The following is a 55,417-nucleotide window of genomic DNA, read 5'->3' as shown; positions in this document are numbered from 1 at the left end:
CGCGCGACGCCTTTGTCGTGCCGGGCGCCGAGATCGGCGAGAGCGCCATCGCCGGCGACACCCCGCAGGCCGGCACGCTCGAGGGCGCCGGCTCGCAACCCATGCCACCGCTGGAGGATGTCCAGCGCGCGCTGCGATGGGCGGGGCGCTATGACGGCGCCATCGACGGCAAGGACGGCCCCGCCACGCAGGCCGCCATCGCCCAGGAAATCCTGCGCCAGCGCGCCTCGCCCGATGCGGCTTTGGCGATGCGGGACCTGATCCGCCGCCGCGAGGCATGGCGCGACGAGATCGGCCTGACGCAATTGCAGGACGCCCATACCGGACTGGCCCTGCCAGCGCCGATGGACAGGCTGCAATTCGACCGCTCGGAACGCGCGCTGTCGATCTACGGGCCGAAAGATGGCTCGGGCGCGGCGCTGATCCTGTTCTCGCAGCCCGGCGGCCAGCAGGAGATGCTGGATCTTGCCGGGCTGGTCACGGCGCTTGGCTGGGTGCCACAGCCGCAACGGCAGGTCGCGCAGGGCAGCGTCGTGCTGGACGGGCGCAACCAGACCCATATCGGCCATGCCGAGGGCCGTGTGGTCGATGGCCGCGTTCAGGGTTTCGTGCTGATCTGGCCGATCGCGGACGCCGAAAATCAGCACCGCCTGTCCGCCGAGATCTCGGACAACCTGGCCCGCTTCGCGCCCGGCGCCGGCGAAACCGCGCCCGAGACGCCGGCGATCGCACCGGCCGTGCCCGGGAACTAGGTTTTTCGGCGGCAGGGGCGGCTCGACCGGGACCGAGTCAGGACCGCCAGAAGCGCGGCAGCAACAGGACAAAGACCGAAAGCAGCTCCAGCCGGCCGATATACATCCCCAGGATCATCAGCCATTTCGCCGCGGCGGGAAAATCGTTGATCGCGCCGTTCGCGCCAATCTCCGGCCCCCAGACAGGTCCGATATTGGCAATCGCGGTCCAGGCGCCGGTCAGTGCCGTGCGCGGGTGCAGCCCGGTCAGCGCCAGCCCGACGATCAGCAGGCCAAAGCTCAGGATGAACAGGGTGAAAAAGGCCATGACCGAATCGACCACGCCCTGCTCCAGCGGGCGGCCCTCATATTTCAGCGGAAAGATGCGGTGCGGCGACTGCATGCGCCGCAACTGCGCCTTGACCGCCTGGAACAGGACCAGATAGCGGAACACCTTGACCGAACACGAGGTCGAGCCGGTGCAGCCGCCGATCAGCCCGACGACGATCAGGATCGCAAAGGGCAGATGCCCCCATTGCGTCACATCGGTCGAGGCATAGCCGGTGCCGGAGAATGTCGAGACCACGTTGAACACCGTCTCGCGGATCACGGCCTCGGGGTCGCCGGCCCCAAGCCAGACCAGCCGGTAAAGCACGATCACCGCGATCGCGTAGAAGGTCCAGCGCAGATAGGCCCGGATCTGGATGTCGCGCCACATCGGCCCGGCCGAGCCGCGGACCAGCTGGACCATGCGGATGAACGGAATCGAGGCCAGGATCATGAACAGCGAGGCGACATATTCCAGCGGTCCGATATAGGCCCCGAAACTGGCGTCGAACTGCGCGAATCCGCCGGTCGAGGATGTCGACAGCGACAGGACCAGCGCATCATAGCCCTGCATGCCCAGCAGCAGATAGGCCAGCGCGCAGCATGCGGTCAGCGCGCAATAGATGCCGGTCATCTCGCCCGCGATGTCAAAGGCGCGGGGCAGGATCTTGCCCTGCGTATCGAAGCCTTCGGACTTGAAGAACTGCATGCCGCCGACCTTCATCACCGGCAGAAAGATCATCGCGACGACGATGATCCCCAGCCCTCCGGCCCAGTTCAGAAAGCCGCGCCAAAGGTTGATGCCGCGCGGCAGGCTGTCCAGTTCAGGGAATGCCGTGGTGCCGGTGGTGGTAAAGCCCGACATGGCCTCGAAATAGGCATCGGTGAAGCCGACATGCGGCGGCCCCATCAGAAAGGGCAATGCGCCGGCAAGCGGCAGCACCAGCCAGAGCGCGGCGGTCAGCAGGAATGCCTGCTGGATGGTCAGCGACTTGTCGGCCTGCCGCGTGGCGAGCGCCAGCAGCGCGCCGGCCATCATGGTCAGAAAGCCCGCCTCCAGAAACACCTGCCAGTTCGGGTCGCCCGCCCACAGGTCCACCGCCATGGGCAGCGCCATCGCCGCCCCCAGCGTGACGACCAGCTTGCCGACAATGTTTGCCACGGGACGGATATCGATCATGCCGCCTTGCTTGCCCTGCCGCTTGGCCTCCGTCAAGCCGCCGGCGCTTGCGCGCGCCCGTCCGAGTGCCTATAGAGGGTGCGATGCGGGTGTAGCTCAATGGTAGAGCAGCAGCCTTCCAAGCTGAATACGTGGGTTCGATTCCCATCACCCGCTCCATTGTGCACCTAGCACAGACTTTATTTTCAATGCTTTCAGGTACTTGCATTCCCTTCCAGTGCACTCTAAGGCACACACGGGGCACACATGGGACTTGTCTTGAAGCATATTGAACAGACCAAATCGGGCAGCTTTCAGTATCGCCGCCGCGTTCCCAAAGCGGTCGGCACGGTCATCATCAAGCGCGAATTCAAGCGCAAACTGGGTGATTCCCGGCGTGAGGCCCTTGCCGCCTATCCCCGGTATCATGCCGAGGTAGAGCGTGAGATTGAGACTGCGCGGGCGCGGATCGCCCGAGGCAATGCCGTGCAGGGGAGCGGGATGACGGAGTTGGAGGCGTATCAGGAAGCCCTCCGGCTGCGCGGTGAAATGCTGGCCGAGGGATACGGGGAGTGGGATTTTCTTTCTGCCGCCGATATAATCGTGAACCGCTACCCTGTGGACCCTGAAACGGATGACCCCATCGGGGCAACTGCTCTGGACACCCATACCATCAACATGCTTCGCTTAGGGCCAGAGCGCCACCTTCCCCCGCCGCCGACGCTGGACGACGCGCGTAAGCTCTATCTCAAGGAACACCTGCGGGCCGATAACCCGGACACGGATAGTCGCGTGGTGGGGCTGGCCAACAGGGTCATTGATGCAGCGATAGCAGCGATGGGGCGCAATCCCGAACTGTCCGCGATCACGCGCGAGGACGCCCGCAGGACACGCGACCACATGCTAGACCGGGTGAAGGCCACGGGCAGGGGCGTGGGTGAGAAGGTCAGCGCGTCCACTGTATCGCGGGAACTGTCGATCATCAGCGCGGTCGTCAACTTCGCCTTGGTCGAGTTCGGCCTTGATGCGACGGTGCAGAACCCGTTCCGCCGTCTTCCCGTCGCGCGGGTGGCAAAGGGACAGGGGCAGAAGGCATCCGACAAGCGCACCCCGCTGCCGCCCGAAGTCCTCGCAGAAGCCCGCCAAAGGGTTCTCGGTAAGGCTGCGCCCGAACTGGCCCTGATCTGGCGTCTGATCGAGGGAACGGGGTGCCGGATTGCCGAGGTTACGGGGCTGCTGATCGAGGATGTCAGGCTGACGGGCGAGTTTCCCCACATCCGCATTGAACCCAACGCTGTGCGCAGCTTGAAGACAGAGACTTCCCGGCGCGTTGTGCCGCTTGTCGGGGACGCCTTGAGGGCCGCGACGGAGGCGCTTGAGCTGGTCCAAGGGGGTGACAGCCTGTTCCCGTCCTATGGCCGTCCACGGGGCAGCGATGCGGCGTCCGCGTCCCTGATGAAGCATCTGCGCAGGGTCACGCTGGATACAAAGCACGTCATCCATTCGCTGCGCCACAACATGAAGGACTGGCTTGTCTTGGCCGAGGTGGCATCGCTGGAACAGAACCTGATACTCGGCCACACGCTGGGCGGTGTGGGTGATCGCGTCTATGGCGGCGAGGTGGCAAAGCTGCGCGCGACCACCAGAGCGATGCAGCGGGCGCATGAGGTGAAGGAAGCGCGGTAGGTGGAGTATCCCATCCCAGAGGAGGAAGGGCCAGACGGGCGACCAGTGAAGGCTTCTCTATCGGCCACAGAAACGCGCATATGCGTGGTCCTACTGGCTGCGTGTTATGGTGGTCGGTGCTGCGTTCCCCGTCCCCGAGGAGTGAAGACCACAGAGCCGGGGGTAGGTGGAGGATTGAGGAGTGAGCGCCGGTCGGGGGTGATCCCGTACAAGCGGCACACTGTCCCCTGTGGTCCGCATGAACGTCGCTGGGCGCGACTGGGCGAACCTATCCGATGTCCACAGGATGGGCTTTGCGTGGTCCTGTTGGGTGGGTGTCTGTCGGAGGAGGTGAGGAGTGGGGCACGTCAGGGACATGTCCAACCACAGCACATGGAACCTCCCTTCTACATGTAAAGTAAAGTGTAAAGGGGGGCCTCACTCCAAGACCGGGGGGTAATTGCCTCCTGCCCCCTCGGAAGGGACAGCAAAGTGTCCTTGAGGTGTCCCACCTACCTACTCCCCACTCCCCACTCCCTGATAGAGCCGCGTAGAGACTCACACACGGGTAGCTATGGTTTGCGGCTGGAAGGTGCAGGATTCCCTGACATGGCGCCCTGCGGGCTTCTCTGGGCTTCTATGGTGTGGTTGGGTTGTGGACGGGGTTCTGATCCGAGTTTTGCGGCGCAGGGGCCGATCCCCCGTCTTCGCCCTCTCACTTCCATCCCCCCGTAGAGCCTCACAGCGGCCCGTAGAGCGACGCCTGACAGGCCCGCTAGGCTATTCCCATGTCAGGCGGAGGAGAGGCCACACGGGGCTTCTGCGGGCCTCTCTCTTTCGCTTTGGTGGCTAGTCTATGCAGTCGCGTCCTCTGGGGGCAGGTGTCCGGTCGGCAGGTCAAGGCTGCGCTCTACCGACTGAACCAAGGACCGCGCCCAACGCAGATGGCAGTAGACCTCCTCCATGTCGGGGACAGGGGCGACCACGTGCCGTATCGTCGTCCCCAGAAACTCCATCGCCATTGTCAGATCATCCACTGCCGCCTGTGTTGTAAGCTGTTCCGTGCTGGCGCTGGGGGCTTCGCTGGTAGTCATGTCATTTCCTCTTGTTGCAGTGGCGGCATCCTACAAAGGATATCCACGCAAGTCACTGAAATAATTAGTTCTCTTGTCGGGACTGCCTCCTGTCAACTACGCTTGGCGCTGGGCTTCCCTGCTCGTGGGATGGTTCCTTTATCGGGACGGTCTGCGGGGCAATTCCCCGCTGCCAGCCGCTCCTCGCCCATGACATAGGCGCCGTCCTTGCGGATCGCGGGCAGGACCGTGCCAGTCACCCAATCTTGGAACGCCTTGGCCTCCTTCTTGTCGCTGCGGAGGACGAGCCGATAGAGGCCCGCTTCGTTGACCAACTTGTTCGGGCGACCGCGCTGGCCGGGGATTTTGAAGTCGCAAACATGGTTCTGATCCATGTTAGAGAGTCCATTCCCGGTATATTTGATGCCCAGCACGTTCAGCACGTCCCGCACGACGAACCACGGGGTTCCGTCAAGGGTCACTGTGCGGATGGGGTGCTTGTCGAGGAAGGTGAAGGTGCCGCGTCAGGGCGCTCACAAAGGCCCGCAGAGTGTCCACCGCCGGGGACCACGGAGCCCCTGAACAGAAACAGATAGAGCCGCCGAGGTGCTTCCAGACGCGACCAGAAGGCCGTCAGTGCGGACCCAGCGCCCCCCAGATTGACAACAGCGCCCCCACGACCATCAGCCCGTTGATGCCCCAGAAGATCACTTCAAGCACGATCACGCTGCGTCCTCCTCCTTCTTCACTTCGTCCAGTATCCGGTAGACGCTGGCCCTGCCGATCCCCAGCCGCTTGGCTATCTCGGTCCCGCCGACGCCCTCGCGGTGCAGCTTCACGATGTCCCCCGCCTTCGCCCGTGCCGTCGCCCTGCGGCCCTTGTATTTGCCCGCAGCCTTGGCCTTGGCGATCCCTTCCCGCTGGCGTTCAAGCATGATTTCCCGCTCAAACTCGGCAACGCCACCCAGAACGGTCAACATGAGCTTCCCTGTCGGGGTGCTGGTGTCGACGCCCATGTTGAGGATGCGCAATGCCGCGCCCTTCCCGGTCAGCGTGTCGAGGACTTCCAGCAGATGGGCGACAGAGCGCGCCAGACGGTCCAGCTTGGTCACGACCAGCGTGTCACCTGCTCGAATGAAGGTCAGCGCCTCGGCAAGTTCCTCACGCGCAGCCACGTCCACGGAGGACACCTGTTCAATGAAAAGCCGCTCGCAGCCCGCGCCCAGCAAATCCCGCTCCTGTCCCTCAAGCCCGGCCTTCTGGTCCAGTGTCGATGTCCGTGCATATCCTACCAGCATTGTTCCGTTCCCTCCTGCTGCGTCCCGTGACGCTGAAACTGTCTCACAAAGTCTAAAAGATTATAGGTCGATCTGTCCCGAAAGGTCAATACCATTCTTGTGGGACAGTATTCCGGGCGCTTCGAGACGCCCCGATAGACCTTGCCCTGTGAGACAGTGAGGGCGGGTAAGGCGGGCGCATCCCAGCAGGGAAAGAGGGGATTGACAGCGCGGTCAGCCGCTTAGTGGTCCCCCATCCGCTTGCTTCCTACCTGCACATGACATCCGACCTCGGCACGGGGGGGTGAGCGTCGAGCGACAACTGTCGAGTTCGGGGCCTCGGATTTTTCCGGCAAATTTCTGCCCCTCTTGCCACGCGCTACAGCTTGCCCCATGCTGGGCACACAACTGAACCACACCAAGCACACATAGGGACGCGACTGGAAGGAACGTCCGAGTCAAGGCATTGATAATAGGTGGAAAAGCTTTGTGCGCAGGGTTCGATTTTTCTGAAACGCTGCCCATCACCCGCTCCATTATGCACCTGGCACAGCCTTTATTCTCTCAGGTTGCACTCCATGCCGGTGCAATCCGGGGCACAGGCCGGATGTGTCGTGAACCAGATCGAACTGGCCGGAACGGGCAGCTTTCGGGCTTGGTGCCGCGTTCCCTAAGCGATCCGCGCAACCATCGTCAGGCGCGGATTCAGGTGGAAACCCGGTGATCCCCGGCGTGAATTCGTGCCGGCTTCCGGGACGATCTGCCCCTTCTTCCTGCGCATCGGGCCGGAGACGCGTAACATCGGCGGAACCGGCAGGAACGGATACCGCAGCCCTCAGGCCAGCGCCTCCAGCGTCGCGCCGACATCCTCGGGCGTGGTATCCCAGCCGCAGACCATGCGGATCGAGACCGGCTCGCCCTCGTCCAGCCGCTGGCTGTGGGGCCAGGGATGATAGACGATCCCCGCCGCCTGCGCCCGGACATGCAAGTCATGCGGGATGGTCGCGAAAACCGCGTTCGTCTGCACGCGCTGGTCGATGCGCACATGCGGCAGGCGCGACAGCCCCAGGGCCAGATCATGCGCCATGGCATTGGCATGCGCCGCCATCTGCAGCCACAGGTCGCCTTCGAGCCAGGCCAGCATCTGCGCCGACAGATACCGGTGCTTGGAGACAAGCGCCCCGGCGCGCTTGCGCCGGAACTCGAAATCCTCGGCCAGCGCGGGATCGAAGATCATCACCGCCTCGACCCCCATGCAGCCGTTCTTGGTCGCGCCGAGGGACAGGATGTCGATGCCGGCGCCATGGGTCAGGTCGGCGGGCGCGACATCCAGCGCGGCCAGCGCATTGGCAAAGCGCGCCCCGTCCATATGGCAGATCAGCCCGTGATCGCGGGCGATGGCGGTCAGCGCGGCCAGTTCATCCAGGTCATAGACCGTGCCCCATTCGGTGGCATTGGTCAGCGACAGCGCCACGTTCCGCCCGGCATGGACGGAATCGCGGCCATTGGCTTCCAGCGCCGCGATCAGATCCTCGGGTGCGATCCTGCCGCCGGCGCCGGGGATCGGGACCAGTTTGGCGCCGCCGGTCAGGAATTCCGGGGCGCCGCTCTCGCTGGTGTGGATATGGGCGTCGGCATGGCAGAAGATCTTGCCCCAGCCCGGCGCGGCAAGCGACAGGGCCAGCGCATTGGCCGCGGTGCCCGAGGCCACGAAATGCACCGCCGCATCGGGCGCATCGAAAGTCTCGCGCAGGCGGTCCTGCGCGGCGCGGGTGATCCGGTCGCCGCCATAGGCCGGAACATGGCCCGCATTCGCCGCCCCGAGCGCCGCGAGAATCCGCGGATGGACGCCGCCGGCATTGTCCGAAGCGAAATTCATGACAGGTCCTCGATGATGTAATCCTCCCAGTCATCCTCGGGCACGCGCGCTTCGCTGACCACCCAGCCACGCACCGACATTCCCGCCCGATGGACCGATTCGCGATCGCCGGAGATCAGGTAATGCCAGTCGTAAAGCGGCTTGCCCTCGCTGCGCAACCGATAGGCGCAGGTCGCCGGCAGCCACCATGCGATCTGCTTGAGCTTGCGCGGCGTCAGAACCACGCATTCCGGGACGAAATCATGGCGATTGTGATAGCTGGAGCACCGGCAGCTTTCGCAATCCAGAAGCTTGCAGGCGACCCGGGTAAAGGCCAGCTCGCCCGTATCCTCGTATTCCAGCTTGTTCAGGCAGCATTTGCCGCATTCGTCGCAAAGCGCCTCCCATTCCTGCGGATCAAGGCGGTCCAGTGGCAGTTCCCAGAATTTCTCGCGCATCAATTGCCCTGAAGAATGTCGCGCGCGCGGGCGCTGTCGCGGCCCATCTGTTCGGTCAGCGCCTGCAGGCTGTCGAACTTCGCCTCGGGGCGCAGATATTCGACCAGCGCGACCGACAGGTGCTGACCGTAAAGATCGCCGGAAAAATCGAAGATATGGGCTTCCAGATTGGGACGCCCGGCCCCGAACATCGGCCGCACGCCCAGGCTGGCCACGCCGCGATAGCTGCCGCGTTCGGGTCCGGTCAGCACGTCCACCAATACCGCATAGATGCCGAAGGCAGGCAGGTGCAGCCTGTCCACGGCCATGTTCGCGGTCGGAAAGCCCAGGTCCCGCCCGCGCTTGTCGCCATGCAGCACCTCGCCGTCGATCCGGTGCCAATGGCCCAGCATGCGCTCGGCGTCGCGGCAGCGCCCCTCGGCCAGCGCCTTGCGAATGGCGGTCGAGCTGTATTGCACCTCGCCGTCGCCGATCAGCGGCGCGATGGTGACGCCGAATCCCAGTTCCCGCCCCAGTTCGGTCAGGGTGCCGGCATCGCCCGAACGCTGGCGGCCGAAACAGAAATCCGCCCCCACCGTGACATGGCGGATCCCGAGGCCCTCGACCAGCACCTCGCGCGCGAAATCCTGCGGCGCAAAGCCCGACAGCACCGCGTCAAAGGGCAGTTCATACAGGTGATCCACGCCCAGCCGCGCCAGCCGGTTGGCGCGCGATTCGGCATTCATCAGGCGGAATGGCGGCGCGTCCGGGGCCAGAAACTCGCGCGGATGCGGCTCGAACGTGATCACGCCCAGCGGCGCCTGGGCCGCCGCGCGCGCGGTATCGATCACCGAGCGATGACCCAGATGCACCCCGTCGAAATTACCCATGGCGACGCTCGCCCCGCGGGCCTCGATCGGCAGGCCTCTCCAGTCGTGATGGATTCGCAATCGCCCCCCCGTGGGCCGATCCCGGCCCGGTCAGTCACGTTCGCGGCATAGACGCCATTTCAGATGGTCCATATCGCCGACAGCCGCGCGGGTTGCAAGCGCCGAGACCGGCCCGCCCGCCGCCCTTCTCAGCGCAGCCGGCCCATGCTGTAGCGCGGATTTTCGGAACGCGTGGCCAGCCATTCGTCCAGCATCGCGGGATCGGGGTTTTCGACATCCGGGCCGAACTGGTCGAATGCCAGCCCGCCGGTCACGAAGAGCGCGTCGATCCCCTCGGCCACGGCGCCCGGGACATCGGTGGCGATCCCGTCGCCGATGGCAAGGTAGCGCATGTCCTTGCCCAGGCCCAGCCGGCGCCGGGCCATCTCGTAGATCGGCGGGTGCGGCTTGCCGAAATACAGCGACTGGCCGCCCAGATCGGTATAAAGCTCGGCCAGCGCGCCGGCGCAATAGAGGCGCGTTTCGCCCAGATCCACGACCACGTCCGGATTGGCGCAAAGCAGCGGCAGGCCGCGGTCGCGCGCGATCGTCAGCCGGGCGCGGTAATCGTCGGGAACCTCGGTCATGTCGTCGAACAAGCCGCAGCAGACGATCCCCTCGGCCTCGTCCAGGGGCACGCGCTCGATCATCGGGGCGTCCTGCCATTCGGCCGGGATATCGGAAAAGAACCCTTCGTCCTTGGGCTGGAAAATGGCCCAGACCTTGCGCCCCACGGCGCCGGCGAACATCGCATCCTGCGCCGCGTCGCCCGAGCTGACGATCAGGTCATAGGAATCGCGCGGCACACACATGCGGTCGAGCTGTTCCTGAACGTATTTTCCCGGACGCGGCGCATTGGTCATCAGCACCACGCGCCCGCCCTGCCGGCGAAAGTTCTGCAAGGCCGAGACGGCGGCCGGATAGGGTTCGACGCCGTTATGCAGGCAGCCCCACAGATCGCAGAACAGCACGTCGTAATCGGCCGCGATCTCGGCCAGCGATTGGATGATCTGCGTCATGGGACATTCCTCAAACGGACAGGGCCGGGATGATCTGCTTCTTGCGCGACATCACGCCGGGCAGCACGACCGAGTCGCCCGCGACCGTGGCGCCAAAGCTTTTCTCGGCGATCTGGCGCACGAAATCGTTGGGCACCAGCAGCGTCGCCTCTTCTTTCAGGATGTCGATGACGAAGAGCAGCACCTGATCGGCGCCATCGGCGGCGGCGACGCCGGGCATGGCGGCGATCAGCGCGTCCTTGCGGTCCAGAAGCACCTGCGGCGCGGTGGTTTCCAGAACCGAGATCCGCAGCTGCTTGCCGCCCAGCTCATATTCCTTGCTGTCCATGCGCAGCAGCTCCGCCTCGCCAAAGGCGCTGACATCGGATTTGGCGGCGAACATCTCGGCGGCGTAATCGGGGATCGAGACGCCCAGTTCGCTGGCCAGCTTCTCGGCGACGAAGCGGTCATGCGGCGTGGTGGTCGGGCTGCGGAATTCCAGCGTGTCCGAGAGGATGCAGGTCAGCATCGCGCCCTTGATGCCGCGCGGCGCGCGGGCCAGATCCTCGTCGCCGATCAGGTCGTGCATGATGGTGGCGGTGCAGGCCAGCGGCCGCACGGTGATATTGATCGGCGTCCGGGTCTTGATGCCGCCGGCCAGCATGTGGTGGTCGATGATCTCGATCACATCGGCCTCGTTGATCGAATCGGGCAGTTCGGCGGGGTTGTTGGTGTCCACGATCACGCATTGCTCGCCCGCCGCGACATCGGCGATGATCCCGGGCATGGGCAGGTCCCATTTCGCCAGCATCCAGGCGGCCTCGGTATTGGGTTCGCCCTGCAGCACGGCGACGGCGGGCTGCTTGCGCATTTCCGAAAGATACCAGGCCCAGATGATGGGCGAGCCGGTCGAATCGGTGTCGGGAGACTTGTGGCCGAATACCTTGATCATGGGGAACCCCTTCGGATTTGTCGGAAAATTCGCGCGCCTTATAGGGCTGCCCGGGGGGAATGTCTATGAACCCCGGCGCGCGGCGCAATGGCTTGCAGGCATTGCCGGCAGATTTGGGGGGCGCTCACACCGGCGTCTGCTGGTGCTGCAGGATCCGCCAGTCGCCGGCGCGCCGGATCCAGGTCGTGGTGCAGAGCGCGCGATAGGTCTCGGCGCCCGGCCGGCGCGCGGTGGCGTGATAGGCCAGCAGGCAGACCTCGTCGGTCTCGACCGTGGCCCGCGCGGTCATCGTGACCTCCTGCCAGCGCGGCGCCGATTGCAGCGCCGCGATCACCCCCGCCCGATCCAGGATGCCGGTCTGCGCAAAGGCCATCACGCAGGCGCTGTCGATCCTGCGCGCCGCCTCGGCCACGCCAGCCAGCCAGAATTCGCGCTCTTCGCGCCAAAGCTCATCCGCCATTGCCGATCCCCTCCACGATGATCGGGCTGATCCTCCAGCCCGAATTTTCCAGCCGCCGCAGCACGCCCTTTTCGCCCGGCAGATGCAGCGCGCCAAAGCCGACGACGATGGCCTTGCCCCGCACCGCCGCCTCGGCCGCCGTGGTCTCGATCGGGCCGATCCAGCTTGCGTTGCGCTGATCCATCAGCTTTTCCTGCGCCATCTGCATCTGGGCGTCGATCTGATCGCGCGGCAGGCCGGATTTCTCATAGGCGTCGAAGCGGCCGAATTCCCACATCATCCAGCTTTCGCCGGCGAAATAGGCATCGGCCAGGGTGACGGCGTAATCATCGGCATAGCGCGCGGCCGGCATGGCGGCGCGGATCATGTCCTCCTCCTCCTCCGGGGTCATCCCCTCGAACAGGGTGAAGAGCGTGTTCCAGGGCTCCAGCGCCCGGATCGGCACGCCCTCGGCCAGGGCGCTTTCGGTCAGCAGGCCGTCCAGCCCGCCCGAATCGCCCCGCTCCTGGGTCATGCGTATCATGCAGGGCGAGATGCCCAGCATGACCGCGACATACCAGGGCCGCAAGCGGCTGGCGACCATGGCCGGCAGGCCGCGCTGTTCCAGCAGGTCCGAGAGCGCCTGCCATTCGGCCTTGTCCAGCCGCTCGGGCAGGGTCGGCCCGGACATGTCCACGATCAGCGAGGGGTCGCTGGCCATGGCCTCGGTCAGCCGGGCCTCTTCCTCGGGGCCGGCCTCGACCATGAGGAAACCGGCGCGCGCGATCTCGGGGGCAAAGCGCTCCATCGTGATGGCGTGGCGCGGGTCGCCGAAATGATAGGTGCCGATCAGGATGGCGCGCATCCCGTCCTTTTCCGCCTGCCAGAACAGCCCGTCATCATAGGGCACGGCGGCCGAGGCGGCGCGCAGTTCCGCCAGACGCCCCGGCGCCATGTCCTGAAACAGGTTGCGGCCCGCGCATTCCTGCGCCGCCAGGGGCAGCGCGAATGTCAGCGACAGGAAAAAAGCGGTCAGGGCCGGTCTGAAAATATGGCGTTTCATCTGCGCTTTATCCTTGCAAACGGCCCGCGTGGCGCGGGCTCAATCGTAATCCCCCCGGTCGCGCACCGGCCGCCCGGCCAGCAGGTCGCGGTAATAGGCCATCGTCTCATGCGCCTTGCGCGCCCAGGGATAGAGGCCCTCGGCATAGGCCTGTCCGGCGACGGCCCGTTCGGCGGCACCGGCCGGATCGGCCACCGCGCCGGCCAGCGCCTGGCGGAACTGGGTGACATAACCGGCATGGTCGCGGATCGGCACGGTCACCCCGCGCCCACGCCCCGCCAGATGGCCCGGCGCGCCGTAATCGGCGACAAAGCAGGTCATGCCGCAGGCCATGGCCTCGATCACCACGCCCGCGCCCAGCTCGCGGATCGAGGGAAAGACGAAGCCGTCGAAGCCGCGCATCATCGTGGCCAGTTCGTCCTGGCTGCGGCGGCCCTCGAAATGCACGACATCCTGCAGGCCGTGGCTGGCGACGATCTCGCGCAGGCGGGGCATCTCGGGGCCGTCGCCGACGATATGCAGGCTGTGCCCGGCAAGCTCCGGCGCCCCGGCAAAGGCCAGCACCGCGACATCGGGCAGCTTGTAGGGCACCAGCCGGCCCGCGAACAGGAACCGGCGCGGCCCCTGCCCGCCAAAGGCCGGCGCCGCGCGCCGCGCGTGAAATATCGTCGGATCATAGCCGATCTCGGGAAAGTTCACCACGCGACCGGGGGCCAGCGGACGCAGCTCGCGCATGGTATGCTCGAACCCCGCCAGCACCAGTGCCGCGCGGGAAAAGGTCTTGCGCGCAAAGGGCAGGTGCCGGGCGAAATTGCGCAGGACGCGCAGGCGCTCGCGCTCGCGCTTCTGCTCGGCGCGGAATTCGCGCGGCCAGGGCAGGTTGCCGTTCAGCGGGCCGATGACAAAGGGCACCGGCAGCTTGCCGGCGATATAGCTGGGCAGCGTCGGCGTCATCGGCGTGATCCTGTGCACCAGGTCAAAGGCGCCCGCCCGCAGATCCTTGCGGAAATGCTTCCACACCTCTCGCTCGAAAGCGAGATAGGGCAAGTATTGCATGATCATGTTGGTCGACCAGGCAACCTCGGAGCCGCCGCGCAGCCAGGTCGCGATCTTGTAAATCGGCGAGGCGACGCGCTCATTGTCCAGAAACACGAATTCGACCCCCGAGGGCGCGGCCTTTTCGATATTCTCGCGGTTGCGGACATGGGTCGCGACCACCACCCGCGCCTCGCGGCCAAGCGCCATGGCATATTTGTAGCCCACGATCGGCAGCGAGGGCCATTCGGGGTTGCAATCATCCGCCAGCAGCAAGATCGACAGTTTTTTACCGTTCCCGTCCGATTCCGGCACCAATTCCACCCCGACCATCCCCAATCCCTGTTGCCGCGGCTCAGCGGCGCTGCAATCGCCTTTGAAATTCCTGCCAAAATTCCGAAACCCCGGCGCGCGCAACCTAGCATGGGGAACAAATCGCGGTAAAGCCGTGGCAAGGCGTTGACAGGCCACGCGGCGAGGCCTAGATGAGCGTCATTGGCACTCACTAACCCTGAGTGCCAACAACCGAGACACTGCAACCTGAAACACCGGAGTGTTCTAGAATGGCTTTCAAACCGCTGCATGACCGTGTCCTGGTCCGCCGCGTCGAATCCGACGAAAAGACCAAGGGCGGCCTGATCATCCCCGACAGCGCCAAGGAAAAACCGGCCGAGGGCGAAATCGTCGCCGTTGGCGAAGGTGCGCGCAAGGATTCGGGCGAACTGATCACCCCCGCCGTCAAGGCCGGCGACCGCGTCCTGTTCGGAAAATGGTCGGGCACCGAAGTCACGGTCGATGGCGAAGAGCTGCTGATCATGAAGGAAAGCGACATCCTGGGCATCATCGCCTGATCGTCATTTCCCGAACAACCAATCTCCGAGGAGAAAAGTAAATGGCTGCGAAAGAAGTCAAATTCAACACCGACGCCCGCGACCGCATGCTCAAGGGCGTGAACGTGCTGGCGGATGCCGTCAAGGTCACGCTGGGTCCGAAAGGCCGCAACGTCGTGATCGACAAATCCTTCGGTGCGCCGCGCATCACCAAGGACGGTGTCACGGTCGCCAAGGAAATCGAACTGTCCGACAAGTTCGAGAACATGGGCGCCCAGATGGTCCGCGAAGTTGCCTCGCGCACCAATGACGAGGCCGGCGACGGCACCACCACCGCCACCGTTCTGGCCCAGGCGATCATCAAGGAAGGCCTGAAATCGGTCGCCGCCGGTCTGAACCCGATGGATCTGAAGCGCGGCATCGACCTGGCCACCTCGAAAGTGGTCGAGGCGATCAAGGCCGCCTCGCGCCCGGTCAATGACAGCGACGAAGTCGCCCAGGTCGGCACCATCTCGGCCAATGGCGAAGCCCAGATCGGCCGCTTCATCGCCGACGCCATGCAGCGCGTGGGCAACGAAGGCGTGATCACCGTCGAAGAGAACAAGGGCCTCGACACCGAAGTCGAAGTGGTCGAGGGCATGCAGTTCGACCGCGGCTACCTGTCGCCCTATTTCGTGACCAACCCCGACAAGATGGTCGCCGAACTGGAAGACGCCTATATCCTGCTGCACGAGAAAAAGCTCTCGTCGCTGCAGCCGATGGTTCCGCTGCTGGAATCGGTGATCCAGTCGCAGAAACCGCTGCTGATCGTCGCCGAGGATGTCGAAGGCGAGGCCCTGGCCACGCTGGTCGTCAACAAGCTGCGCGGCGGTCTGAAGATCGCGGCCGTGAAAGCTCCGGGCTTCGGCGATCGCCGCAAGGCCATGCTGCAGGACATCGCCATCCTGACCGGCGGTCAGGTGATCAGCGAAGACCTGGGCATGAAGCTGGAAAACGTCACCATCGACATGCTGGGCACCGCCAAGAAGATCTCGATCAACAAGGACAACACCACCATCGTCGACGGCGCCGGTGAAAAGTCCGAGATCGAGGCCCGCGTCAGCCAGATCCGCCAGCAGATCGAGGAAACCACCTCGGATTACGACAAGGAAAAGCTGCAGGAGCGCGTGGCGAAGCTCGCCGGCGGCGTCGCCGTCATCCGCGTCGGCGGCATGACCGAGGTCGAGGTGAAAGAGCGCAAGGACCGCGTCGATGACGCGCTGAACGCGACCCGCGCCGCGGTGCAGGAAGGTGTCGTGGTCGGCGGCGGTGTCGCGCTGGTCCAGGGCGGCAAGGCGCTGAACGGCCTGACGGGCGAGAACTCCGATCAGGATGCCGGCATCGCCATCGTGCGCCGCGCGCTGGAAGCGCCGATGCGCCAGATCGCCGAGAATGCCGGCGTTGACGGCGCGGTTGTCGCCGGCAAGGTCCGCGAATCCTCGGACAAGACCTTTGGCTTCAACGCCCAGACCGAAGAATATGGCGACATGTTCAAGTTCGGCGTCATCGACCCGGCCAAGGTGGTCCGCACCGCGCTCGAGGATGCCTCCTCGGTCGCCGGTCTGCTGATCACCACCGAGGCCATGGTCGCCGAGAAGCCCGAGCCGAAAGCGGCCGGCGGCATGCCCGACATGGGCGGCATGGGCGGCATGGGCGGCATGATGTAATCATCCGCCGATCCGCATCGGACAGAGAAGGCCGTCCCGAAAGGGGCGGCCTTTTTTGTCTCACCCATGTCGCAGGGACGCCCGGCAACATTCTCAAGCGCCTGAACGAGCATGGGGATCTCCTGCGCACGCCCATGCCCGCCGGCGGCGCTTGCGCCGTCAAGGTCCGGCCCGGTCAGGAGCGTTCAGCAGCCCGGCTTCAGCCGCTGCTATGCCCGAGGGCTTTCATCCAGATCACCACGGCGCCGCCGCCGTCGCGGTCACCACCTCGCGATGAATCCCGATAAATCCCGCTCCGGCTTGGCTTTCCGCCCGCCTTCGCCTAATAGGGCGGCCATTCCGACAAAGGGAAAGCCATGGCCAGCGCCAATCTCAACATCATGATCAAGGCCGCGCGCAAGGCGGGCCGCAGCCTCGTCAAGGATTTCCGCGAGGTCGAGAACCTTCAGGTCAGCGCCAAGGGTCCGGGCGATTTCGTCAGCCGCGCCGACCGCGAGGCCGAGCGCATCATCAAGGAGGAACTGCGCGGCGCGCGTCCGAATTACGGCTGGGTCGGCGAGGAAACCGGCGAGGAGGCCGGCGAGGACCCGACGCGGCGCTGGCTCGTCGATCCGCTGGACGGCACCACGAATTTTCTGCACGGGCTGCCGCATTGGGCGGTCAGCATCGCGCTGGAGCACAAGGGCGAGATCGTCGCCGCCGTGGTCTTCGACGCCGCCAAGGACGAGATGTTCACCGCCGAGCGCGGCGATGGCGCATTCCTGAACGACCGCCGCATCCGCGTCTCGGGCCGCCGGCAGATGATCGAATCGATCTTCGCCACCGGCGTGCCGTTTGGCGGGCGCGGCACCCTGCCGGCCACGATCCGCGACCTTGGCCGGCTGATGCCGCTGACGGCGGGCGTGCGCCGCTGGGGCGCGGCATCGCTGGATCTGGCCTATGTCGCCTGCGGCCGCTTTGACGGGTACTGGGAACGCGGCCTGAATGTCTGGGACGTGGCGGCGGGCATCCTGCTGGTAAAGGAAGCCGGCGGTTTCGTCGAATCGATCCGGCCCGAGGAAAACCCGATCGAATCGGGGACGATCCTGGCCGGAAATACGCAGCTTTTCGACGAATTCGCGGGAGTTATCCGACAACGCGACTGACCCGGGCTTGACCTTTGCGCCTGTCCGGCGCATGGCCAAAGCTGGTATACCAGACCGGAACCCGCGCGATGCCCGAGAATCCTCAGACGGGGCCGCTGATGGCCCCGGCGGCACAACCGCCTGCCGTGCCGCCGCCCCAGGCCAGGCCCCGCATCGACCGGCAGGGCATGGCGATCGTGATGATCTGCGCTTCGGCCTTTATCTTTGCGGCGCAGGACGGCATCTCGCGCTATCTGGGCGCGGCCTATTCCCCGATCTTCGTGATCATGCTGCGCTACTGGTTCTTTGCCGTCTTCGTGGTGCTGCTTTGCGCCCGCGCGCCGGGCGGGCTGAGCCGCGCGATGCGCACGAAACGGCCATGGACACAGGCCTTTCGCGGCGTGCTTCTGGCGGCCGAGGTCCTTGTCACGGTCGAGGCTTTCGTGCGGCTGGGCCTGATCAACACCCATGCGATATTCGCCTGCTACCCGCTGCTGATCTCGGCCCTGTCGGGGCCGGTGCTGGGCGAAAAGGTCGGCTGGCGCCGCTGGGCGGCGGTCGCGGCGGGGTTTCTGGGCATCCTGATCGTGCTCAACCCCGGCAGCGGCGCGCTGAGCGCAAATGCCTCCCTCCCGCTGGGGGGCGCGGTGATGTTCGCCGTCTACGGTCTGCTGACCCGGCTGGTCGCGCGCGACGATCCGGCCATGGTCAGCTTTTTCTGGACCGGCATCGCAGGCGCCATCGCCATCACGCTCGTCGGCATCTGGTACTGGGAGCCGATCGCCCCGCGCGACATCCCCTGGCTTCTGCTGCTGTGCCTTTGCGCCGCGGTCGCGCATTTCATGCTGATCAAGGCCTATGAGCTGGCCGAGGCCTCGGCGCTGCAGCCCTTTTCCTATACCCAGCTGGTCTGGGTCAGCATCTTCGGCGTGACGCTCTTCGGCGAGACGCTGGCCCCGAATGTCGCCATCGGCGGCGCCATCGTGGTCGGCGCCGGCATGTTCACCTGGTGGCGTTCCCGTCAGCGCGAACGGGCTGAGACGGGCTGATTGCGCCGGTCCCGGGCGGCGCACCGGCGCCAAGCACCTCGGCAAGGACGCCACCCGCGGCGAAATGCGCGCGCGCGCGCGGCCCGAGCGCCGGCCGGCGGGATGCGACCAGCCGGATCGGCTGGACCTCGGGCGCGGGCATGGCGCCGCCGCCGGTCAGATCCCATGTCGGCACCAGCGGCGCCGGGCCGCCCTGGATGCGGGCCCGGTAGATGGGCAGCGATTCGGCCACCCGCATGACATAGTTGCGCGTCTCGTCGAAGGGGATCGATTCGACCCAGTCGACCGGATCGGCCCCGTCGCGCAGATCGCCGAATTCCCCCAGCCAGCGGGCCGAGCGCCCGGGCCCCGCGTTATAGCCTGCCGCGACCAGCGCGATCGAGGGGCCGAAACGCTCGCGCAGCCCTTGCAGATAGGCCCCGCCCAGCCGCGCGTTATAGGCCGCGTCGCGGGTCATCCGCCCCCGGTCGAAGGGCTCGCCGATGCGCCGCGCCATGGCCCGCCCGGTCTCGGGCATCACCTGCATCAGCCCCAGGGCGCCGGCATGCGAGGAAACCGTGTGGTTGAATTCGCTTTCGCGCCGGGCGATCGCCATGATCAGCTCCGGCGGCAGGCCCAGCTCGCTGTTTTCAAGCCCGGTCAGCGGGAAATAGGCGGCCGGATAGACCACGCCCTTGCCGGCGGCGGCCTTGGCCAGGCGCAGCGCGTGCCAGGGCATGCCCATTTCCAGCATCATCCGCGACATTCGGGCGATATCCTCGGACGCTGCCGTCTCGGCCAGATGCAGCAGAAAGCGCTGGCCCTGCGCCGGATCGCCCGCCGCGATCAGCCAGATACCGGCCTGCCAGAGCCGGTTCTCGCGCAGCGCGCTGCCGCGCCAGTCGGGCAGCGTGGCCTCGGCCCGCCCGGCAATGGCCAGTTCGGGTTGCAATGGCAGACCCAGCTTTTCCGAGGCAAGCTGCCCGTACCATGCCGATTGATAGGCGGCCGCCGCAAGATAGGCCGCCCGGGCTGCGGCCTCATCCGCCGCCGCCTCATGCGCGCGGCCCTGCCAGTAATGCGCGCGGGCCAGCGATATCGGGCTGATGACGGCGGCTTGCAGCTTCTGGAAATGCCCAAGCGCCCGGTCGGGCGCGCCGCCGCGCAACGCGGCATAGCCGGCCAGCCATTCCAGGTCCGAAAACGCCTCGGTCCCCGGTTCAAGGAAATGCCCGGTGGCCAGGTTTTCGGCCATCGCCCAGTCGCCCTGACGCAGCGCGAGGCGCGCATAATCGGCGCGCTTGCCGGCCCAGGCGGTCGGGTCGCGCAGCGCCGCCGCGCTGGTCGAGCGCTCAAGCATCAGGTCGCGCGCCAGTTCCGGCATCTTGGCCCAGATCCGCCAGCGAAAGCGGTCCAGCGCCAGCCCGGCATCGTCGCGCTGATCCTCGGGCAGCGCCAGAATCCGCGCATCCACCCCCGGCTGCGCCGATTGCAGCGCCAGACGCACCTCGGCAAGCGCGCGGGCCGGCGCCGAGGCATGGGGCAGCGCGACCTGCGCGGCCCGCCATTCGCCCAGATCCAGCAGGCGCATCACGCGGGCGTCGTGCAATCCGGCCACCCGCGCGCCATGGCTCGCCAGAAAGATATCCGCCTCGGCCTTGTTCAGCGGGGTTTCGGTCCAGAACCGCGCGATCTCTGCCGAGGCGGCATCGCTGTCGCCGGCATCCAGCGCCCTGATCAGCGCCATCGCCCCGTTCAGCGTGTCGGGGCGGCGGGCACCGAACCATTGCGTGACCTCATCGGGCGGCAGATCGGCGCGCAGGACCGCGTCGCCGCGCTTGTAGAACAGCTCCATCCCCGGCCAGTCGCCATTGCGGGCGGCGAAATCCCGGTATTCCGGCCAGCTGCCCTGCCCGGCGCGCAGCCGCTGCCAGGCGATCAGGTCGCGCGCGATGGGGCCCGACCGCGCGGCCTCGGCCGTCGCCTTGTCCCAGTCCCGGGCCGTGGCCGCCGCCAGCGCGCGGGCCAGAACCCCCGCCTCCTCGGCGCGCGCCCAGCCGGGGCCAAGCCCCAGGCCGACGGCCAGCAGGGTCGCAATGATCATGTCGCGCAAGGGATACATCATGGCCTCATTTCTGCGAGACTCTGTCGTCGTCCGCAACTCACAAGCTTGGCAATCCCGAACGGCGGATGTAAGGGCTTGGGAAGCAAATTTCAGGATACTGTCATGTTCAAAGGCTCGCTGCCCGCGCTGGTCACCCCCTTCACCCCCGACGGGGAGCTGGATCTCCCCGCGCTGGAAAAGCTTGTCGAATGGCATATCGCCCAGGGCAGCCACGGGCTGGTTCCCGTCGGCACCACCGGCGAAAGCCCGACGCTGAGCCATGACGAGCACCGCCTGGTGGTCGAAGAGGTGATCCGCGTCGCCGCCGGCCGGATCCCGGTGATCGCCGGCGCCGGCTCGAACTCGACCCGCGAAGGGATCGGGCTGGTCCAGCACGCGCAGGCCGCCGGCGCCGATGCCGCGCTGGTCGTGACGCCCTATTACAACAAGCCGACGCAGGCCGGGCTGATCGCGCATTACACGGCGCTGCACGATGCCAGCAACCTGCCGATCATCATCTACAACATTCCCGGCCGCTCGGTCATCGACATGTCGCCCGAGACCATGGGCGAGCTGGCGAAACTGCCGCGCATCATCGGCGTCAAGGACGCCACCGGCCGGCTGGAGCGGGTCAGCCAGCAGCGGATCAGCTGCGGCACCGATTTCATCCAGCTTTCGGGCGAGGACGCGACCGCGCTCGGCTTCAACGCGCATGGCGGCGTCGGCTGCATCTCGGTCACGGCGAATGTCGCGCCCGGGCTTTGCGCCGATTTCCAGACCGCGACGCTGGCCGGGGACTATGCGCGCGCGCTGGAGTTCCAGGACCTGCTGATGCCGCTGCATGTCGCGATCTTTCTCGAGCCGGGCGTGACCGGGGCGAAATACGCCATGTCGCGGCTGGGCCTGTGCAGCGACCGGGTGCGCCTGCCGCTGGTCGGGCTGTCCGATGGGGTCAAGGCCGCGATCGACGCGGCAATGGCCCATGCCGGGCTGATCTGAGCCGCCTGATGATCCGGGCGGAGCCGGCGCGTCCGGCCGCGCGGATCATTCGTCGGGCGTCTTGCGATCCAGAACGCTTTCATTCTCGGGGCCGGCAAAGGTCGCCCAATGCAGGTCCGGCTCGGGGCGCGGCAGTTCATCGGCATCCCAGCCCAGATGCAGATGCGCCTTGGCGATGAAGGCGCCGGTGATCGGCGCGGTCATGAACAGAAACAGCAGGATCAGCAGCTCGTGCCAGGTGCTCTGCCCGCCCTGGGTCGGGAACCAGATCAGCGACGCGGTCAGGGTCGCGCCCACGCCCAGCGTCGCGGCCTTGGTCGGCGCGTGCAACCGGGTCATCGGATCGGGCAGCTTGACCAGCCCGTAGGATCCGACCAGGCCGAAGAAACCGCCCGTGACCAGCAAGACCGAGATGATGATTTCCCAGATCATGCCTTCCCCCTATTCGATGATGTCGCCGCGCAGGACGAATTTCGCGAAGGCCACGGTCGAGATGAAGCCGACCATGGCGAAAAGCAGCGAGGCCTCGAAATAGATCGTCGTGCCGCGGTCGATGCCGAACAGCGTCAGCAGCGCGATCATGTTGATCGTCATCGTGTCCAGCGCCAGCACGCGATCCGCCAGACCGGGCGCGAAGACGACGCGGAACAGGCAGAACAGCAGGGCCAGCCCAAAGCAGGCAAAGGCAAAGTAAAGGGCATATCCGATCATTCGAAAATCTCCTTCAGCCGGGCTTCGTAGCGGGTCTTGATCTCGTCAAGAACTGCATCCGGGTCGGGCGCGTGCAGGCAATGGACCAGCAGGGCATGGGCGTCCTCGGACAGGTCGCAACTGACGGTGCCCGGGGTCAGGGTGATGGTGCCGGCGAGCGCGGTGATCGCCTCGGGGCGGCGCAGCTCCAGCGGTACGGTGATCCAGGCCGGCCGCAAGGCGCTGCGCGGGGTGAAAAGCACGATCCGCGCGACCGAGAAATTCGCCTTGACGATATCCCATATGACGATGGCCAGATAGGCCGGTATCCTGCCCGGGCGCGAATATCCGGTGGCATTGGGCCAATAGGGCGCGGTCATCAGCGGCACCACGATCCCGATGATCAGCGCGAACAGCAACGAGCCGACCGCCCAGCGATTGACCAGCAGCATCCAGGTCAGGACCAGCACCACCGACAGCCAGGGATGGGGAAACAGCCGGCGCATCATTTCGTGCCCTCCTGCCCTTGCAGGACGCTGCCGATATAGACGGCCGGGTCGTGCAGCTGCTGCGCGGTGGCCTCGGCCATGCGCACGGCGGGACCGGCGAGAACGGTCATCGCGACGATCCCGGCCAGAAGCAGGCCGGTCGCCGTCAGCGCCAGCCAGTTGGCCGGGGCGTCGCCCAGATCCTGGATCTGCTCGTCGGGCTCAAGCCGGGGCGGGATCGGGCCGGAGGGGGCCGCCGGGTCCTTGGGGGCTTCGGGCCGGTCCGGGCCCTCGACCTCGTAGCATTTCCAGAACACCAGGCTGCCCGCCCGCGACAGGCCGTAGATCGCGATCAGCGAGGTGATCAGGATCACCGACCAGATGGTGACCGACCAGGACACATCCGCGGTCGCCTGCAGCACCAGCAGCTTGCCGACAAAGCCCGAAAACGGCGGCATCCCGACCAGCGCGATGGCGGTGATGAAATACAGCGCCGCGATCATGCCGTTACCGGGCATGACCCGGTCCAGCCGCAGCCACAGATCGCCGCGACGCGCGCCGATCAGATCGACGACCAGAAACAGCGCCCCGGTCGCCAGCGTCGAGTGGATCAGGTAATAGATCGCCGCCGAGGTTGCCTGCGGCGTATATTGCGCCACCGCGATGACCAGCGTCCCGATCGAGCCGATGGCGGCATAGGAGGCCAGCCGGCCCAGATGCCGGGTCCCCAGAATGCCGACCTGCCCGAGCGCCAGGGTGAGCAATGCCGCCGGCAGCAGCAGGTCGCCCAGCAGCGTTTCGGTCACCGCGTCCTGCGGAAAGATCAGCGTGTAGAAGCGGATGATGGCATAGACGCCGACCTTGGTCATGATCGCGAACAGCGCCGCCACCGGCCCCGGCGCATTGGCATAGGTCGAGGGCAGCCAGAAATGGAGCGGCACCAGCGCCGCCTTGATGGCAAAGACCAGCATGGTCAGCACCGCGCCGGCGCGCAGCAGCGCGGTATCCTCGGCCGGCATCTGCGCCACGCGCATCGCCATGTCGGCCATGTTCAGCGTCCCGGTGACCGAGTAGAGCACCCCCAGCCCGGCCAGGAACAGGGTCGATCCGGCCAGGTTATAGGCGATGTACTGCACGCCCGCGCGCAGCCGCATCTCGCCGCCGCCATGGATCATCAGCCCGTAGCTGGCGATCAGCAGCACCTCGAAGAACACGAACAGGTTGAAGGCGTCGCCGGTCAGAAAGGCGCCGCAGATGCCCATCAGCTGGAACTGCCACAGCGCATGGAAATGCCAGCCCTTGCGGTCCCAGCCCGAGCCCACGGCATAAAGCTGCACGGCCAGCGCCAGCACCGCCGTCAGCAGCACCATCATCGCCGCCAGCCGGTCCAGCACCAGCACGATGCCGAAGGGCGCGGCCCAGTTGCCCAGCCGGTAGACGAACACCTCGCCCGAGGCGGCAATCCAGTTCAGATAGATGCCCACCACCGCCAGCAGCGCCGTGCCGACAATCGAGAAGACGCGCTGCAGCAGCAGATCGTTGCGCATCCACATGATGATCAGCGGGCCGATGACCGCGGGCAGCACGACCGGAGCGATAAGCAGGTGGTTCATGCGCCGTCATCCCCCGCCCGGTGATCGGGCAGGCGGTCGGCGCGCGGCATGTCCACGCGGTCGTCCCCGCCTTCCAGAAAGGCGCCAAGCGCCATCAACACCACCACCGCCGTCATCCCGAACGAGATCACGATGGCGGTCAGCACCAGCGCCTGCGGCAGCGGGTCGGTATAGGTCTCGGCCCCGTATCGCAGCACCGGCGGCGCGTCCACCACCAGCCGCCCGGTCGAGAACAGAAACACGTTGATCGCATAACTGAGCATGGTCGTGCCCAGGACCACGGCAAAGGTCCGCAGCCGCAGGACCAGATAGACACCCGCCGCGGTCAGCACCCCGATCGCGCTTGATAACAGGAATTCCATCAGCGGTGCTCTGCCTCCTTGCTGGGATCGACGTCCATCGGCTCCAGATTCACCGTCGCGCCGGTCTGCCGCGCGATCCGGGTCAGCGAGTTCAGCCCCAGCATGACGGCACCGACCACGCACAGGAACACGCCCAGATCGAAGCCCATGGCCGAGGCCAGCTCGAACTCCTCGATCCCCGGCAGCTTCACATAGCCATAGGTCGAGGTCAGGAACGGCAGGCCGGCGAACCAGGCGCCGATGCCGGTGATCCCCGCCGCGATGACGCCGGCGCCGATAAAGGCGTGATAGTTGATGCTCTGCCGCTCCTGCGCCCAGGAAAAGCCCGAGGCCATGTATTGCGAGACCAGCGCGATCGAGACCACCAGCCCGGCGACGAAACCGCCGCCCGGCGAATTATGCCCGCGCAGAAAGATGAACAGCCCGACCACCAGCGAAATCGGCAGGATCAGCCGCGTGACCACCACCAGCAGCATCGGATGGCGATCCCCGGCGCGCAGGCTGTCATGGACCCAGTTGCGCAGCCGCCGGCCGCTGGCGCCGGCCAGCAGCGTCTCGGTCAGCGCAAAGATGGTCAGCGCGGCGATGCCCAGCACGGTGATCTCGCCAAAGGTGTCATAGCCGCGGAAATCCACCAGGATGACGTTGACGACATTGCTGCCGCCGCCCAGCTTGTAGCTGTTCTCCAGCATGTAGCCGGAAATCGGGGGAAAGGCGAAATCGCTGCGCATGATGCAATAGGACAGCGCCCCGAAGCCCAGGCCGGTGACCGTCGCGACAAAGGCGTCGAGCCCGCGCTTGCGATCGGCGCTGTCCAGTATCGTATATTTGGGCAGGAAGTTCAGCGCCAGCAGCAGCAGCACGACGGTGACCACCTCGACCGAGATCTGGGTCAGCGCCAGATCGGGCGCCGACAGGTAGATGAAGGTGCCCGACACGATCAGGCCGATGATGCTGACCAGCACCAGCGCCAGGATGCGCAGCCGGTGAAAGGCGACCATGCAGGCGGTCGCCACCATCAGCAGGATCCAGCCGGTCAGCGGCACCACCCCCACCTCCAGCATCGGCCGGCTGGCGCCCTGATAGCGCCCGGTCGAGAACGCCCAGAGCCCGGTGGCCACGATGGTCATCGACAGCGCCCCCAGGGCGCGCGACATGGAGCCGTTGGTGAACCGCTCGGTGAACCCGCGCGCGACGCCGGTCGCGCCCCGCGTGATGGCGTCGAAGGCCCGCTTGCCATCGGGCCGCCAGACCGCGTCGCGCATCGCCAGCATGCCGGGGTTCAGCGCCAGCAGCAGCAGACCGCCCAGAATCGCGGTCAGGGACAGCTTCAGCGCCAGATTGACGCCGTGCCACAGCGCGAAATGCGGATCCTGCGCGACCCCCGTCACCGCGCTGGACGAGGCCGCGACCAGCCAGGCGGCCGAGGTGTTGGGAAACATCCCGATCAGAACCACCAGCACGACCAGCAGCGCCGGCCCGACCAGCAAGCCAAAGCCCGGATCATGCGGATGCGCGGGATAGTCGTCCCGCTCGGGGCCCAGAAACACCTGGGTCACGAAACGCAGCGAATAGCAGACCGAGAACAGCGCCCCCAGCGTACCGAAGACATAGAGCACCGTGCCATTGCCGAACCAGACGGCCTCGGTCGTCTCCTGCAGCATCATCTCCTTGGTCAGGAATCCGTTCAGCGGCGGCACCCCCGCCATCGAGAGCGCGGCCAGCGTGCCGATGGTGAAGGTGATCGGCATCAGCCTGCGCAATCCGCCCAGCCGGCTGATCGAGCGCGTGCCGGCCTCGTGGTCGATGATGCCGGCGGTCATGAACAGCGCCGCCTTGAAGGTCGCATGATTGACGATGTGGAACATCGCCGCCACCGCCGCCCCTTGGGTGCCGAAACCCAGCAGCATGGTGATCAGCCCCAGATGCGAGACCGTGGAAAAGGCCAGCAGCGATTTCAGGTCATCGCGGAAAATCGCGATCCAGGCGGCGCTGACCATGGTCAGAAGCCCGGTCGTGGCGACCAGATAGAACCATTCCGGCGTGCCCGACAGCACCGGCCACAGCCGCGCCAGCAGGAACAGCCCCGCCTTCACCATGGTCGCCGAATGCAGATAGGCGGAAACCGGCGTCGGCGCGGCCATGGCATGGGGCAGCCAGAAATGGAACGGGAACTGCGCCGATTTGGTAAAGGCGCCCAGCAGGATCAGGACCAGCGCCGGCACATAAAGCGGGCTGGCCTGGATCGCCTCGCGCGCCTGCAGGATATCGCTGATGTCGTAGCTGCCGGCGATATTGCCCAGGATCAGCATCCCGGCGATCATCGCAAGCCCGCCAAGCGCGGTGACGGTCAGCGCGATGCGCGCGCCCTGCCGCCCTTCGGGCAGATGCCGCCAATAGCCGATCAGCAGGAACGAGGACAGCGATGTCAGTTCCCAGAACACCAGCAAAAGCAGGATATTGTCCGACAGCACGATGCCGATCATCGCGCCCTGGAACAGCATCAGATAGGTATAGAACAGGCCCACCGGATCGTTGCGCGACAGGTAATAGCGCGCATAGGTGATGATCAGCAGCCCGATTCCCAGGATCAGGATGCCGAACAGCAGCCCCAGCCCGTCGATGCGGAAATTCGCGTTCATCCCCAGCGAGGGCAGCCACTCGAAGCGCGCGGTGATCACCTCGCCCGCCATGATCGCGGGGATATGCAGGCACAGCCCCAAAAGCGCGATGAAGGTCGCGGTGCCGCAGGATATCGCCGCGACATCGCGGCCGGAACGGATCAGCAGGCCCGGCAAAAGGGCCCCGATGAATGGCAGGAGGGCGATTAGCGCTGGCGACATGTGTCCTCTTCCCCGGTCCTTCCCTGTGTCCGCGATGCCCGCGGGCAATGTCAAGCCGATGACAAAGCCACTGGTCGATGTTCGCCTTTCGTGCTAACCCTTTCAAAAAAGGACAAGAGGCATGAAGATCATCGGCATCGACCCGGGCCTGCGCAATATGGGCTGGGGCATCATCGCGGCAGAGGGGTCGCGCATGCGCCACATCGCCAATGGCATCGTCCATTCCGAGACGGGCGAACTGGGGCCGCGCCTCGCGGCGCTTTATCGCGGGCTTTGCGCGATCATCGCCGAACACCGCCCGGATGCCGCCGCCGTCGAGCAGACATTCGTCAACAAGGATGCCGTGGGCACGCTGAAACTGGGTCAGGCGCGGGGCATCGCCCTGCTGGCGCCGGCCGAGGCGGGGCTGGAGATCGGCGAATATGCCCCGAACGCGGTGAAAAAGACCGTGGTCGGCGTCGGCCATGCCGCCAAGGAGCAGATCCAGCATATGGTCCGCGTCATGCTGCCCGGGGTCGATTTCGCCGGCCCCGACGCGGCGGACGCGCTGGCCGTCGCCATCTGCCACGCCCATCACCTGCAAGGGCGCGCGCTGCGCGTCAAGGCGACCGCATGATCGGGCGCATCGCCGGCACCATCCTGCATCGCGCGCAGGATCACGTGCTGATCGACGTGCGCGGCGTGGGCTATATCGTCCATGTCAGCGAACGCACCGCCGCCGCCCTGCCCGCCGCCGGTCAGGCCGTGGCGCTTTATACCGAACTTCTGGTGCGCGAGGATCTGCTGCAACTGTTCGGTTTTCCGACGCTTCTGGAAAAGGAATGGCACCGGCTGCTGATCTCGGTCCAGGGGGTCGGGGCCAGGGTGGCGCTGGCGATCCTGGGCTCGCTGGGACCCGAGGGGCTGGCCCGCGCGCTGGCTCTGGGCGACTGGTCCGCCTTGCGCAAGGCGCCCGGCGTCGGGCCGAAACTGGCGCAGCGCATCGCCATGGAGCTCAAGGACAAGGCCCCCGCCGTCATGGCGCTTGGCGGCACGCTGACCGTCGATCCCGGCCCGCTGCCCGATGACGCTCCGGGCGACGCCCCGGCCCCGGCCGCCGCGCCCAAGGCCGCGCAGGCGGCCGGTTCCGGCGCGCAGGCCACGGCCGACGCGCTCTCGGCGCTTGGCAATCTGGGCTATGCCCCCTCCGAGGCCGCCCGTGCCGTGGCCGAGGCCGCGGCAGCGGAACCCGACGCCCCCACGGCGGCGTTGATCCGCGCGGCCCTGCGGCTGCTTGCCCCCAAGGAGTAGAAAGATGACCGGCAATATCCGCACCTTCATCCTGATGGCCGCCATGACCGCGCTGGGCATGGGCTGGCTGCTGGGCGGACAGGGCGGCGCGGTGATCGCGCTGGTCATTGCCGGGGCGGGCAATATCTGGGCCTGGTGGAACAGCGACAAGGCGGTGCTGCGCCAGCAGGGCGCGGTCGAGGTCAGCCGCAACCAGGCCCCGGAACTGGTCGACATGGTCGCCGCGCTGGCACAGCGCGCCAACCTGCCCATGCCCAGGGTCTATGTGCTGGCCACCGAACAGCCCAATGCCTTTGCCACCGGCCGCAACCCGGAAAACGCCGCAGTCGCGGTGACCCAGGGCATCCTGCAGGTGCTGAACCGCGACGAGCTGGCCGGCGTGATCGCCCATGAACTGGCGCATATCAAAAGCCGCGACACGCTGATCATGACCGTCACCGCGACCATGGCCGGCGCCATCGCCATGCTGGGCAACATGCTGATGTTCTCGTCCCTGTTCGGCGGCCGCGACGACAATCGCGGCGGCGGGCTGGCCGGCCTGCTGGCGATGATCTTCGCGCCCATGGCGGCCGGTCTGGTGCAGATGGCCATTTCGCGCGCCCGCGAATACGAGGCCGACCGCATCGGCGCCGAGATCTGCGGCCGGCCGATGGCGCTGGCCTCGGCGCTGGCCAAGATCGCCCGCGCCGCCGGCCGCAGCGTGAACATCCCGGCCGAGCGCAACCCCGCCTCGGCGTCCATGTTCATCATCAACCCGCTGCACGCCATGCGCATGGACCGGCTGTTCGCGACCCATCCCCCGACCGAGGAACGGATCGCCCGCCTGCAGGCCATGGGTGCCGGGCGCCCCGCCGCGCCCCGCGCCGCCGGGCCGTGGGGCGGCGCATGACCCGGCCCGATCCGATGCTGCGCCCCGAGCCCCTGGAGGGCGAGGCCGAGGACCGCGCCCTGCGCCCGCAACTGCTGGCCGATTTCGTGGGCCAGGCCGAGGCGCGGGCCAATCTGCGGGTCTTTATCGAAAGCGCGCGGATGCGCGGCAAGGCCATGGATCACACGCTGTTCCACGGCCCGCCCGGTCTGGGCAAGACCACGCTGGCGCAGATCATGGCGCGCGAACTGGGGGTGAATTTCAAGATGACCTCGGGCCCGGTTCTGGCCCGGGCCGGCGATCTGGCCGCGATCCTGACCAATCTGGAAGCCCGCGACGTGCTGTTCATCGACGAGATCCACCGCATGAACCCGGCGGTCGAGGAAATCCTGTACCCGGCGATGGAGGATTTCGAACTGGATCTGGTGATCGGCGAAGGCCCCGCCGCCCGCACCGTCCGGATCGAGCTGCAACCCTTTACCCTGGTCGGCGCGACCACCCGGCTTGGCCTGCTGACCACGCCCCTGCGCGACCGCTTCGGCATCCCGACCCGGCTGCAATTCTATACCGTCGAGGAACTGGACCTGATCGTGACGCGCGGCGCCCGCCTGATGGGCATCCCCTCCGAGCCCGAGGGCACGCGCGAGATCGCCCGCCGCGCCCGTGGCACGCCGCGCATCGCCGGCCGCCTGTTGCGGCGCGTGATCGACTTTGCGCTGGTCGAGGGCGACGGCCGGCTCACGCGCGAGATCGCGGACAGTTCCCTGACCCGGCTGGGCGTGGACCATATCGGGCTGGACGGCGCCGACCGTCGCTATCTGACGCTGATGGCCGAGCATTACGGCGGCGGTCCGGTGGGCGTCGAGACCCTGTCGGCCGCGCTCTCGGAAAGCCGCGACGCGATCGAGGAAGTGATCGAGCCCTATCTGATGCAGCAGGGCCTTGTCGCCCGCACCCCGCGCGGCCGCATGCTGGCGCGTCTGGGCTGGCGGCATCTGGGACTTGAGGCGCCGCGCCCGCAGGAGAGCCTGTTCGATGAATGACATGGAAGCCCGCATCCGGGCCAGCTTTGACCGCCAGAGCATGATGCGGACGCTGGGCGCGACGCTGACGGCGGTCGCGCCGGGGCAGGTCACGATCTCGGCCCCGATCCTGCCGGGCGCGCTGCAGCAGCATGGCGCGGGCCATGCCGGCCTGACCTTCAGCATCGGCGATTCCGCCGCCGGCTACGCCGCGCTCAGCCTGATGCCCGAGACGGCCGAGGTGATGACGGTCGAGATGAAGATCAACCTGATGTCCCCGGCCCTGGGCGAATCCCTGATCGCCGAGGGCCGCGTCATCCGCCCCGGCCGCCGCATTCTGGTGGTCGCCGCCGATGTCTGGGCCGTCACCGGCGCGAGCCGCAAGCATGTCGCCATGCTGCAGGGAACGATGATCCCGGTCTAGGGTTTACGCCCCGCCGCAAGCAGGCGATCCTCCTGGGCGATGAAATGCTCCATCATCAGCCGCCACAGGCTTTCGGCCAGATCGGCGTCGAAACCCTGCGCCCGGGCCAGTCGCCGGGCATTCGCGGCGACCTCTTCGACGCGGCTGTCGATCCGCGCGGGCAGGCCCTCGCGCGCCTTGATCCGCGCGGCCTCGTCGATCAGGGCCGAGCGTTCCGCCAGAAGCGCGATCAGCCGCGCATCCAGCGCATCGATCCGCGCGCGCAATCCATGCATTGCGGAATCGACGGCAACAATCGGTTCATCAGGGGTCATGGCATTGACCTAGCCGGGATGGCGCCGCGCGGAAATAGGTGACTTTGCGAAACAAGGCCCCGGCTGCAAGCGCCGGCCGGGGCCTTCCTGTCCCGATCACCCCTGCGGCTGCGGCGCCGGGTCGTTGGCGGGCTTGACCGCGCCCGCGCGCGGGACCGAGCTTACCGAAGGAATGGCCGAGCCCGGCATGTCGTCGTCGCCACCCAGCGGTTCGCCACGGATGATCTTGCCGATATCCTCGCCGGTCAGGGTCTCGTATTCCAGCAGGCCCTTGGCGAGACGCTCGAACTCTTCCTCTTTCTCGATCAGGATGCGATAGGCCTCCTGATATCCCTCCTCGATCAGGTCGTGGACTTCCTTCTCGATCAGTTCCTTGGTCGCGGCCGAGACCGAGAAGCCGCCGGTATTGCCGGAATAGCCCTCATGCGCCTCGGCATAGTCGATATTGCCGACCTTGTCGGACATGCCCCAACGCATCACCATGGCACGGGCCAATTGGCTGGCCTGCTGGATATCGCCGGCGGGGCCGTTCGACACGCCCTCGGCCCCGTATTTGATGATCTCGGCGGCCTTGCCGGCCATGGTCATGGCCAGTTTCTGCTTGGCCTCGTCCTTGTGATAGTTCAGCCGATCCATTTCCGGCAGGCTGACCACCATGCCAAGCGCGCCGCCGCGCGGGATGATCGTCGCCTTGTAGACCGGATCGCATTTCGGCAGGCTCAGCCCGACAATGGCGTGACCGGCCTCGTGATAGGCGGTCTTTTCCTTTTGCTCGGGCGTCAGCACCATGGAGCGGCGTTCCACGCCAAGCATGACCTTGTCCTTGGCGTTCTCGAAATCCTCCATGGCAACGAAACGGCGACCGATCCGGGCAGCCATCAGCGCCGCCTCGTTGACCAGGTTCATCAGATCCGCGCCCGAGAAACCGGGCGTGCCGCGGGCGATGATGCGCAGATCCACATCGGGGCCGACCGGCACCTTGCGGCTGTGCACGGCGAGGATCTTTTCGCGCCCCTTGATGTCGGGGTTCGGGACATAGATCTGCCGGTCGAAACGGCCGGGGCGCAGCAGCGCCGGGTCCAGAACGTCCTTGCGGTTGGTGGCGGCGATGATGATGACGCCTTCGTTGGCGTCAAAGCCGTCCATTTCCACCAGCAACTGGTTCAGGGTCTGTTCGCGTTCATCATTGCCGCCGCCGATGCCGACGCCGCGGGCGCGCCCCACCGCGTCGATCTCGTCGATGAAGACGATGCAGGGGGCGGATTTCTTGGCCTGTTCGAACATGTCGCGCACCCGGCTGGCGCCGACGCCGACGAACATCTCGACGAAATCCGAACCCGAAATGGTAAAGAAGGGCACGCCCGCCTCGCCGGCGATGGCGCGGGCGAGCAGCGTCTTGCCGGTGCCGGGCGGGCCGACCAGCAGCGCGCCTTTGGGGATCTTGCCGCCCAAGCGGCTGAATTTCTGCGGGTTGCGCAGGAATTCGACGATCTCCTCAAGCTCTTCCTTGGCCTCGTCGATGCCGGCCACGTCATCGAAGGTCACCCGGCCGTGCTTTTCCGTCAGCAGCTTCGCGCGCGATTTGCCAAAGCCCATGGCGCCGCCCTTGCCGCCGCCCTGCATGCGGTTCATGAAGAAGATCCAGACCCCGATCAGCAGGATGAAGGGCAGCCAGACGCCCAAGAGCGACATGAAGCCCGATTGCTGCTGGCGCTCGACCTTTACCTCGACCTCCTTCTGGATCAGCATATCGGCGATTTCCTCGCCCTGCGGGCGGACGGTGGTGAACTGCTTGCCGTCCTTGGCGGTGATGGCGATCTGCTCGCCGTCGATGACGACGGCGCTGACCTGATCCTGTTCCACCCGCTGGATGAAATCCGAATAGCTGATCTGGCGGCTGTTCATCTGTGCCGATCCGTCGCTGAACAGGTTGAACAGCGCCAGGATCATCAGGAACAGAACCACCCAGAAGGCGATGTTGCGCGCATTGCCCAAAGGCGTATCCTCCGCGGGTAAAAGGCTTTGCTCTGAAAATAGGGATTCCGGCGTCAGGTTCAATGTGTATAGAGCATGGCGCGAAAATCACAAAGACCGCGCAAGGGCTGCGCGCAGGGACCGTCGCCCGCCGGGATCAGCGGCGCGGCGACCAGCTCGGTGCCCGCCCAGATGCCGGGACCGGCGGCAAGCTCGTCCCGGCCCAGCCCGGCGCCGCGCCAGCCCAGCCCGGGCAGCAGGTCATAACCCAGGGCCCGCACGACCCAGCCGGGCCGCAGGCCGCGCAGGCGCCAGCGACGGTCCCAGACGGCGTTTCCCGCGGCGTCGGGCCGCGCCTCGGGGCTGCGCGCGGCGGCGGCGGGTTCGCGGATCATGCGCAGGAAACCGCCGCCGGTCTCGGCGATCACGCCGTCAAGCGTCAGCCGCGCGCCGCCGGGCAAGGCGTCTAACGCATGCAGCACCTGTTCGCGCCGGGCGGGATAATCGGCGCCGGTGACGAATCGCAGCCCTGCGACAAGAAGCCGCCGCCGGATCTCGGCCGGCGCGTCACGGAACGCGTCCCAGGGCAAATCCAGCGCGCCGGCCCGCACCCGCGCGCCCTGCGCCGCCTGCGCCGCGAAATGCTGCAACGCATCGCGCGCCATGGCCAGATTCTCGGCCGATTGCGCCAGTTGCCGCGCAGGCAGATCAAGCGCCGCCAGCGCCTTGCGGGTACGGATGCGGTCGAAATCCCGGTTCTGGTTCGACGGGTCCTCGACCCAGGTCACGCCGCGCGCGCGCAGCCAGTCGCGCAGATCGGCGCGCGATACCGCCAGCATCGGCCGCAGCCAGCACAGGCCATGGCTGCGGCGCAGGGGCACCATGCCCGACAGCCCGTCGATCCCCGCGCCCCGGCCCAGCCGCATCAGCAGGGTTTCGGCCTGATCGTCGAGGGTATGGCCCAGCAGCACCGCGTCGAGCCCATGGCGCCGCGCCCAGTCCGAGATCAGCCGCAGCCGCGCCTCGCGCGCCGCCGCCATCAGGTTGCCGCCGCCCTCGCGGCTCCAGACCAGGGTGTCATGCGAAATGCCAAGCGCGGCCGCTGCCATGCCCGCCTGCCGCGCCTCGTCCGCCGAGTCGGGGCGCAAGCCGTGATCGACCGTCACCGCCTTCAGCGTCAGGCCCGAGCGCCGCGCCCAATCATGGGCCAGATGCATCAGCGCGGTGGAATCGCCGCCGCCCGACAGGGCGATGCCAAGGCCGGGAAAGTCGCCCGCCAGACGGTCCAGCGCGGCATGAACCACGGCCGCGACCGGCCCGGGCTCAGCCGTCATTCAGCAGATCCGCCGCCGCCTCGGGGTCCAGGCCTTCATCCGCGCCCTCGATCAGGGCCATGCAATCGGCCCCGACCATGCGCCTTGCCGCTTCGCCGGCCTGAGCCGATTCCGGAAAGCGGGTGGTGATTTCCTGCAGATAATAGCAGCCCTCCTGCGGGCCGCCCCTGGCCTGCATGGCCCGCGACAGTCCCAGCAGGGCATCGGCAGCCTGCGCGCCATCGGGATTGGCCGCGAAGCTTTCCAGCCAGGCGATCCCGGCGCCTTCCAGATCGCCGGCGGCATCCAGCGCCTGGCCGCGCAGAAACAGCGACTGCGCGGTCAGCGGGCCGCCAGCATGGGTTTGGGCGACGGCCGCGAAGAGCTCCGCAGCACGGTGAAAGTCACCCTGACCGAGCACCTCCCGGGCCCGGTCGAAATCGGCCTGTTCCGCCGCCGTCGCGGCAACCCCGGCCGAAGGGGTGGGGGCCGCACCAAGCGCGCCCTGCTGGTCGGACATCGGCATGGGGGCGGACGAGCCCGCGCCCTGATCGCCCAGTGTCGGCGTGGTCAGGCTGCCCAGATCGCAGCCTTCCTCCATCTCGCAGAGGCGAAACTCGATATCGCCGATGCGGGTGGTTCCGTCGCGCACGACACGGTCGATCTGGTTCTGCAGCCGCTCGGTCTGGCCGGTCAGCTGCGCCAGCCGCGCCTCGATCGCGTTCATCCGGTCGATGGCACTGTCGCCGCCCGCCGCCGCGAAGCCCGCCGGACCCGAGGCCACCATCTGCGCGCGCAGCCCCTGCAGGTCGGCGGAAAGCCGGCTCAGCTCGGCCCGGATATCCGCCAGCGTCTGCGCGTCCTGCGCCAGAGCCGGCAGCCCGGCCAGCGCCAGCCCGGCCGCCAGCAACAGCGATCTGAGACGCGAAGCTGCCATCACATGCCCGCTCCGGGGGCAACCACCGTCACCGCGCGGCGGTTCTGGGAATAGCACTCTTCGGTCGAGCAGACCGCCAGCGGGCGCTCCTTGCCGTAGCTGACCGTGCGCAGCCGGCCCGGCGGTATACCCTGCGAGATCAGGTATTCCTGGACCGAACTGGCGCGGCGCGCGCCCAGTGCGATATTGTATTCGCGCGTGCCCTGTTCGTCGGCATGACCTTCGATCACGGCGGAAAAGCCCTGATTCTGGCTCAGCCAGCCGGCCTGGCCGCTCAGCGTGGCGCGCGCCTCGGGCGACAGGGTGGACTGATCGACGGCAAACAGCACCGTATCGCCGACATTCGCCTTGAAATATTCGGCCGTGCCGGGCAGGGCGCTGGCGCCCACGCCGCCGGCCCCGGCACCGCCCGAATAGGGGTCCTGCACCATCATGTCCTGCGCCGGGCGCGCGCATGCCGCCAGCCCCAGAATGGCGGTGACCGCCGCGATCTTAACCATGGTATTCATATTCTGTCCCGTCTCGCAATTCTAGGGCAGCAGCGGACCCCAGTCGGGGTCCGAGGCCGCGCCGCTGATCTGTACCGGGCGCATGTTGCGCCCCGTGATATCCACCGAATGCAGGCGCGGCTGGCCATCGCCGCCCGGAGTCACGCGGGTGAACATCACCACGCGCCCATTGGGGGCCCAAGTCGGGCCCTCGTCAAGGAACGATTGCGTCAGCATTTTTTCCTCGGACCCATCGATGCGCATGACGCCGATATGGAACTTGCCGCTGACCTGGCGGGTAAAGGCGATCAGGTCGCCGCGCGGCGACCAGACCGGCGTGCCATAGCGCCCCTCGCCAAAGCTGATGCGCCGGGGTTCGCCGCCGCTCGCGGCCATGATATAGAGCTGCGGCGTGCCCGAGCGGTCGGATTCAAAGACGATCTGGCGGCCGTCCGGGCTGTAGCTGGGCGAGGTCTCGATCGAGGGCGCATTGGTCAGCGCCCGCTGCGCGCCGGTCGCGGCGTCCATCTGGTAGATATCGGTATTGCCGCCCTGTTCCAGCGAATAGACGATCCAGCGCCCGTCGGGCGAGAAACGCGGCGAAAAGCTCATCCCCGGCTGCTGCCCCAGCGAGCGCACCGCCAGCGTGTTGACATCCATCAGCATCGCCTTGGGAAAGCCCGAGGCATATGAGGTGTAAAGCAGCCGCGAGCCATCCGGCGAAAAGCGCGGCGCCAGCACCAGCGCGCTGTCATCGGTCAGCCATTTCGTATTGGCGCCGTCGTAATCCATCACGCCGATGCGCTTGCGGCGCGCATCCTTGGGGCCGCTTTCCTGCACGAAGGCCACGCGGCTGTCGAAATAGGGCCCCTCGCCGGTCAGCCGGGCATAGACCTGATCGGCGGCCTTGTGCGCCGCGCGCCGCCAGTTGCCGGTGCCGGCCTCGAACTGCATGCCGTCGCCAAGCGGCTGGCCGGCAAAGACGTCGAACAGGCGGAACTTGACGATCACCCGGCCGCCCTGAACCCGGACCGCGCCGGTGATCAGCGCCTGGGCATTGATCGCCTTCCAGTCCTCGTAGGATACCGGCGCCTCGAAGCTGTCGCGCCGCGCGATATGGGCATTGGCCGGGATTTCGCGAAACAGGCCGGTGCCGGTCAGATCGGCGGCGATCAGCGCCTGGACCTGGCGCAGATAATCGCCCGCGCCGCCTTCGTCATGGAAGGTCGCGATGGCAAAGGGCATCGGCTCGATCACCCCGTCGGTGATCTCGATCCGCAGGGGGCCGTCCTGCGCCGTGGCAGGTGCCGCCATGCCCAGCCCGGCCAGCGCCATGGCAGAGGTCAGAAGAAAGTTACGCAACATGTTTCGCCCTTTTAAGGTCAGGGTTGCAGGATAGATGGCTGCGCGGAGGGATACCATGGGCGGCACTACTGAACCCGGGCGCCGCCACTGGCGTTGAAGTCGATGATGACATCCTTCCAGCGGTTGTATTTTTCCGGCGGCAAGCTGTAGCCGCCCTTTTCGCACATCAGGATCGCGCGGCGCGCCGCCTCATAGGCCTGTTTCGCCGCCGCCTCGGAACCGCCCTGCGCGCCGATCATCCGCAACGAGCCCTTTTCCACCCTGCCATCCGGCGACATCGCGAACCGGACCGAGACGGTGGTACGGCTGGCCTCGGTCGAGAGCGAGCCGCGATTCCAGCAGCTTTCGACCGCGATGCGGAAGCCGTCCTTTTCGCCCTGGCTCAGCGGCGGGCCATTCGCGGCGGCGCCGCCCCCGCCCGAGCCGCCCGAGCCCTGATCCTGCATCGCCTCTGCCAGCGCGGCGCGCTTGGCCTCTTCGGCGGCGGCGCGGCGCTCGGCCTCTTCCCTGGCCCTGGCGGCGGCTGCGGCTTCGGCGGCGGCCTTTTCCGCAGCGGCTTTCTTCTCGGCCTCGCGGCGGGCGCGGGTCTCGGCTTCTGCTTTTTCGGCCGCTGCCTTCTCGGCGGCAGCCTGTTCGGCAGCCTTGCGTTCGGCGGCCTGACGACGCTCAGCCTCGGCCCGTTTCTCGGCGGCGGCGGCCTCCTTGGCCGCAGCGGCTTCGGCCGAGGCCTGACGGCGGGCGCGTTGCTCGGCGGCCTCGGCCTTGCGGGCGGTCTCGGCCGCGGCTTCGCGCCGTTCGGCTTCGCGGCGCTCGTCCCGGGCGCGTTCCTCGGCGGCGCGGCGCGCGGCCTGTTCCTGCGCGCGCTCGGCGGCGGCACGCTCATCTGCGGCCTCGGCGGCCTCACGCGCAAGGGCGGCCTCGCGCTGACGCGCCGCCTCGGCAGCCTGACGGCGGGCCTGCACGGCCTCGGCCAGCCCTTCGGGACGGCCACGCGGACGCGCGGAGTCCTGCGGCGCCAGCGCGGAACGCTGCGGCACCGGCTCGGGCGATTGCGGCTGCTGCGCGGGATTTCGCGCGGGATCGGGGCGGTCGGTCTGCTGCGGCAACGAAGCCAGCTCGACCGCCTCGGCCGGCTGCGCCGGCTGCGGCGCATCGGTCGCCACCGTCACCGGCGCGCGCGGCGTCTGGATATCCGACAGGTCGGGCCGCGCCTCGGGCCGGGCCGAGGGAACCGGGAGTTCCGCCGCCCGCTGGTCGGGATCGGGCGGGCTGGCCGATTCGGGCGCACCAAGGCGATTCTCGTCGGCGGGCGGGCGGGGCTGTGCCGGGGTCACGGCGGCAAGGTCCGAAACCGGCCCGCGCCCGGCCGCAGCGGCGGCAAGCGACTGGAACTCGGCCTCGGACATGGTCGCGACCTCGGACATGCGGACGGCCTCCAGCGGCTGCGGCCGGAACAGCGCGCCGCCGGCAAGCGCCGCGCCCAGCAGGCCGGCATGGGCAACGCCCGAGACCCAGAAACCGATGCGATCCGCCCGATCCATGATCCTAGCCGTCCGTGCCGGCGTCCATCCGCGGCCCGCCGGCCTCGGTCACCAGGACGATATTGTTGAAGCCCGCCGCGTTCAGCGCCCCCATCACCTCCATGATCCGGGCATAGGGAATCGCGCCGTCGGCGCGCAGATAGATCTTGTCGCTCTGGCGTTCCTCGGCCACGGCGCGCAGGCGGGTGACCAGTTCCTCCTCAGGGACCTCGGTGGTCATCACCATGATCGGCCCTTCCGGCGTGACCGAGACGCTCAGCGGCTCCTCCGGCTCGGCCGGGACCGCCTGCGCGGCGGTCTTGGGCAGTTCCAGCGGCACGCCCACGGTCAAAAGCGGCGCCGCGACCATGAAGATGATCAACAGCACCAGCATCACGTCCACAAAGGGCGTGACGTTGATTTCCGCCATCGGCTGGGTCCGCGCCCGTCCCCTGCCCTTGCGGCTGCGTTTCACCACCCCGGCCGCCATCTATTCGTCATCCAGCTGACGCGACAGGATGGTCGAGAACTCATCCGCGAAGGCTTCCTGATTGCCCACCAGCCGGTCGGAATCGGAACTGAGCTTGTTGTAAAAGATCACCGCCGGAATCGCGGCCAGCAGGCCAAGCGCTGTGGCCACCAGCGCCTCGGCAATGCCCGGCGCGACCACGGCAAGCGAGGTATTCTGCGAAATTGCGATCTCCTCGAAGGCGGTCTTGATGCCCCAGACGGTGCCGAACAGCCCGATAAAGGGCGCGGTCGAGCCGACCGTGGCCAGAAACGGCAGGCCGCTGGTCAACCGGTCATTCTCGCGGCTGATCGCCACGTTCATCGCCCGGTCGATCCGCGCGGTGGCCCCGGCGATCAGGTTGCCGTCATCGCGATGGCTGCGCCGCCATTCGGTCATGCCGGCGGCAAAGATACGCTCGGACGGGCCCGAGGGATTGTCGCCCATGCGGTCGTAAAGATCGTCGAGCGGCTGCCCCGACCAGAAGGCCCGGTCGAAACGGTCGGCATCGCGCCGCGCGGCGGCAAAGGTGATGAATTTCCGGATGATGATCGCCCAGGCCCAGAACGAGCCCAGAATCAGGATCACCATGACGATCTGCACCGTCAGCGAGGCGCGCGCGAAAAGCGCGATCAGCGAAAAATCGACCGGCTGCCCGGCTGCAGCAAGTTGTTCCATGGAGTATTGCCTGTCCTTTGGGCCGCCTGCTGGGCGGCTTCTGCCAGCGCAACTAGCAGAACCGCGGCGGCGGACAAAGCCCCGCGCACGTCAATTCTGCGTCAATTCCGGGCGAGGCCCTGCGCCCGCAGCACCTGCGCCGCATCCGCGGGAATCCGCGCCGGCCGCCCGGTGCCGGAAATGCAGACCACCGTGACCCGCGCCGAAAACAGCGCCTTGCCGGCGCGCGCAACATGCTGATCCAGCACGACCCGCGCCGGGCTCAGCGCATGCAGCAGGGTTTCGACCTCCAGCTGATCGTCGAACCGCGCCGGGGAAAGGTAATCCGCCTCAACGCGCCGGACGGCAAAGAAAAGCCCCGCTGCTTTCATGGCGACCTGATCCACGCCAAGCTCGCGCAGCCATTCCGAACGCGCGCGCTCGATGAATTTCAGATAATTCGCGTAATAGACGATCCCGGCAAGGTCGGTATCCTCGTAATAGACACGGATCGGGAAACGGTGCATGGCGGCTCGGGTCCGAATTCTCGCAAGGGGTATCCCCGTCGCCCGGGGCGGCTCGGCCAAAGGATATTGGGCGAGGACAGCCGCCGAAAGGCCTAATTCGCCAGCCGCGCCGCCAGCCGCAGAGCGTGCGAAGGATCCTGCGCAACTTTCGGCAGCACGGGGTCGTAAGCCGCGCGGATCAGCACGGCCAGCTGCGGGCCGGGAACGACATCGCACGCGAAAGTCAGCGTCGAGCGGACGGCAATGGTCTCGGCCAACTGCCCGGGATGGGCATCGGCCAGCCTGCCGCCCATGTTGACAAAGCTGATGCAGACGCGGATCGCGCCATCGGGATCGAATCGAAACAGCCGGTACTGATCGGCCCCCTGCGCCCGCAGCCTGGCCGGCAGATCCGGCCGCCCGGTCAGCCGGTCAAGATCGGGCACCCCCGCCAGCTCGTCCCACCCCCGCAGGAAAAAAGTCATCATGTTCGCGCCCATCTCGGGATCGGTCTCGGCCAGAGGATGGCCGGCATGATGATAGACGGCGCGGGTCGCCTCGCGAAAGATCGCCAGGCTCTCATCGGAAAGGCCGAATATGACCGGCGCGACCGGCCGGCCCCAACGGGCGCACAGATAGCGGCCGTCGCGTGTGAACAGTTCGGTGATCCGCGCCACCCCCAGCGAGGTCTCATTCTCTTTCATGGCAAATATCCTCGGGGGTGAATTGCGGCGAAAGCCGCAAGAGGGGGCAGACAGCCCCCTCGGCCCTCGCAACCGGCGCCTAGCCGATGATGGTCGCCTCGGTCGCGGCGCGCAGCTCTGCCTCGGTGACGCCATCGGCGGTCTCGACGATCCGCAGCCCGCCATCGACCACATCGAGAACGCCCAGATTGGTGATGATGCGGTCCACCACGCCCTTGCCGGTCAGCGGCAGGGTGCATTCCTTCAGCACCTTCGATTCGCCATGCTTGTTGGTGTGGTCCATGACGACGATCACGCGGCCGACGCCAGCGACCAGATCCATGGCGCCGCCCATGCCCTTGACCAGCTTGCCGGGGATCATCCAGTTCGCGAGATCGCCGTTCTCGGCCACCTCCATCGCGCCCAGGATCGCCGCCGCGATCTTGCCGCCGCGGATCATGCCAAAGCTGGTGGCGCTGTCGAAATAGCTGGTCCGGGCCAGTTCGGTGATCGTCTGCTTGCCGGCATTGATCAGATCCGGGTCCTCTTCGCCCTCATAGGGGAACGGCCCCATTCCCAGCATGCCGTTTTCGGATTGCAGCGTGATGTCCTTGTCGCCGACATAGTTCGCCACCAGCGTCGGAATCCCGATGCCAAGGTTCACATACATGCCGTCTTCCAGCTCCTGCGCGGCGCGCTCGGCCATTTGATTGCGGTCCCATGCCATGGATCAGGCCTCCTCACGCTTGCGGGTGGTGCGCTGTTCGATGCGCTTTTCGTGCTCGCCCTGGATGATCCGGTGCACATAGATGCCGGGCAGATGAATCAGGTCGGGATCGATGCTGCCGCGCGGCACGATTTCCTCGACCTCGGCGATGCAGACGCGGCCGCACATCGCGGCCGGCGGGTTGAAATTGCGCGCCGTCTTGCGGAAAATCAGGTTGCCCGTATCGTCGGCCTTCCAGGCCTTGACGATGGACAGATCCGCCACGATCCCGCGTTCGAGGATATAGGTCTCGCCGTCGAAATCGTGATGCTCCTTGCCCTCGGCGATCACGGTGCCGACGCCGGTCTTGGTGTAGAAACCGGGGATGCCCGAACCGCCGGCCCGCATCCGCTCGGCCAGGGTGCCCTGGGGGTTGAACTCCAGTTCAAGCTCTCCCGACAGGTACTGGCGCATGAATTCCGCATTCTCGCCGACATAGGAGGAAATCATCTTCTTGATCTGGCGACTGTCCAGCAGCTTGCCCAGGCCGAAGCCATCGACACCGCAATTGTTGCTGGCGACCGTCAGATCCCTGGTGCCGGCCCGCAGGATGCCATCGATCAGCAGTTCGGGGATCCCGCACAGGCCAAAGCCCCCCGCCGCGATCAGCATGCCATCCCTGAGAAGCCCGTCCAGCGCGGCATCCGCGCTCTCATAGACCTTTTTCATGCTTTCCTCCAATGTTGGACAGGGCTGTTGTGGCCAGTTTCAGAAACCAAGTCAACGCAGGCCCCGGCGATTGGCGCGTCCCACCCCCGCGCCGGGCGGGGAGGATCTGGGAGAATCAGGATGAACATCATCGAATTGCGGCGGATCTATGATCCCGCGCCGGCCGGCGAAGGCCAGAGGGTGCTGGTCGACCGGCTCTGGCCGCGCGGCGTCAGCCATGCGGAACTGGGCGAGGATACGCCCTGGCTCAAGGACATCGCCCCCTCGGATGAGTTGCGCCACTGGTTCGGCCACGATCCCGCGAAATGGGACGAATTCCGCCGCCGCTATGCCGCTGAACTGGACGCCAATCTAGGCCCGGTGCGGGAATTGCGCGACCTGATCGCCAGGGGGCCGGTCACGCTGCTATATGCGGCAAAAGACACGCAGCACAACAATGCCGTCGCGCTGCGTGAATATCTGGCTCAATAGCCAAGCGTCGCCGCATCGGGCCGGCGCGGGTCGGATGCGCCGTAAAGCGCGCCGGTCGCCGGATCGCGCATGATCGACTGGGTCGAGCCCATCGCATCCTTCAGCGCGATATTGTGCCCCTTGGCCTGCAAGAGCCGGGTGGTGTCCATACTGATCCCCTCCTCCACGCGCAGTTCATCGGGCAGCCACTGGTGATGGACGCGCGGCGCGGTCGAGGCCTCGGCCACGTTCATGCCATGATCGATCATGTTCATCACCACCTGCAGGACCGTGGTGATGATCCGCGCGCCCCCGGGCGAGCCGGTGACCAGCCAGACCTGCCCGTCCTTCAGCACCATGGTCGGCGTCATCGAGGACAGCGGCCGCTTGCCCGCCTGAATCGCATTGGCATCGCCGCCGATCAGGCCAAACCCGTTGGGCGTGCCCGGCTTGGCCGAGAAATCGTCCATCTCATTGTTCATCAGGATGCCGGTACCCTCGGCCACCAACCCCGAGCCATAGCTGAAATTGATCGTATAGGTGTTCGAGACCGCATTGCCGTCCTTGTCCACGACCGAGAAATGCGTGGTCTGGTCGGATTCGTAGGGCGTCAGATCGGCCGGCCTGATCTGCGCGGCGGGACGGGCGAAATCGGCGCTGATCTGCGCGCGCATGGCCGCCGCGTAATCCTTGCTGGTCAGTTCGGCCACCGGCACATCGACGAAATCGGGATCGCCCAGATATTCGGAACGGTCCGCATAGGCCAGCTTCATCGCCTCGGCCATCAGGTGGATCGTCTCGGACGAGTTCTGGCCAAGCGCGCCGATGGGATAGCCCTCAAGCGCGTTCAGGATCTGGATCAGATGCACCCCGCCGGACGAGGGCGGCGGCATCGAGACCACCTCATAGCCGCGATAGCTGCCGCGCACGGGATCGCGTTCGACGACCTTGTAGGCGGCCATGTCCTCGGGCGTGATAAGCCCGCCATCGGCCTGCACCGCGCTGGCAATCGCCTGCGCCACCTCGCCCTTGTAAAACCCGTCCGGCCCCTCGGCCGCGATCTTTTTCAGCGTCTTCGCCAGATCGGCCTGCACCAGCGTTTCGCCGGGGCGATAGCCCGATCCGTCCGGCTTGAAGAAAATCGCCATGCTGGCGGGGTATTTCGACATCTGCTCGCGCGCGGCTTCCAGACTGTCGGCCAGATCGGGGGTGACGATCATGCCCTCCTCGGCCAGGCGGATCGCGGGGGCGATCACATCGGCCCATTCCATGGTGCCGTATTTTTCCAGCGCCAGGCGCATGCCCGCGACCGTCCCCGGCACGCCCGAGGACGCACCGCTGTAAAGCGACTTGTCGCTGTCCGGCTCTCCGTCCTCGCCCAGGAACATGTCCCGCGACGCGCCCGAGGGCGCCATTTCGCGATAATCGATGGCGTGGGTCTGGCCGGTTTCGGCGTCATGGATCAGCATGAAGCCGCCGCCGCCGATATTGCCCGCGCGCGGCAGGGTCACGGCCAGCGCGAAGGCCACCGCGACGCCGGCATCGACCGCATTGCCGCCCTGTTCCATGATGTCCCGCCCGATGGCGGCGGCCAGATGCTCCTGCGCCGAGACCATGCCGCTTTGCGCCCAGACCGGATGGATACGGTCCAGCGAATCGAAAATCGCGCCGGCCTCCTGCGCGGATGCCGCGGCGGTCAGCAGCGGAAATATGGCCAGTGCCGCAGCACCGGCCCGCAATGTCGTCCTGATCATGGCCTTCCCTCCCGTTTCCGTGAGGTCAGGCTAGCACCACGATTTTTCCCGTCAAACGCGAATAAGCGCGCCGGTCACCCCTCGGCGGCCTTTGGCGCGGCTTTCTTCGCGGGCTTTTTCGCGGCCGGTTTCCTGGCGGCGGCCTTCTTGGCCGCTGGCTTTTTCGCCGCCGTTTTCGCCGCCGGCTTCTTGCCCGATTTCGCGGCCTTGGCGGCGATCAGTTCCAGCGCTTTCTCCATGGTGACATCGCCGGGTTCCAGATCGCGCGGCAGGGTGGCGTTGACCTTGGCCCATTTGACATAGGGGCCGTAGCGCCCGTTCATCACCTGCACCGGCCCGCCCTCGGGATGCTCGCCCAGTTCCGCCAGCGGCGCGGCCGCCGCCGCCCGCCCCCGCGTCGGTTTCGAGGCCAGCACCTCGACCGCGCGGTTCATGCCGATGGTGAAGACCTCATCGACATCGGGCAGATTGGCATATTTCGAACCGTGCTTGACATAGGGGCCATAGCGGCCGATCCCGGCCTCGACCGCGACGCCATCCTCGGGATGCGGGCCGATCTCGCGCGGCAGGGCCAGCAGCGCCAGCGCCCGTTCCAGATCGACCGAAGCCACGTCCCAGCCCTTGGGGATCGAGGCGCGGGGCGGCTTCGGCACCTCTTCGGTCGCCTCGCCGCGCTGGACATAGGGACCGAAACGGCCGTTCTTCAGGCTGATCTCATCGCCATTGTCGGTGCCCAGAACCGTGTCGCCCACGACCTCGGCATCGGGGCTGCCCAGGGGCCGGGTAAAGCGGCATTCGGGATAGTTTCCGCAGCCGATGAAGGCGCCGCCCGAACGCGCGGTCTTCAGATGCAGCCGGCCCTTGCCGCATAGCGGGCATTCACGCGGGTCCGTCCCGTCGGCGCGCGGCGGATAAAGATGCGGCGCAAGTGCATCGTCGATGGCCTCCAGCACCTCGGTAATGCGCAGCTCGCTGGTGCCCTCCAGCGCGGCGGTGAAATCGCGCCAGAAGCGCCGCAGCACCTCGCGATAGGCCCGCTCGCCCGAGCTGATATCGTCCAGCTCGCCCTCGAGATTGGCGGTAAAATCGTAGCTCACATAGCGCGGGAAATATTCGCGCAGAAAGATCGTGACCAGCCGGCCCTTGTCCTCGGGGATCAGGCGGTTCTGTTCCTTGCGGACGTAATCGCGATCCTGAATCGTGGTGACGATGCTGGCATAGGTCGAGGGGCGGCCGATGCCCAGCTCTTCCATGCGCTTGACCAGCGTGGCCTCGGTATAGCGCGGCGGCGGCTGGGTGAAATGCTGCTCGGGGCTGATCGAGCGCTTGGCCGCGGCCTCGCCCTCGGCGATCTGCGGCAGACGGCGGCTGTCCTCGTCCTCCTCGTCGTCGCGGCCCTGATCGTAGACCTTGAGGAAGCCGTCGAACAGCATCACTTGCCCGTTGGCGCGCAGGCCCACCTGCCCGTCGGCGGAGGCGATCTCGACCGTGGTGCGCTCCATCCGCGCGGATTCCATCTGGCTGGCAATGGTGCGCTTCCAGATCAGGTCGTAAAGCGCGCGCTGATCCTTTTCCGAGACCGGCAGCTTGTCGGGCGAACGCATCATGTCGGTGGGCCGGATGCATTCATGCGCTTCCTGCGCGTTCTTGGCCTTGTTCTTGTACATGCGCGGCGATTTCGGCAGGTATTCCTCGCCAAAGCGCGCCTCGATCGCATCACGCGCCGCCATCACCGCCTCGGGCGCCATGTCGATGCCATCGGTCCGCATATAGGTGATGTGACCGGCCTCATAGAGCCGCTGCGCCGCCGACATGCAGGCCCGCGCGCCAAGGCCCAGCTTGCGGCTGGCCTCCTGCTGCAGGGTCGAGGTCATGAAGGGCGGCCAGGGATTGCGGCTGGCGGGCTTGGCGGTGACGCTCGCGACCGTCAGATCGCGCGCGGCAATGGCCGAGACGGCCAGCATCGCCTCTTTCTCGGTGGCGATGTCGAAACGTTCCAGCTTCTTGCCGCCGAAAACGGTCATGGTCGCGTCGAATTCATCGCCGCGCGGGGTCGCAAGGCGGGCATGGACCGACCAGTATTCGCGGGCCTTGAAAGCCTCGATCTCCATCTCGCGATCGACAATGATGCGCAGCGCGACGGACTGCACCCGCCCGGCGGATTTCGCGCCGGGCAGCTTGCGCCACAGCACCGGCGACAGATTGAAGCCGACCAGATAATCCAGCGCCCGGCGCGCCAGATAGGCATCGACCAGCGGCTGGTCGATCTGGCGCGGCCTCGCCATCGCCTCGCTGACAGCATTCTTGGTGATCGCGTTGAAGGTGACGCGGCTGACCTCGGCCCCCTTTTTCAGGGCCGGCGCCAGGGCCTCCAGAAGGTGCCAGGAGATCGCCTCGCCCTCGCGGTCGGGGTCGGTGGCCAGGATCAGGTTCGGGTCGGTTGCCAGCGCGTCCCGGATCGCCTTGACATGCTTTTTCGAATCCGAAGCGATTTCCCATTTCATGGCGAAATCATTCTCGGGATCGACGCTGCCATCCTTGGGCGGCAGGTCGCGCACATGCCCGAACGAAGCCAGAACCGTATAGTCGTCGCCCAGATATTTGTTGATCGTCTTGGCCTTGGCCGGGGATTCGACAACGACGACTGGCATGAAAATTCCTTCGCGATGATTCGGCCCGGGAAAATGGGCAACCCTCAGCGAACTGTCAACGCCACCCTTTGCGCATGCCCGGATATGCCGTGGCGGCCGGGGGGCTGCGAACCCCCCGCTGCAGTCGATCAGATGCCGTCGCCGACAAAGGCCTTTTCGACAACGAATTCCTTGGGATCGCTGTTCGCGCCCTCGCGCAGGCCGAACCCTTCCAGCACCGCTTTCACATCGGTGTTGAAGGCCAGGCTGCCGCAGATCATTGCGCGGTCATTCGCCGCATCCATCGCCGGCAGGCCCAGATCGGCGAATACCTTGCCCGAAGTCAGGTTGTCGGTGATCCGCCCCATCAGCGGCCCATCCTCGCGCGTGGTCGTCGGGTAGTACAGCAGCCGCTCGGCAAAGCTTTCGCCGTAAAGCTCGGACAGCAGGGGATCGTGCCTCAGGTTTTCGACCAGTTCGCGGCCATAGGCCAGTTCCTCGGCGGTGCGGCAGGTATGCATCATGATGACCTGCCCGTAACGCTCATAGGTTTCGGGGTCGCGCATCAGCGACGCAAAGGGCGCAAGCCCGGTGCCGGTGGCCAGAAACCACATCCGCTTGCCCGGCAGCAGCGCGTCAAGGACCAGCGTGCCCACGGGCTTGGGCCGCAGGATGATCTGATCGCCCGGCTGGATGTTCTGCAGCTTCGAGGTCAGCGGCCCGTCCGGCACCTTGATCGAATAGAATTCCAGCTCATCGTCCCAGTTGGGCGAGGCGATGGAATAGGCGCGCAGGACCGGCTTGCCGTTATCACCCGGCAGACCGATCATCACGAATTCGCCCGAGCGAAAGCGCAGGGAAGCGGGCCGCGTCACGCGAAACGAGAAAAGCATGTCCGTCCAGTGCCTGACCGAGGTCACGGTCTGGGCGTCGGGCAGGGTCTTGGCGGGTTTTGCAGCAACGTCGGCCACGGAAAGATCCAGTGTCATGTCAGGGTCCCGTGTTGTCTATGTCAATGTGAGGGCAAGCGAAAGCCCGGCTCAGCCGGTCAGGCGCGACCGATGGTCCCAGTCCTGCCAGTCGGCGCGGAACAGCCATTGCTCCTCGGGCTGGCGTTCGGCCAGGGCGGCGGGGATGCGCACCTCGTCGAAGCCGACGCGGCGGGCCATGGCGTATTGATCCGCGATCAGCCCGCCCACGGCGCGCAGCCGGCCCTTGTAGCCCAGCTGTCGCAGGCGGCGGGCGATGGAAAAGCCGCGCCCGTCGGTCATCGCCGGGAACTCGATGGCCAGCAGCTCGTGATCCAGATGCTCCTCAAGCGATTTCAGGTCGGTATCGGCGGTCAGCACCACCGGCTCGGCGCCGTCATCGGGGTGGAATCCGTCATCGCGGACAAGGAAATATTCGCTCATGCATTCGCTCCTGTGCGGACCATCCTGCCGCCGATGAAATGGATGCCGCATTCGGTCTTCTGGCTGCCACGCCAGCGCCCGGCGCGCGGATCCTCGCCCGGTTTCACCGGCGAAGTGCAGGGCGCGCAGCCGATCGAGGGATAGCCCTTGGCGACCAGCGGATGGCGTGGCAGGTTGTTCTCGGCCATGTATTCCTGCACGTCGCCGGCGCGCCAATGCGCCAGCGGGTTGATGCGCAGCCGGTGCGGAGGCTCGGATTCAAAGAATTCCAGATCGGTCCGCTGCCCGCCCTGAAAGCGCTTGCGGCCGGTGATCCAGGCATCGAATTCCGACAGGGCGCGTTCCAGCGGCTGCGTCTTGCGGAAATCGCAGCAGGCATCGGGATTGACCTGATGCAGCGTGCCGTCGGGATCGTTCAGCGCCACCTCGCGTTCCGTCGCGCGGATCACCCGGACATCGGTCAGGCGCAGCTTTTCCGTGACCTCAAGCTGATAGGCCAGCGTTTCGGGAAACAGCATCTGCGTGTCGATGAACAGCACCGGCGTGCCCGGCGCCACGACGCTGACCATATGCAGGAGCACCACCGATTCCGCCCCGAACGAGGATACGAGCGCGGTCTGGCCCAGATCGGGGTCCCGCAGCGCGCGGCGCAGCACCTCGGTCGCGGCATGGTGGCGATAACGCGCGTTCAGCCTTGCGGCGCGGGCATCCAGCGTCTGATCAAGCATTGGCCGGATACAGCGCCGCCTTGAACGGCGCCACCCCCAGACGGCGATAGGTGTCGATGAACCGTTCATCGGGGCCTTCGCGCAGTTCCAGATAGGCGTCCATCACCCGGTCGATGGCGGGCACCACCTCATCGGCCGGGAAGCCGGCGCCGGCGCGCTGGCCCAGCGTCGGGATCTCGTAGCCGTCGCCGCCAAGCGTGATCTGGTAATTCTCGACGCCTGCGCGGTCCAGGCCCAGGATGCCGATATGGCCCAGGTGGTGATGGCCGCAGGCATTGATGCAGCCCGAGATGCGGATCTTCATCTCGCCGATATCGTCCTCAAGGCCGCGGGCGCGGAAATGCGCGGCGATATCCTTGGCGATCGGGATCGAGCGCGCGGTGGCCAGCGTGCAGTAATCCATCCCCGGGCAGGAGATGATGTCCGAGATCTTGCCGGCATTGGCGGTGGCCAGCCCCGCCTCGCGCAGGGCGGCATAAATTTCGGGCAGATCGGCCTTGCGCAGATGCGGCAGCACGATGTTCTGGTCGTGATTGATGCGGATATCGCCATGGCCGAAACGCTCGGCCAGATCGGCGATCAGGCGCATCTGCGCCGAGGTCGCGTCGCCCGGCGTGACCCCCGGCGCCTTGAGCGTGACGGTCGCGCTGGCATAGCCCGGAATGCGGTGCTCGTGCAGGTTGGTATCGGTCCAGGACCGGAAACCCGGATTCGCGGCGCGCGCGGCCTCATAGGCCTCGGTCGGGGCGTCGCGGAACTCGGGCGCGGCGAATTCCGCGCGCAGCCCGGCCAGAATTTCCTGGTCGAAGCCCGAGAACTCGGCCCGGCGGCGGACAAACTCTTCCTCGATATCGGCGCGCATGGCGTCCAGGCCGCGTTCCATCACCGTGATCTTGATCCGCGCCTTCCACTTGTTGTCGCGGCGGCCGGTCAGGTTATAGGTGGACAGGATCGCCTCGATATAGGGCAGCAGATCGGCCTGGGGCAGGAATTCGCGCACCACCTGGCCCAGGATCGGCGTGCGGCCCAGCCCGCCGCCGATCCAGACCTGGAAGCCGCGCTCGCCATCCTGTTCGACGATGCGCAGCCCGATGTCATAGGCCGAAACGGCCGAGCGGTCCTGTTTCCCGGCCGAGACCGAGATCTTGAACTTGCGCGGCAGGAACTGGAATTCCGCGTGATCGGTGGACCAGCGGCGCAGCAGCTCGGCCCAGGGGCGCGGATCCTCGATCTCGTCGGCGGCAGCACCGGCAAAGGCGTCGGCATTGATATTGCGGATCGTATTGCCCGAGGTCTGGATGCTGTGGATGCCGACCGAGGCCAGCGCCTCGAGCGCGTCGGGAATATCGACCAGTTTCGGCCAGTGATACTGGATATTGGTGCGGGTGGTGAAATGGCCGTAGCCGCGATCCCAGGTATCGGCGACATGGGCCAGCATGCGCATCTGATCGGGGTTCAGCGTGCCGTAAGGGATCGCCACGCGCAGCATATAGGCATGCAGCTGCAGATAGACGCCGTTCTTGAGCCGCAGGGGACGGAACTCCTCCTCGGTCAGGCTGCCGTCCAGACGGCGCTGCACCTGCTGGCGGAACTGCGCCACGCGGTGGTGCAGATATTCGCGGTGCTGGTCATTGTGCTGGGGACGCGCGTCAAACATGGCTGGCCTCGAATTCGGCTTGCTGATCGTCGGTATAGTTGGTCGGGCCGGTGCGGCGGAATTCCTCGCGGAAATGCGTCGGCTCGGGGCGGCCATCGGCGCCGCGACGGGCCTCGACCAGATAGGGCCCCACCACGGTGCCAGCCTGCGAAATGGCGTTGAGCAGCGCCAGTTCGGCGATGGCCTGATCCTCGTAAAGCTCGGCCTGGCTCGGATCGGCGGTCCAGCTGTCATCGCGCATCCAGACGCAATGCCCCATGCGCAGATCGTTCGCGGTAATGACGCCGGGGGTCGCCGGAGATGGGGTGAAGCCCTTGGACATGGCCTTTGCCTTTCGATTTGCTTGCGCCGAATATAGGAAAAAATCCCCCATATTGACGAGTGGGGCAAAAAAATAAGAAACATGTCCCAAGGGAATGCCCCGCGAACAGGATCATATTTTCAAATGAGCGCTGACCGACAAACTCCGATCCGGCTGGACGAGACAGACCGGAAAATCCTGTCCCTGCTGCAGGGCGACGCGACCCTGTCGCTGGACGATATCGCGGCGCGAGTCGGGGCCTCGAAGACGCCTGTCTGGAACCGGATTCGCAAGCTGCGCGAGGCCGGGGTGATCCGCGCGCAGGTGGCGCTGCTGGACCCCGATGCACTGGGGCTGGATGCCTGTTTCTTTGTCCTGATCCGCACCAGCGAGCACGACCCCGACTGGGCGCGGCGGTTTCTGGCCGCCGTGCGCGCCCGCCCCGAAGTTCTGGAGGCGCATCGGCTGGCCGGCGATATCGACTATATCCTGAAGGTGCGGGTCGCCAATGCCCGCGCCTATGACCGCTTCTATCAGGCGCTGATCTCCGAGGTGAAGATCCATAACGTCACCGCGCTGCTGTCGATGGAGGAGCTGAAGGCGACGACGGTGCTGCCCCTGGCGTGACCTGCGCCCGGCGGCACTGCCGCATGGATATTTGGATGAAGAAGAAGGACCGGGGCGCGGTCAGCCGAGGCTTTGCAGCGCCTTTGGCAGCGCCTCGGCGAAGGCGTCGAGTTCGGCTTGCGGGCCGCATGAGACGCGGATGCAGCGATCCATCGGGGCCACGCCTGGCATGCGCACGAAGATGCCGTCCCGCGCCAGCGCATCCAGCAGGGCACGGGCGAAAGCGCCGTCCCGGCCGCAATCGATGGCGACGAAATTCGCGGCCGAGGGCAAGGCGGCAAGGCCGTTTTCCGTGGCGATCGCGGCAATGCGGATGCGCGCTGCGGCGACCTGGTTGCGAATCTGTTCCAGCCAGTCCCGGTCCTGCAGCGCGGCCAGTGCCCCGGCCTGCGAGATCCGGCTGATGCCGAAATGGTTGCGGATGCGATCGAACCCCGCGATCAGCGCGGCCGGGCCGATGGCATATCCGACACGCGCCCCCGCCAGGCCGTAAGCCTTGGAAAAGGTGCGCAGGCGGATCACGCGCGGATCCTCGGCGGCGATTTCCGGGATGGCGTCATCGGGGGCGAATTCGGCATAGGCCTCATCCAGGACCAGCAGGCTGGTTCCGGGCAATTCGTCCAGCATGGCCGCGATGCGCCGTCCCGAATGCCAGCTGCCCATCGGGTTGTCCGGATTGGCCAGATAGACCAGCCGGGCCTGCCGGTCATGCGCGGCGGCGATCAGGGCGGTCGGGTCCTCGGCATCGTCGCGATAGGGCACCTTGTGCAGGCGGCCGCCAAAGCCCGCGACGTGATAGTTGAAGGTCGGATAGGCCCCGTCCGAGGTTACCACGGTTTCGCCCGGCGCCACCGTCAGCCGCACCAGGAGCCCCAGCAGGCCGTCGATCCCTTCGCCAGGCATGATGTTTTCGGGGCGGATGCGATGAAGGGCGCTCAGCGCGCCGCGCAGCTCGTGGCTGTCGGAATCGCCGTATTTCCAGGCCTCGGCCGCCGCCTGTGCCATGGCCTCGACCGCGCGGGGCGAGGGGCCGAAGCCGTTCTCATTGGCGCCGAGCCGGCCACGGAAGGGGGCGCCGCTTTGCCTTTCCAGCGCCTCGGGACCGACGAAGGGAACGGTCGCGGGCAGTGCGGCCGCGATCGGAGCGAAGCGAAGGCGGGTCATCGCGCGTATCCTAGAAGGCCTTGAAGGTCATGGTGGTGAGCGTCCGGCTGATGCCGGGGATGTCGAACAGGTTTTCCGAGAGGTAATGGCCGACATCCCGATCCTCGGGGATGTAGATCTTGGCGATCAGGTCGTAATCGCCCGAGGTGGAATAAAGCTCGCTGACGATTTCGCGATCGTAGATCGCGTCGGCGACCTCGTAGGTCTTGCCGGGGATGCAACGGAACTGGACGAAAACCGGGCGCATGAATGCCTCCTGACCTCTGGCGTGGCCAGCCTAGACCGGCCGCGTGTCGCGGGTCCAGTCCCCGCGCGCCAGCCCGGTCCAGAAGCGTTGCATCAGCAGGATCGCGGCCAGCGTCAGCCCGGCGACCAGACCCAGCCACAGACCCGCCGGCCCGATCCCGGCCACGAAGGCCAGACCGTAGGCGACCGGCATGCCGATCAGCCAGTAGCTGATCACCGCAATGACCATGGGCATGCGCGTGTCATGCGCGCCGCGCAGCAGGCCCAGACCCACCACCTGCATCGCATCGGTCAGCTGAAACAGCGCCGCATAGAACATCAGCCCGGCGCCGATGCCGATCAGCACCGGGGTTTCCGGGTCGCTGGCATCCAGATAAAGCCCGACGAGGAAGTGCGGGAACAGGATGAAGGTCAGGATCGCGAAGACCGCGATCAGCAGCGAAATCGCGGTGACGGTGATCGCGGCATCGCGCATCCAGACCGCGTCGCCGCGACCCTTGGCCTGGCCGACGCGGATCGTTGCCGCATTCGCGATGCCCAGATGCAGCATGAAGGCAAGCGAGGTGATCTGCAGCGCGATCCCGTGCGCCGCCAGTTCCCGGGTGCCGATCCAGCCCATCATCACGTTCGAGGCGGCGAACAGCCCGCCCTCGGCCACCAGGGTCAGGCCGATGGGCATGCCCAGCCGGAAGACGGCGCGCAGTTCCGCCCAGTCCGGACGCCAGAAGCGCTGGAACAGGTCGTATTTGCGCGCCATCGGCAGCCAGGCCGAATATCCGATCAGCAGCAGCAATTGCAGGGTCTGGACCGTAAGCGATGCGATCGCCGCGCCGCGGACGCCCAGTTCGGGCGCGCCCAGATTGCCAAAGATCAGCATCCAGTTCAGCGCGGCGTTGACCGGCAGCCCGGCCAGGGTCACCCACAGCACGACCTGCGTGCGCTCCATCGCCGCCAGATAGCTGTTCAGCGTCAGCCCGCCCAGCACCGCCACGAGGCTCCAGCCCGCGAGGCGCAGGTAATCCTGCGCCAGCGCCGCCACCGCGGGCTCCTGTCCGATGGCCAGCAGCAGCGGCTCGGAAAACCACATGAGCGGCATGACCAGCAAGGCGAAGATCCCCGACAGCCACAGCGCCATCCGGGTCGAGCGGCGCACGATCACCTCGTCGCCGCGGGCAATGGCGGCGGCGATCAGGCCCATCACGCCGATGCCGAAGCCCATGCCCAGGAAGAACAGGATCTGAAAGAGCGAGGTGGCGATGACCAGCGCCGCCAGTTCCTCGACCCCGTACCAGCCCAGCATGACGGTATCGGTCACGCCGATGGCCATGCGCGCCAGATGGCTGCCGACCAGCGGCAGGCCAAGCGCCAGCGTGGCGCGCAGATGGGGGCCATAATATGCAATGCTCATGGGCCT

At 66.6% G+C, this 55,417-nt stretch carries 56 protein-coding genes and 1 tRNA gene (1 of these 57 only partly in view); 15 read left to right on the top strand and 42 right to left on the bottom strand.

Annotated features, from left to right (window positions below; translation table 11 throughout):
- On the top strand, positions 1 to 752 hold the 3' portion of the coding sequence (locus IT41_RS00825; protein WP_036737934.1) for a peptidoglycan-binding domain-containing protein. Its footprint begins 706 nt before the window's first position; 752 of the gene's 1,458 nt are visible here — the last part of the coding sequence; its start codon lies beyond the left edge, outside the window; it ends in the stop codon at positions 750 to 752.
- Between the two features lie 37 nt (positions 753 to 789).
- On the opposite strand, the gene IT41_RS00820 is transcribed toward IT41_RS00825, so the two are convergent.
- The gene (locus IT41_RS00820; RefSeq protein ID WP_036738167.1) at positions 790 to 2,238 is read right to left on the bottom strand and encodes a TrkH family potassium uptake protein; all 1,449 of its coding nucleotides are present in this window, start codon (positions 2,236 to 2,238) and stop codon (positions 790 to 792) included.
- Positions 2,239 to 2,323: 85 nt separating this feature from the next.
- Between IT41_RS00820 and IT41_RS00815 the strand changes: the two genes are divergently transcribed.
- Together IT41_RS00815 and IT41_RS00810 are read left to right on the top strand one after the other, a co-directional pair.
- Positions 2,324 to 2,397, top strand: a tRNA-Gly gene (locus IT41_RS00815).
- A gap of 99 nt (positions 2,398 to 2,496) precedes the next feature.
- Entirely contained in the window at positions 2,497 to 3,903 is a 1,407-nt protein-coding gene (locus IT41_RS00810) for a tyrosine-type recombinase/integrase (protein WP_175496375.1), read from the top strand.
- Between the two features lie 833 nt (positions 3,904 to 4,736).
- Here IT41_RS00810 and IT41_RS00805 read toward each other — a convergent pair.
- The 11 genes from IT41_RS00805 to IT41_RS00755 all read right to left on the bottom strand — a co-directional run bounded on the left by IT41_RS00805 (position 4,737) and on the right by IT41_RS00755 (position 14,276).
- Positions 4,737 to 4,976 carry a hypothetical protein gene (locus IT41_RS00805; RefSeq protein WP_036737931.1) on the bottom strand — a complete coding sequence of 80 codons (240 nt, stop codon included), beginning with the start codon at positions 4,974 to 4,976 and terminating at the stop codon, positions 4,737 to 4,739.
- 92 nt (positions 4,977 to 5,068) lie between these two features.
- Positions 5,069 to 5,437, bottom strand: coding sequence for a BRO-N domain-containing protein (locus IT41_RS00800; RefSeq protein ID WP_197055960.1), 369 nt, complete (start codon positions 5,435 to 5,437; stop codon positions 5,069 to 5,071).
- A gap of 240 nt (positions 5,438 to 5,677) precedes the next feature.
- Positions 5,678 to 6,253 carry a recombinase family protein gene (locus IT41_RS00795; protein ID WP_036737930.1) on the bottom strand — a complete coding sequence of 192 codons (576 nt, stop codon included), beginning with the start codon at positions 6,251 to 6,253 and terminating at the stop codon, positions 5,678 to 5,680.
- Between the two features lie 814 nt (positions 6,254 to 7,067).
- Positions 7,068 to 8,111 carry a threonine aldolase family protein gene (locus IT41_RS00790; RefSeq protein WP_036737929.1) on the bottom strand — a complete coding sequence of 348 codons (1,044 nt, stop codon included), beginning with the start codon at positions 8,109 to 8,111 and terminating at the stop codon, positions 7,068 to 7,070.
- Entirely contained in the window at positions 8,108 to 8,548 is a 441-nt protein-coding gene (locus IT41_RS00785; protein WP_036737927.1) for a YcgN family cysteine cluster protein, read from the bottom strand. Before IT41_RS00785 ends, IT41_RS00790 begins: the two co-directional genes overlap by 4 nt.
- Entirely contained in the window at positions 8,548 to 9,477 is a 930-nt protein-coding gene (locus IT41_RS00780) for a bifunctional riboflavin kinase/FAD synthetase (RefSeq protein WP_036737925.1), read from the bottom strand. Before IT41_RS00780 ends, IT41_RS00785 begins: the two co-directional genes overlap by 1 nt.
- Before the next feature lie 128 nt (positions 9,478 to 9,605).
- Positions 9,606 to 10,475, bottom strand: a complete 870-nt coding sequence (locus tag IT41_RS00775) for a TIGR01459 family HAD-type hydrolase (RefSeq protein WP_036737924.1) — start codon at positions 10,473 to 10,475, stop codon at positions 9,606 to 9,608.
- Positions 10,476 to 10,485: 10 nt separating this feature from the next.
- Positions 10,486 to 11,406: a manganese-dependent inorganic pyrophosphatase gene (locus IT41_RS00770; RefSeq protein WP_036737922.1), complete on the bottom strand. Its 921-nt coding sequence runs from the start codon at positions 11,404 to 11,406 to the stop codon at positions 10,486 to 10,488.
- Between the two features lie 124 nt (positions 11,407 to 11,530).
- A complete protein-coding gene (locus IT41_RS00765; RefSeq protein ID WP_036737921.1) occupies positions 11,531 to 11,866 on the bottom strand; it encodes a nuclear transport factor 2 family protein in 336 nt (111 codons plus the stop codon).
- Complete coding sequence (locus IT41_RS00760; protein ID WP_036737919.1) at positions 11,856 to 12,908, bottom strand: TraB/GumN family protein; 1,053 nt, start codon at positions 12,906 to 12,908, stop codon at positions 11,856 to 11,858. The genes IT41_RS00765 and IT41_RS00760 overlap by 11 nt, the downstream gene beginning before the upstream one ends.
- A gap of 39 nt (positions 12,909 to 12,947) precedes the next feature.
- Complete coding sequence (locus IT41_RS00755; RefSeq protein WP_052081213.1) at positions 12,948 to 14,276, bottom strand: glycosyltransferase family 4 protein; 1,329 nt, start codon at positions 14,274 to 14,276, stop codon at positions 12,948 to 12,950.
- Between the two features lie 230 nt (positions 14,277 to 14,506).
- Between IT41_RS00755 and groES the strand changes: the two genes are divergently transcribed.
- The 4 genes from groES to IT41_RS00735 all read left to right on the top strand — a co-directional run bounded on the left by groES (position 14,507) and on the right by IT41_RS00735 (position 18,652).
- A complete protein-coding gene (gene groES / locus IT41_RS00750; protein ID WP_036737917.1) occupies positions 14,507 to 14,794 on the top strand; it encodes a co-chaperone GroES in 288 nt (95 codons plus the stop codon).
- Between the two features lie 41 nt (positions 14,795 to 14,835).
- Positions 14,836 to 16,479 (top strand): chaperonin GroEL, encoded by a 1,644-nt coding sequence (gene groL / locus IT41_RS00745; protein ID WP_036737916.1) that lies wholly within the window; start codon positions 14,836 to 14,838, stop codon positions 16,477 to 16,479.
- 356 nt (positions 16,480 to 16,835) lie between these two features.
- Positions 16,836 to 17,624, top strand: coding sequence for an inositol monophosphatase family protein (locus IT41_RS00740; protein ID WP_036737915.1), 789 nt, complete (start codon positions 16,836 to 16,838; stop codon positions 17,622 to 17,624).
- 68 nt (positions 17,625 to 17,692) lie between these two features.
- Positions 17,693 to 18,652 (top strand): DMT family transporter, encoded by a 960-nt coding sequence (locus IT41_RS00735; RefSeq protein WP_036737912.1) that lies wholly within the window; start codon positions 17,693 to 17,695, stop codon positions 18,650 to 18,652.
- Here the strand turns inward: IT41_RS00735 and IT41_RS00730 are convergent.
- The gene (locus IT41_RS00730) at positions 18,606 to 20,756 is read right to left on the bottom strand and encodes a lytic transglycosylase domain-containing protein (protein WP_231564664.1); all 2,151 of its coding nucleotides are present in this window, start codon (positions 20,754 to 20,756) and stop codon (positions 18,606 to 18,608) included. The genes IT41_RS00735 and IT41_RS00730 overlap by 47 nt on opposite strands.
- 102 nt (positions 20,757 to 20,858) lie before the next feature.
- Here IT41_RS00730 and dapA point away from each other — a divergent pair, with 102 nt between their 5' ends.
- Positions 20,859 to 21,734, top strand: coding sequence for a 4-hydroxy-tetrahydrodipicolinate synthase (gene dapA / locus IT41_RS00725; protein WP_036737911.1), 876 nt, complete (start codon positions 20,859 to 20,861; stop codon positions 21,732 to 21,734).
- A 45-nt stretch (positions 21,735 to 21,779) separates the two neighbouring features.
- Here the strand turns inward: dapA and IT41_RS00720 are convergent, their stop codons facing one another.
- Genes IT41_RS00720 through IT41_RS00695 form a run of 6 tightly spaced genes read right to left on the bottom strand, consistent with a single transcriptional unit; the run spans position 21,780 to position 27,730 of the window.
- Positions 21,780 to 22,166 (bottom strand): Na+/H+ antiporter subunit G, encoded by a 387-nt coding sequence (locus tag IT41_RS00720; RefSeq protein WP_036737910.1) that lies wholly within the window; start codon positions 22,164 to 22,166, stop codon positions 21,780 to 21,782.
- A gap of 9 nt (positions 22,167 to 22,175) precedes the next feature.
- Positions 22,176 to 22,445: a K+/H+ antiporter subunit F gene (locus IT41_RS00715; RefSeq protein WP_036737909.1), complete on the bottom strand. Its 270-nt coding sequence runs from the start codon at positions 22,443 to 22,445 to the stop codon at positions 22,176 to 22,178.
- On the bottom strand, positions 22,442 to 22,933 hold the full coding sequence (locus tag IT41_RS00710; RefSeq protein WP_036737908.1) for a Na+/H+ antiporter subunit E: 492 nt from the start codon (positions 22,931 to 22,933) through the stop codon (positions 22,442 to 22,444). Before IT41_RS00710 ends, IT41_RS00715 begins: the two co-directional genes overlap by 4 nt.
- Positions 22,930 to 24,525 (bottom strand): monovalent cation/H+ antiporter subunit D, encoded by a 1,596-nt coding sequence (locus IT41_RS00705; protein WP_036737907.1) that lies wholly within the window; start codon positions 24,523 to 24,525, stop codon positions 22,930 to 22,932. The genes IT41_RS00710 and IT41_RS00705 overlap by 4 nt, the downstream gene beginning before the upstream one ends.
- Positions 24,522 to 24,887, bottom strand: a complete 366-nt coding sequence (locus IT41_RS00700; RefSeq protein WP_036737906.1) for a Na+/H+ antiporter subunit C — start codon at positions 24,885 to 24,887, stop codon at positions 24,522 to 24,524. Before IT41_RS00700 ends, IT41_RS00705 begins: the two co-directional genes overlap by 4 nt.
- Positions 24,887 to 27,730, bottom strand: a complete 2,844-nt coding sequence (locus IT41_RS00695) for a monovalent cation/H+ antiporter subunit A (protein WP_036737905.1) — start codon at positions 27,728 to 27,730, stop codon at positions 24,887 to 24,889. The genes IT41_RS00700 and IT41_RS00695 overlap by 1 nt, the downstream gene beginning before the upstream one ends.
- A gap of 121 nt (positions 27,731 to 27,851) precedes the next feature.
- Between IT41_RS00695 and ruvC the strand changes: the two genes are divergently transcribed.
- From ruvC to IT41_RS00670, 5 genes are read left to right on the top strand one after another with little or no spacing between them, the layout of a single operon-like run.
- On the top strand, positions 27,852 to 28,346 hold the full coding sequence (gene ruvC / locus IT41_RS00690; RefSeq protein ID WP_036737904.1) for a crossover junction endodeoxyribonuclease RuvC: 495 nt from the start codon (positions 27,852 to 27,854) through the stop codon (positions 28,344 to 28,346).
- Positions 28,343 to 29,020: a Holliday junction branch migration protein RuvA gene (gene ruvA, locus IT41_RS00685; protein ID WP_036737901.1), complete on the top strand. Its 678-nt coding sequence runs from the start codon at positions 28,343 to 28,345 to the stop codon at positions 29,018 to 29,020. Before ruvC ends, ruvA begins: the two co-directional genes overlap by 4 nt.
- 4 nt (positions 29,021 to 29,024) lie before the next feature.
- The gene (locus IT41_RS00680) at positions 29,025 to 29,909 is read left to right on the top strand and encodes a M48 family metalloprotease (protein ID WP_036737898.1); all 885 of its coding nucleotides are present in this window, start codon (positions 29,025 to 29,027) and stop codon (positions 29,907 to 29,909) included.
- Positions 29,906 to 30,931: a Holliday junction branch migration DNA helicase RuvB gene (ruvB, locus tag IT41_RS00675; protein WP_036738158.1), complete on the top strand. Its 1,026-nt coding sequence runs from the start codon at positions 29,906 to 29,908 to the stop codon at positions 30,929 to 30,931. The genes IT41_RS00680 and ruvB overlap by 4 nt, the downstream gene beginning before the upstream one ends.
- A complete protein-coding gene (locus IT41_RS00670) occupies positions 30,924 to 31,334 on the top strand; it encodes a PaaI family thioesterase (protein ID WP_036737897.1) in 411 nt (136 codons plus the stop codon). Before ruvB ends, IT41_RS00670 begins: the two co-directional genes overlap by 8 nt.
- On the opposite strand, the gene IT41_RS00665 is transcribed toward IT41_RS00670, so the two are convergent.
- The 13 genes from IT41_RS00665 to IT41_RS00605 form a co-directional block, all read right to left on the bottom strand.
- The gene (locus tag IT41_RS00665) at positions 31,331 to 31,648 is read right to left on the bottom strand and encodes a chorismate mutase (RefSeq protein WP_036737896.1); all 318 of its coding nucleotides are present in this window, start codon (positions 31,646 to 31,648) and stop codon (positions 31,331 to 31,333) included. The genes IT41_RS00670 and IT41_RS00665 overlap by 4 nt on opposite strands.
- A gap of 96 nt (positions 31,649 to 31,744) precedes the next feature.
- Complete coding sequence (ftsH, locus tag IT41_RS00660) at positions 31,745 to 33,643, bottom strand: ATP-dependent zinc metalloprotease FtsH (protein ID WP_036737895.1); 1,899 nt, start codon at positions 33,641 to 33,643, stop codon at positions 31,745 to 31,747.
- 59 nt (positions 33,644 to 33,702) lie between these two features.
- Complete coding sequence (tilS, locus tag IT41_RS00655; RefSeq protein WP_036737894.1) at positions 33,703 to 34,956, bottom strand: tRNA lysidine(34) synthetase TilS; 1,254 nt, start codon at positions 34,954 to 34,956, stop codon at positions 33,703 to 33,705.
- Positions 34,946 to 35,872: a tetratricopeptide repeat protein gene (locus tag IT41_RS00650; protein ID WP_036737892.1), complete on the bottom strand. Its 927-nt coding sequence runs from the start codon at positions 35,870 to 35,872 to the stop codon at positions 34,946 to 34,948. Before IT41_RS00650 ends, tilS begins: the two co-directional genes overlap by 11 nt.
- The gene (gene pal / locus IT41_RS00645; RefSeq protein WP_036737890.1) at positions 35,872 to 36,381 is read right to left on the bottom strand and encodes a peptidoglycan-associated lipoprotein Pal; all 510 of its coding nucleotides are present in this window, start codon (positions 36,379 to 36,381) and stop codon (positions 35,872 to 35,874) included. Before pal ends, IT41_RS00650 begins: the two co-directional genes overlap by 1 nt.
- Before the next feature lie 21 nt (positions 36,382 to 36,402).
- Entirely contained in the window at positions 36,403 to 37,725 is a 1,323-nt protein-coding gene (gene tolB / locus IT41_RS00640; RefSeq protein WP_036737889.1) for a Tol-Pal system beta propeller repeat protein TolB, read from the bottom strand.
- A gap of 65 nt (positions 37,726 to 37,790) precedes the next feature.
- Positions 37,791 to 39,266 carry a hypothetical protein gene (locus tag IT41_RS00635; RefSeq protein ID WP_036737888.1) on the bottom strand — a complete coding sequence of 492 codons (1,476 nt, stop codon included), beginning with the start codon at positions 39,264 to 39,266 and terminating at the stop codon, positions 37,791 to 37,793.
- Between the two features lie 4 nt (positions 39,267 to 39,270).
- Positions 39,271 to 39,735 carry an ExbD/TolR family protein gene (locus IT41_RS00630; protein WP_036737887.1) on the bottom strand — a complete coding sequence of 155 codons (465 nt, stop codon included), beginning with the start codon at positions 39,733 to 39,735 and terminating at the stop codon, positions 39,271 to 39,273.
- On the bottom strand, positions 39,736 to 40,431 hold the full coding sequence (gene tolQ / locus IT41_RS00625; RefSeq protein ID WP_036737886.1) for a protein TolQ: 696 nt from the start codon (positions 40,429 to 40,431) through the stop codon (positions 39,736 to 39,738). It lies immediately after the preceding gene.
- A 101-nt stretch (positions 40,432 to 40,532) separates the two neighbouring features.
- The gene (gene ybgC / locus IT41_RS00620; RefSeq protein ID WP_036737885.1) at positions 40,533 to 40,937 is read right to left on the bottom strand and encodes a tol-pal system-associated acyl-CoA thioesterase; all 405 of its coding nucleotides are present in this window, start codon (positions 40,935 to 40,937) and stop codon (positions 40,533 to 40,535) included.
- A gap of 92 nt (positions 40,938 to 41,029) precedes the next feature.
- Entirely contained in the window at positions 41,030 to 41,620 is a 591-nt protein-coding gene (locus tag IT41_RS00615) for a hypothetical protein (RefSeq protein WP_036737883.1), read from the bottom strand.
- Between the two features lie 79 nt (positions 41,621 to 41,699).
- Positions 41,700 to 42,326, bottom strand: coding sequence for a CoA transferase subunit B (locus IT41_RS00610; protein WP_036737882.1), 627 nt, complete (start codon positions 42,324 to 42,326; stop codon positions 41,700 to 41,702).
- Positions 42,327 to 42,329: 3 nt separating this feature from the next.
- A complete protein-coding gene (locus IT41_RS00605; RefSeq protein ID WP_036738155.1) occupies positions 42,330 to 43,034 on the bottom strand; it encodes a CoA transferase subunit A in 705 nt (234 codons plus the stop codon).
- Between the two features lie 120 nt (positions 43,035 to 43,154).
- Between IT41_RS00605 and IT41_RS00600 the strand changes: the two genes are divergently transcribed.
- On the top strand, positions 43,155 to 43,505 hold the full coding sequence (locus IT41_RS00600) for a DUF488 domain-containing protein (protein ID WP_036737881.1): 351 nt from the start codon (positions 43,155 to 43,157) through the stop codon (positions 43,503 to 43,505).
- Here the strand turns inward: IT41_RS00600 and ggt are convergent.
- From ggt to IT41_RS00565, 7 genes are all read right to left on the bottom strand, one after another.
- Positions 43,499 to 45,238 (bottom strand): gamma-glutamyltransferase, encoded by a 1,740-nt coding sequence (gene ggt, locus IT41_RS00595; RefSeq protein ID WP_052081212.1) that lies wholly within the window; start codon positions 45,236 to 45,238, stop codon positions 43,499 to 43,501. The genes IT41_RS00600 and ggt overlap by 7 nt on opposite strands.
- Positions 45,239 to 45,312: 74 nt before the next feature.
- Positions 45,313 to 47,889: a type I DNA topoisomerase gene (gene topA, locus IT41_RS00590; RefSeq protein WP_036737880.1), complete on the bottom strand. Its 2,577-nt coding sequence runs from the start codon at positions 47,887 to 47,889 to the stop codon at positions 45,313 to 45,315.
- Between the two features lie 128 nt (positions 47,890 to 48,017).
- Entirely contained in the window at positions 48,018 to 48,857 is an 840-nt protein-coding gene (locus IT41_RS00585; RefSeq protein WP_036737879.1) for a ferredoxin--NADP reductase, read from the bottom strand.
- Positions 48,858 to 48,908: 51 nt separating this feature from the next.
- Complete coding sequence (locus IT41_RS00580; protein ID WP_036737873.1) at positions 48,909 to 49,280, bottom strand: DUF934 domain-containing protein; 372 nt, start codon at positions 49,278 to 49,280, stop codon at positions 48,909 to 48,911.
- On the bottom strand, positions 49,277 to 50,008 hold the full coding sequence (locus IT41_RS00575) for a phosphoadenylyl-sulfate reductase (protein WP_036737872.1): 732 nt from the start codon (positions 50,006 to 50,008) through the stop codon (positions 49,277 to 49,279). Before IT41_RS00575 ends, IT41_RS00580 begins: the two co-directional genes overlap by 4 nt.
- Positions 50,001 to 51,665 (bottom strand): nitrite/sulfite reductase, encoded by a 1,665-nt coding sequence (locus IT41_RS00570; protein ID WP_036737869.1) that lies wholly within the window; start codon positions 51,663 to 51,665, stop codon positions 50,001 to 50,003. The genes IT41_RS00575 and IT41_RS00570 overlap by 8 nt, the downstream gene beginning before the upstream one ends.
- Positions 51,658 to 51,987, bottom strand: a complete 330-nt coding sequence (locus IT41_RS00565) for a DUF2849 domain-containing protein (RefSeq protein WP_036738151.1) — start codon at positions 51,985 to 51,987, stop codon at positions 51,658 to 51,660. The genes IT41_RS00570 and IT41_RS00565 overlap by 8 nt, the downstream gene beginning before the upstream one ends.
- A gap of 123 nt (positions 51,988 to 52,110) precedes the next feature.
- Here IT41_RS00565 and IT41_RS00560 point away from each other — a divergent pair, with 123 nt between their 5' ends.
- Complete coding sequence (locus IT41_RS00560) at positions 52,111 to 52,593, top strand: Lrp/AsnC family transcriptional regulator (RefSeq protein ID WP_036737868.1); 483 nt, start codon at positions 52,111 to 52,113, stop codon at positions 52,591 to 52,593.
- A 60-nt stretch (positions 52,594 to 52,653) separates the two neighbouring features.
- Here the strand turns inward: IT41_RS00560 and IT41_RS00555 are convergent, their stop codons facing one another.
- From IT41_RS00555 to IT41_RS00545, 3 genes are read right to left on the bottom strand one after another with little or no spacing between them, the layout of a single operon-like run.
- Positions 52,654 to 53,757 (bottom strand): pyridoxal phosphate-dependent aminotransferase, encoded by a 1,104-nt coding sequence (locus tag IT41_RS00555; protein ID WP_036737866.1) that lies wholly within the window; start codon positions 53,755 to 53,757, stop codon positions 52,654 to 52,656.
- A 10-nt stretch (positions 53,758 to 53,767) separates the two neighbouring features.
- Complete coding sequence (locus IT41_RS00550; RefSeq protein ID WP_036737864.1) at positions 53,768 to 54,004, bottom strand: Lrp/AsnC ligand binding domain-containing protein; 237 nt, start codon at positions 54,002 to 54,004, stop codon at positions 53,768 to 53,770.
- A gap of 30 nt (positions 54,005 to 54,034) precedes the next feature.
- Complete coding sequence (locus IT41_RS00545) at positions 54,035 to 55,411, bottom strand: MATE family efflux transporter (RefSeq protein WP_036737863.1); 1,377 nt, start codon at positions 55,409 to 55,411, stop codon at positions 54,035 to 54,037.
- Positions 55,412 to 55,417: the final 6 nt, after the last annotated feature.

It is taken from the genome of Paracoccus halophilus, from assembly GCF_000763905.1.
Lineage (GTDB): Bacteria > Pseudomonadota > Alphaproteobacteria > Rhodobacterales > Rhodobacteraceae > Paracoccus > Paracoccus halophilus.
The sequence above is the reverse complement of the archived record's forward strand: the minus strand, read 5'-3'. Positions and strand labels throughout refer to the sequence as shown.

Coding starts and splice junctions, on each gene's coding strand:
- IT41_RS00820 (WP_036738167.1), bottom strand. CDS start 2,238: ATGATCGATATCCGTCCCGTGGCAAACATTGTCGGCAAGCTGGTCGTC.
- IT41_RS00805 (WP_036737931.1), bottom strand. CDS start 4,976: ATGACTACCAGCGAAGCCCCCAGCGCCAGCACGGAACAGCTTACAACA.
- IT41_RS00795 (WP_036737930.1), bottom strand. CDS start 6,253: ATGCTGGTAGGATATGCACGGACATCGACACTGGACCAGAAGGCCGGG.
- IT41_RS00790 (WP_036737929.1), bottom strand. CDS start 8,111: ATGAATTTCGCTTCGGACAATGCCGGCGGCGTCCATCCGCGGATTCTC.
- IT41_RS00785 (WP_036737927.1), bottom strand. CDS start 8,548: ATGCGCGAGAAATTCTGGGAACTGCCACTGGACCGCCTTGATCCGCAG.
- IT41_RS00775 (WP_036737924.1), bottom strand. CDS start 10,475: ATGACGCAGATCATCCAATCGCTGGCCGAGATCGCGGCCGATTACGAC.
- IT41_RS00770 (WP_036737922.1), bottom strand. CDS start 11,406: ATGATCAAGGTATTCGGCCACAAGTCTCCCGACACCGATTCGACCGGC.
- IT41_RS00765 (WP_036737921.1), bottom strand. CDS start 11,866: ATGGCGGATGAGCTTTGGCGCGAAGAGCGCGAATTCTGGCTGGCTGGC.
- IT41_RS00760 (WP_036737919.1), bottom strand. CDS start 12,908: ATGAAACGCCATATTTTCAGACCGGCCCTGACCGCTTTTTTCCTGTCG.
- IT41_RS00755 (WP_052081213.1), bottom strand. CDS start 14,276: ATGGTCGGGGTGGAATTGGTGCCGGAATCGGACGGGAACGGTAAAAAA.
- groES (WP_036737917.1), top strand. CDS start 14,507: ATGGCTTTCAAACCGCTGCATGACCGTGTCCTGGTCCGCCGCGTCGAA.
- groL (WP_036737916.1), top strand. CDS start 14,836: ATGGCTGCGAAAGAAGTCAAATTCAACACCGACGCCCGCGACCGCATG.
- IT41_RS00740 (WP_036737915.1), top strand. CDS start 16,836: ATGGCCAGCGCCAATCTCAACATCATGATCAAGGCCGCGCGCAAGGCG.
- IT41_RS00735 (WP_036737912.1), top strand. CDS start 17,693: ATGCCCGAGAATCCTCAGACGGGGCCGCTGATGGCCCCGGCGGCACAA.
- IT41_RS00730 (WP_231564664.1), bottom strand. CDS start 20,756: ATGATGTATCCCTTGCGCGACATGATCATTGCGACCCTGCTGGCCGTC.
- dapA (WP_036737911.1), top strand. CDS start 20,859: ATGTTCAAAGGCTCGCTGCCCGCGCTGGTCACCCCCTTCACCCCCGAC.
- IT41_RS00720 (WP_036737910.1), bottom strand. CDS start 22,166: ATGATCTGGGAAATCATCATCTCGGTCTTGCTGGTCACGGGCGGTTTC.
- IT41_RS00715 (WP_036737909.1), bottom strand. CDS start 22,445: ATGATCGGATATGCCCTTTACTTTGCCTTTGCCTGCTTTGGGCTGGCC.
- IT41_RS00710 (WP_036737908.1), bottom strand. CDS start 22,933: ATGATGCGCCGGCTGTTTCCCCATCCCTGGCTGTCGGTGGTGCTGGTC.
- IT41_RS00705 (WP_036737907.1), bottom strand. CDS start 24,525: ATGAACCACCTGCTTATCGCTCCGGTCGTGCTGCCCGCGGTCATCGGC.
- IT41_RS00700 (WP_036737906.1), bottom strand. CDS start 24,887: ATGGAATTCCTGTTATCAAGCGCGATCGGGGTGCTGACCGCGGCGGGT.
- IT41_RS00695 (WP_036737905.1), bottom strand. CDS start 27,730: ATGTCGCCAGCGCTAATCGCCCTCCTGCCATTCATCGGGGCCCTTTTG.
- ruvC (WP_036737904.1), top strand. CDS start 27,852: ATGAAGATCATCGGCATCGACCCGGGCCTGCGCAATATGGGCTGGGGC.
- ruvA (WP_036737901.1), top strand. CDS start 28,343: ATGATCGGGCGCATCGCCGGCACCATCCTGCATCGCGCGCAGGATCAC.
- IT41_RS00680 (WP_036737898.1), top strand. CDS start 29,025: ATGACCGGCAATATCCGCACCTTCATCCTGATGGCCGCCATGACCGCG.
- ruvB (WP_036738158.1), top strand. CDS start 29,906: ATGACCCGGCCCGATCCGATGCTGCGCCCCGAGCCCCTGGAGGGCGAG.
- IT41_RS00670 (WP_036737897.1), top strand. CDS start 30,924: ATGAATGACATGGAAGCCCGCATCCGGGCCAGCTTTGACCGCCAGAGC.
- IT41_RS00665 (WP_036737896.1), bottom strand. CDS start 31,648: ATGACCCCTGATGAACCGATTGTTGCCGTCGATTCCGCAATGCATGGA.
- tilS (WP_036737894.1), bottom strand. CDS start 34,956: ATGACGGCTGAGCCCGGGCCGGTCGCGGCCGTGGTTCATGCCGCGCTG.
- IT41_RS00650 (WP_036737892.1), bottom strand. CDS start 35,872: ATGGCAGCTTCGCGTCTCAGATCGCTGTTGCTGGCGGCCGGGCTGGCG.
- pal (WP_036737890.1), bottom strand. CDS start 36,381: ATGAATACCATGGTTAAGATCGCGGCGGTCACCGCCATTCTGGGGCTG.
- tolB (WP_036737889.1), bottom strand. CDS start 37,725: ATGTTGCGTAACTTTCTTCTGACCTCTGCCATGGCGCTGGCCGGGCTG.
- IT41_RS00635 (WP_036737888.1), bottom strand. CDS start 39,266: ATGGATCGGGCGGATCGCATCGGTTTCTGGGTCTCGGGCGTTGCCCAT.
- IT41_RS00630 (WP_036737887.1), bottom strand. CDS start 39,735: ATGGCGGCCGGGGTGGTGAAACGCAGCCGCAAGGGCAGGGGACGGGCG.
- tolQ (WP_036737886.1), bottom strand. CDS start 40,431: ATGGAACAACTTGCTGCAGCCGGGCAGCCGGTCGATTTTTCGCTGATC.
- ybgC (WP_036737885.1), bottom strand. CDS start 40,937: ATGCACCGTTTCCCGATCCGTGTCTATTACGAGGATACCGACCTTGCC.
- IT41_RS00615 (WP_036737883.1), bottom strand. CDS start 41,620: ATGAAAGAGAATGAGACCTCGCTGGGGGTGGCGCGGATCACCGAACTG.
- IT41_RS00610 (WP_036737882.1), bottom strand. CDS start 42,326: ATGGCATGGGACCGCAATCAAATGGCCGAGCGCGCCGCGCAGGAGCTG.
- IT41_RS00605 (WP_036738155.1), bottom strand. CDS start 43,034: ATGAAAAAGGTCTATGAGAGCGCGGATGCCGCGCTGGACGGGCTTCTC.
- IT41_RS00600 (WP_036737881.1), top strand. CDS start 43,155: ATGAACATCATCGAATTGCGGCGGATCTATGATCCCGCGCCGGCCGGC.
- ggt (WP_052081212.1), bottom strand. CDS start 45,238: ATGATCAGGACGACATTGCGGGCCGGTGCTGCGGCACTGGCCATATTT.
- topA (WP_036737880.1), bottom strand. CDS start 47,889: ATGCCAGTCGTCGTTGTCGAATCCCCGGCCAAGGCCAAGACGATCAAC.
- IT41_RS00585 (WP_036737879.1), bottom strand. CDS start 48,857: ATGACACTGGATCTTTCCGTGGCCGACGTTGCTGCAAAACCCGCCAAG.
- IT41_RS00580 (WP_036737873.1), bottom strand. CDS start 49,280: ATGAGCGAATATTTCCTTGTCCGCGATGACGGATTCCACCCCGATGAC.
- IT41_RS00575 (WP_036737872.1), bottom strand. CDS start 50,008: ATGCTTGATCAGACGCTGGATGCCCGCGCCGCAAGGCTGAACGCGCGT.
- IT41_RS00570 (WP_036737869.1), bottom strand. CDS start 51,665: ATGTTTGACGCGCGTCCCCAGCACAATGACCAGCACCGCGAATATCTG.
- IT41_RS00565 (WP_036738151.1), bottom strand. CDS start 51,987: ATGTCCAAGGGCTTCACCCCATCTCCGGCGACCCCCGGCGTCATTACC.
- IT41_RS00560 (WP_036737868.1), top strand. CDS start 52,111: ATGAGCGCTGACCGACAAACTCCGATCCGGCTGGACGAGACAGACCGG.
- IT41_RS00555 (WP_036737866.1), bottom strand. CDS start 53,757: ATGACCCGCCTTCGCTTCGCTCCGATCGCGGCCGCACTGCCCGCGACC.
- IT41_RS00550 (WP_036737864.1), bottom strand. CDS start 54,004: ATGCGCCCGGTTTTCGTCCAGTTCCGTTGCATCCCCGGCAAGACCTAC.
- IT41_RS00545 (WP_036737863.1), bottom strand. CDS start 55,411: ATGAGCATTGCATATTATGGCCCCCATCTGCGCGCCACGCTGGCGCTT.